Origin of the sequence: Streptomyces sp. NPDC048612 (assembly GCF_043199295.1) — a bacterium.
Classification (GTDB): domain Bacteria; phylum Actinomycetota; class Actinomycetes; order Streptomycetales; family Streptomycetaceae; genus Streptomyces.
On the sequence record NZ_JBICVV010000017.1, the window covers coordinates 1 to 54873 of the forward strand.

Here is a 54873-nt window from a genome sequence, read left to right on the forward strand (position 1 = left end):
GGGTCCGCGGCGCGGGGCGTGGGCGGGGGTGGTGTTTGCGGGTGGCTCCGCCGTTGCGCCTGCGGCGGGCGGGTGGGTGTCGGGTGCGGTGACGGGCCTCCGGGGCAGGGTTTCCGGACTGCTTCGCTTTACGTCCGGAAACCCTGCCCCTCCGGCCCGTCCCCTCCCGTTGGGGGAGTGAGTACAGGTGAGTGGGGGCGGGCGCTGCCCAAGGGCATTTCCACGATCTCGCCGAGCCGCACAGGACCAGCAGCATAAGCCCCCACCCACCGTTTTCCCCATCCCCCCACGGGAGGGGACGGGCCGGAGGGGCCTGGTGTGTGGACGTAAAGCGAAGCAGTCCACACACCAGGCCCCGGAGGCCCGTCACCGCACCCCGACAGCCCCGCGCAGCGGACCGGCCCGCCGCAGGCGCAACGGCGAGGAACGCACAAGCATCACCCGCGCCCAAGCCCCGCGCAGCGGAGCCGTGACGGAGCCCCCCGCGGCGGGAACACGGACTACGTGGGAGGCAGGCCAAGCGCAGCGATAGGGTGGCGCGGTTGCCGATCGCCGAGTTCAGCCGACGGAGACCGTGACTACCACCACCAGCGCCACCAATAACCATCACCTCTCCCCGGCGTTTCCGGGGCGGGCCCCTTGGGGTACCGCGAACAAGCTGCGTGCCTGGCAGCAGGCGGCCATGGACCGCTACATCGAGGCGCAGCCGAGAGACTTCCTCGCCGTGGCGACGCCGGGCGCCGGCAAGACGACCTTCGCGCTCACGCTCGCCTCGTGGCTGCTGCACCACCACGTGGTGCAGCAGGTGACGGTCGTCGCACCGACCGAGCATCTGAAGAAGCAGTGGGCGGAGGCGGCCGCCCGGCTGGGGATCAAGCTGGACCCGGAGTACAGCGCGGGGCCGCTGGGCCGCGAGTACCACGGGGTCGCGGTCACCTACGCCGGTGTGGGCGTCCGGCCGATGCTGCACCGCAACCGGATCGAGCAGCGCAAGACGCTGGTGATCCTCGACGAGATCCATCACGCCGGTGACTCCAAGTCGTGGGGCGAGGCGTGTCTGGAGGCGTTCGAGCCGGCGACCCGGCGGCTGGCGCTGACCGGTACGCCGTTCCGGTCGGACACCAACCCGATCCCGTTCGTGACGTACGAGGAGGGGAACGACGGCATCCGGCGTTCCTCGGCCGACTACACCTACGGCTACGGGAACGCGCTGGGCGACGGCGTGGTCCGGCCGGTCATCTTCCTCTCGTACAGCGGCAACATGCGCTGGCGGACGAAGGCGGGGGACGAGATCGCGGCGCGGCTCGGCGAGCCGATGACCAAGGACGCGGTGTCGCAGGCGTGGCGGACGGCGCTGGACCCGCGCGGCGACTGGATGCCGAACGTGCTGCGCGCCGCCGACCGGCGGCTGAGCGAGGTCCGTAAGGCCATTCCGGACGCGGGGGCGCTGGTGATCGCCTCCGACCAGGAGCAGGCGCGGGCGTACGCCAAGCTGATCCGGGAGATCACGGGGGAGGGCGCCACCCTGGTGCTGTCCGACGACTCCGGGGCCTCGCAGCGCATCGACGACTTCTCGCACTCCCAGGACCGCTGGATGGTCGCGGTCCGGATGGTGTCCGAGGGGGTGGACGTGCCGCGGCTGGCGGTCGGGGTGTACGCGACCACGATCTCGACGCCGCTGTTCTTCGCGCAGGCCGTGGGGCGGTTCGTGCGCTCCCGTAAGCGCGGTGAGACCGCCTCGGTCTTCCTGCCCACCGTCCCGAACCTGCTCGGCTTCGCCAATGAGATGGAGGTCGAGCGCGATCATGTGCTCGACAAGCCGAAGAAGGACGGGGAGGAAGATCCGTACGCCGAGTCCGAGAAGGAGATGGACGAGGCGAACAAGGAGCAGGACGAGGACACCGGCGAGCAGGAGCAGTTCTCGTTCGAGGCGCTGGAGTCGGAGGCGGTCTTCGACCGGGTGCTCTACGACGGCGCCGAGTTCGGTATGCAGGCGCACGCGGGCAGCGAGGAGGAGCAGGACTACCTCGGCATCCCCGGGCTGCTGGAGCCCGATCAGGTGCAGATGCTGTTGCAGAAGCGGCAGGCCCGGCAGATCGCGCACAGCAAGAAGCGGCCGGACGAGGAGGCCGACCTGCTGGAGCTGCCGGCCGAGCGGCGTCCGGTGGTCACGCACAAGGAGCTGCTGGAGCTGCGGAAGCAGCTGAACACGCTGGTCGGCGCGTATGTGCACCAGAGCGGGAAGCCGCACGGGGTGATCCACACCGAGCTGCGGCGGGTGTGCGGCGGACCGCCGAGCGCGGAGGCCACCGCCGGGCAGCTGACCGAGCGGATCAAGAAGGTCCGGGAGTGGGCGACGCGGATGCGGTGAGCCCGCCCGGAGCCCGGTGGGGCGGTGTGCCGTGGGGACGGTGTGCCGCCCTTCGCCGTTTCCGCGGGCGGTGGGGCGGTGGGGCGGTGGGGCGGTGTGCCGGATCTGCCGGTTTCCGTCACCCCCGGATAACGTGCCGGCCCTCCCTGAAACACCACACGGAACATAACGGGGCGTTCTGGGTGGACGTACTGGGATATTGCGGGCGCCGGCGACCGGATTCTGGACGGACTCTTCCGCTCACCGAACCGGCTCGCTACTGTCCCGGTCACGCACACGCCCCGTGGCAGCGCCGCCGCGGAGCGCAGCCGGTGCCATGCGGCCGGCGGCCTCTAGCGCGCGCTGCCTCCGGTACCGCAGCGCGTCGCGCCCGAGGGCCGCCACTCACCCAGGAGGGCGTCGTGACCGCAGAGACCTCCCAGACACTCGACCGGGGACTGCGTGTCCTCAAACTCCTCGCCGACACCGATCACGGGCTGACCGTCACCGAGCTGTCCCACAAGCTCGGCGTCAACCGCACCGTGGTCTACCGCCTCCTGGCCACGCTGGAGCAGCACGCCCTGGTGCGCCGCGACATCGGCGGCCGGGCCCGGGTCGGCCTGGGGGTGCTGCGCCTGGGCCGTCAGGTGCATCCGCTGGTCCGCGAGGCCGCCCTGCCCGCGCTGCGGTCGCTCGCCGAGGACGTCGGGGCCACCGCGCACCTCACCCTCGTCGACGGCACGGAGGCGCTGGCGGTCGCCGTGGTGGAGCCGACCTGGACCGACTACCACGTGGCCTACCGGGCCGGTTTCCGTCATCCGCTGGACCGGGGAGCCGCCGGGCGGGCCATCCTCAAGGCCCGGCAGGGCCGTATCCAGGACGCCGGGCTGGCGCTGACGCACGGGGAGCTGGAGGCCGGTGCGAGCGGTGCGGCGGCCCCGTTGCTCGGGGTGAGCGGTATCGAGGGGAGTGTGGGCGTGGTGATGCTCGCCGACACCGTCTCCGAGCGGATCGGACCGCGGGTGGTCGACGCGGCCCGGGAGGTGTCCGAGGCGCTCCGCTGAGTGCCGGGGTGCGGCCGGGGCCACGGGGTGTGAAGGGGCGGTGGCCGTGTCGTGAGGTGGCAGCGCCGTAAGACCCTGGTGGGGCGGGGGTCAATTAGGGTGGCGGGGTGTCTGCACGCACCCGCGCCCTGGCGGTCTGCACCGCCCTCGTCCTCGGCCTCCTCGTCACCGCGGTCTTCGCCCCGCTGCCGTACTCGCTCGCCTATCCGGGCATGACGGCGAACGTCCTCGGTGCCGACAAGGGCAAGCCGGTGATCACCATCTCCGGCGCCGGGACCCGCAAGACCAGCGGGCAGCTGCGGATGACCTCGATCGTGGCGACCGGCCCGGACGCCGCCGTCCATCTGCCGGACCTGGTCTCGGGCTGGTTCCGTACGGACGAGGCCGTGATGCCGCGGGAGGCGGTCTACCCGGTGGGCGAGAACACCGAGGAGATCGCCGAGCACAACGCGCAGCAGATGCGGGAGTCCCAGGACACGGCCACCAGCGCGGCCCTCGGGCAGGTCGGCAGGTCGGCCAAGGACATCGAGGTCAAGCTGAGCCTCGCGGACGTCGGCGGGCCGAGCGCCGGGCTGATGTTCGCCCTGGGCATCGTCGACAAGCTGGACGGTGACGGCGCGGGCCACGACCTGACCGGCGGGCGCACCATCGCCGGCACCGGCACCATCACGGCCGGCGGCAAGGTCGGCGCGGTGGGCGGCGTCCCGCTGAAGACGCAGGCCGCGAAGCGGGACGGTGCCACCGTCTTCCTGGTGCCGCGCAAGGAGTGCGCCGACGCGCGGGCGGAGCTGCCGAAGGGGCTGCGGCTGATCCCGGTCAGCACCCTCGACGGCGCGGTGGACGCCCTGAAGGCGCTGCGCACCGGGGGTGCGGTCCCCAGCTGCTGAGGCGGCGGGCGGCGGCCCGGCGCGGGCGGCCCCGGAAGCGGGCGCCGCCGTCACGCCTCCTTGATGAAGCCCTCCTGGATCAGCCAGTTCTTGGCGACCTCGTGCGGGTCCTCGCCGTCCACGTCGACCTTGCGGTTCAGTTCCTGGGCGACGGTGTTGTCGAGCGCCTTGGTGACCGGGGCCAGCACCTCGGCGATCGCCGGGTACTTCTTCAGGGCCTTGGCGTTGATCTCGGGCGCGACGTTGTAGTTGGGGAAGAAGTGCTTGTCGTCGGCGAGGACGTGCAGATGCATCGCCTTGATCCGGCCGTCGGTGGTGAAGACCTCACCGAACGCGCAGGTGCCCTTCTCGGTCTCGGTGTAGACGACACCGCCGGTCATCTTGCGGACGTTGGCGGAGGGCACGTTCATGCCGTACGCCCGCGCCATGCCGGGCAGCCCGTCGTTGCGGGTGGCGAACTCGTTCTCCACGCACATCGTCACGGCGCCGGGCTTCCTGCGGGACAGCGCCGCGACGTCCGAGAGGTCGCGCACCGCCAGCTTCTTGTAGTTCGCGGAGTTCAGCGCCAGCGCGTAGGTGTTGTTCAGCCGGGAGGCCGGCAGCCAGACGATGCCGTTCTTCGCGTCCTCGTCGCGGACCGCCTTCCACTGCTCCTGGGGGTCGACGATCGGCTTGGTGTGGCCGAGGTAGGTGATCCAGCCGGTGCCGGTGTACTCGTACGCGGCGTCCGCCGTGCCGGACTTGACGGCCTCCCGGGCGCCGATCGAGCCCTGGATGCTGGTCTTGTCGATGACCTTGGCGCCGGCCGCCTCGAAGACGAGGCCCATCATCTGGCCGAGGATGATCTGCTCGGTGAACTCCTTCGAGGTCACGGTGAGCTGCGCCCCGGTGAGCGGACGGCCCTGGTAGCCCGCCTTCGGGCCCGGCCGTACGTCGTCGGTCATCGCGCTGCCGCTGACCAGGCCGCAGCCGCCGAGGACGGCGGCGGTGAGCAGGGCGACGGCGAGCCGGGCGGTCCGGCGGGGTGCGGGGCGGCGGCCGGTCCGGCGCGGGTGCCCGGTCATGCCGTCACCTCCAGGCCACGGGGGCGGAGCAGCAGTTCGGCCAGCGAGGCCAGCCACTCCACCAGCAGGGCGAGCGCCACGGTCAGCACCGACCCGAGGATGAGGACGGGCATCCGCTGGGTGACGATCCCCGCCGAGATCAGGTCGCCGAGGCCGCCGCCCCCGCCGAAGGTCGCCAGCGTCGCGGTGCCGACGTTCAGCACCAGCGCGGTACGGACCCCGGCCAGGATCAGCGGGACCGCCAGCGGCAGCTCGACCTGGGTCAGCACACCCGTGGGGGACATGCCGATGCCGCGGGCCGCCTCGGTCAGCGTCGGGTCGATGCCGCGCAGTCCGGCGATGGTGTTGGCGAGCACCGGCAGCACGGCGTAGATGACCATGCCGACGATCGCCGACCGGGCGCCGATGCCCAGCCAGATCACCAGCAGGATCAGCAGACCCAGGGCCGGCACCGCCTGCCCGAGGTTGGCGAAGGCCATCGCGAACGGGGTGGCCCGGCGCAGCCTGGACCGGGTCAGCGCGATGCCCAGCGGGATCGCGATGATCAGCACGAAGAAGGTGGAGATCGCGGTGAGCTGGATGTGCTGCCGCAGCGCGATCCACACCTTGCCGTTGTCCACCGCCTGGTGGGCGATGGAGTCCAGCCGGGCGCCGCGGAACCACAGCCAGGTGGCGAGCAGCGCGGCCACCAGGAAGGCCGGCATGAAGGTCCACTTCTGCCAGCTGATCCGGCGCGCGCCGGAGGGCGGGGACACGACCGGAGCCTCGCCGGAGGCCAGCTCCCGCTGCGCCATCTCGACCTCGTCCTTGAAGGCGAGGGCCTCGTGGTCGCTCGGGTGCCGCCCGGCCGGGCGCGGGCTGTCGCCGCCGCTCCCGTCGCGGGGGCTCATGCCTTGCCTCCCGGTCCGGCCCCGTCGCCGCCCGCCCCGGCCAGGCCCTCCTGCTCCAACTGGGTCCGGTGGGCGCGCTGTTCCTGGAGCTGGTGCTGGTGCTCGATCGCTTCGAGGCGGTCGGCCTCCAGCAGCTCGTGGACGTTGTTCATCAGCGTCTCCATGTCGACCACGCCGATGTACTCGCCGCGCCGCCCGGTGACCGCGACCCGGCCCGCGTTGTCGGTGAGCACCGCCTCCAGGGCGTCGCGCAGCGTCGCGTCCCGGGTCACGGTGTCGGCCACCAGGGTGCCGGCCCGGGCCAGCGACTCCCTGGCCCGTGCCAGGTCGCCGCGGCGCAGCCACTTGTACGGGCGGTGGTTGCGGTCCAGCAGCAGCAACTCGTTGTGGGAGCCGGAGCGCAGCCGGTCGAAGATGGCTTCCAGGGGGTCGTCGAGGCCGGCGGTGGGGAAGTCGACGATGGCCACGTCCCGTACGCGGGTGAGGTTGAGCCGCTTGAGGGCCGCCCCGGCGCCCACGAAGCCGGAGACGAAGTCGTCGGACGGGTTGGTGAGGATGGCCTCGGGGGTGTCGAACTGGGCGATGTGCGACTGCTCGCGGAGTACCGCGATGCGGTCGCCGAGCTTGATCGCCTCGTCGAAGTCGTGGGTGACGAAGCAGATGGTCTTGTGCAGCTCGTGCTGGAGCCGGATCAGCTCGTCCTGGAGGTGGTCGCGGGTGATCGGGTCGACGGCGCCGAACGGCTCGTCCATCAGCAGCACCGGCGGGTCGGCGGCGAGCGCGCGGGCCACCCCGACGCGCTGCTGCTGGCCGCCGGAGAGCTGGCGCGGATAGCGGCCGTGGAACTCCCGCGGGTCCAGGCCGACCAGGTCGAGCATCTCCTCGACCCGGCCCGCCACCCGGCTCTTGGACCAGCCGGTCATCTTCGGGACCAGGGCGATGTTCTGGGCGACCGTCATGTGCGGGAAGAGGCCGGAGGCCTGGATGGCGTAGCCCACCTTGCGGCGCAGCCTGACCGGGTCCATGTCGGTGACGTCCTCGTCGCCGATGCGGATGCGTCCGGAGGTCGGCTCGATCAGCCGGTTGATCATCTTCAGACAGGTGGACTTGCCGCAGCCGGAGGGCCCCACGAAGATCACGGTCTCGCCGGCCTTGATCTCCAGGTTGACGTTGTCCACCGCGGGGGCGGCGCTCCCCGGGTAGACCTTCGTCAGGTTCTCCAGATGGATTCTGGCCCCGGAGTCCGGGGCGGTCTCTGTCGTCTCAGGCACGAATCCCCCTGGAGATGGTCAGGCGTCCGATGAGGACGTACGCGGCGTCGAAGAGAAGAGCGAGGATGGCGATCCCGAGGGTGCCGGAGAGCACCTGGTTGAGGGAGTTGGCGCTGCCCAGCGAGGCGATCCCGCGGAAGATCTCGTTGCCCAGGCCGGGGCCGGAGGCGAAGGCGGCGATGGCGGCGATGCCCATCAGCATCTGGGTGGCGACCCGGATGCCGGTGAGGATGGGCGGCCAGGCCAGCGGCAGTTCGACGCGGAAGAGCCGGGCGGTGCGGGACATCCCGATGCCGGTGGCCGCGTCGACCAGGTCCGGGTCCACCCCGCGCAGCCCGACGATGGCGTTCCGGACCACCGGCAGCAGTCCGTACAGCGTCAGGGCGATCACCGTCGGGGGGACGCCCAGGCCGACGATCGGGATCAGCAGACCGATCAGGGCCAGGGACGGGATGGTCAGGATGGTGGCGGTCGAGACGGTGGCGAGATTGCCGGCCCACTCGCTGCGATAGGTCACCACGGCGATGAGGACTCCCAGCAGGGTGGCGAGCACCATGCACTGGAAGACCGCACTGGCGTGCTGATACGTATCCGTCAGCAGCTGGGCGTGCCGGGTCACGACGTATTCCCAGAAGCTCACTCGGTCTCCTCGGTTCAGTCTCCCGATGCCTGTTTCACCAGCGGGATGATCCGCAACGGAACCGGATTTTCCATCACGATTGCCGTCGAGGCCCGCACGATCCCATCAAAGCCCACAACCCGGTCGATCACGCGCTGAAGATCGGCGTTGGACCGGGCGACGAGCCTGCACAGCATGTCCCCGTGTCCCGTCGTTGTATGCAGTTCCAACACCTCGGGAACGGTCGTCAAGTGGGCGCGTACGTCATTCCCTTGACCCTGTTTGATCTCCAGCGTGGCAAAAGCGGTCACGGGATAGCCGAGCGCCGCCGGGTCCACCTCCGGCCCGAAGCCCCGGATCACTCCATTCGACTGAAGCCGGTCGAGCCGGGCCTGCACCGTGCCGCGGGCCACGCCCAGCCGCCGGGACGCCTCCAGGACGCCGATCCGCGGCTCCTCGGCGAGCAGCTCCAGCAGCGCCCCGTCCAAATGATCGATCGCCATGGTCCGTGCCGTCCCTTTCGATGGTCATCATGTACAGATAGCCCGGCGCGGACGCCGTCTCGCTATGCAGAATGCCCAGAGGATTCGCGAACTATTGCGCACCTTGTGGATCGGCGAGACTCTGCGGCCATGGCAGACACCACGATGCACCCTCAGCCCACCACCCCCGGCACGGCCCGGCAGGCGGACCCCTTCCCGGTCAAGGGGATGGACGCGGTCGTCTTCGCCGTCGGGAACGCCAAGCAGGCCGCGCACTACTACTCGACCGCCTTCGGCATGAAGCGCGTCGCCTACTCCGGTCCGGAGAACGGCAGCCGGGAGACCGCGAGTTATGTGCTGGAGTCCGGCGGCGCCCGGTTCGTGTTCACCTCCGTCATCAAGCCCACCACCGAGTGGGGCCGCTTCCTCGCCGACCATGTCGCGGCCCACGGCGACGGCGTCATCGACCTCGCCATCGAGGTCCCGGACGCCCGCGCCGCCTACGAGCACGCCGTCGCCCAGGGCGCCACCGGGCTGGAGAAGCCCTACGAGCTCACGGACGAGCACGGGACCGTCGTCCTGGCGGCCATCGCCACGTACGGCAAGACCCGGCACACCCTCGTCGAGCGCTCCGGCTACGACGGCCCCTACCTGCCGGGCTACGCCGCCGTCGAGCCCCTGGTGGAGACCGGCCCGCGGCGCTTCCAGGCCATCGACCACTGCGTCGGCAACGTCGAACTCGGCAAGATGAACGAGTGGGTGGCCTTCTACAACAAGGTCATGGGCTTCACCAACATGAAGGAGTTCGTGGGCGACGACATCGCCACCGAATACAGCGCGCTGATGTCGAAGGTCGTCGCCGACGGCACGCTCAAGGTCAAGTTCCCGATCAACGAGCCCGCGATCGCGAAGAAGAAGTCGCAGATCGACGAGTACCTGGAGTTCTTCGGCGGCCCCGGCGTCCAGCACATCGCGCTGGCCACCAACGACATCGTCGCCAGCGTCCGGGCGATGCGGGCCTCCGGGGTGGAATTCCTGGACACCCCCGACTCCTACTACGACACCCTCGGCGAGTGGGCCGGCGAGACCCGGGTGCCCGTCGAGACGCTCCGTGAGCTGAAGATCCTCGTCGACCGCGACGAGGACGGCTACCTGCTGCAGATCTTCACCAAGCCGGTCCAGGACCGGCCGACGGTGTTCTTCGAGATGATCGAGCGGCACGGCTCCATGGGCTTCGGCAAGGGCAACTTCAAGGCGCTCTTCGAGGCCATCGAGCGGGAGCAGGAGCGGCGCGGCAACCTCTGAGCCGTCCGGCGGGCCGGGGCGCCCGCGTCCGGTGCGCCCGACGGGCCCGGGGGCCGTACACGATCTTCCGTGGACGGCCCCCGGGTGCGAGGCTGAGGGTATGGACCTCATCGCACGTCTGCGCGCCGGGCTCCCGGAGGAAGCGATCCTCACCGACCCCGACGTCACCGGCTCCTACGCCAACGACATGGCGAGCTTCTGCGAGGCGGGGACGCCCGCCGTGGTCGTGCTGCCGCGGACCGTCGAGCAGGTCCAGCACGTCATGCGGACGGCCACCGAGCTGCGGGTGCCGGTCGTCCCGCAGGGGGCGCGTACGGGGCTGTCAGGCGCCGCCAACGCCTCCGACGGCTGCCTCGTGCTGTCGCTGGTCAAGATGGACCGGATCATCGAGATCAACCCCGTCGACCGGATCGCGGTGGTCGAACCGGGCGTCGTCAACGCCGTGCTGTCCCGCGCGGTGAACGAGCACGGGCTCTACTACCCGCCCGATCCCTCCAGTTGGGAGGAGTGCTCCATCGGCGGGAACATCGGCACCGCCTCCGGCGGCCTGTGCTGCGTCAAGTACGGCGTCACCGCCGAGTACGTGCTCGGCCTGGACGTGGTCCTCGCCGACGGGCGGCTGCTGACGACCGGCCGGCGCACCGCCAAAGGCGTCGCCGGCTACGACCTCACCCGGCTGTTCGTCGGCTCCGAGGGAAGCCTGGGCATCGTCGTCCGCGCCGTCCTCGCGCTCCGGCCGGAGCCGCCGCAGCAGCTCGTGCTGGCCGCCGAGTTCCCGTCCACCGCCGCCGCCTGCGAGGCGGTCTGCGAGATCATGGCCCGCGGCCACGCCCCCTCGCTGCTGGAGCTGATGGACCGTACGAGCATCCGCGCGGTCAACGACATGGCGCAGATGGGCCTCCCCGACAGCACCGAGGCGCTGCTGCTGGCCGCCTTCGACACCCCCGACCCGGCCGCCGACCTCGCCGCCGTCGGCAAGCTGTGCACCGCGGCCGGAGCCACCGAGGTGGTGCCCGCCGAGACCGCCGCCGAGTCCGATCTGCTGCTCCAGGCCCGCCGGCTGACCCTCACCGCGCTGGAGCGGGTCAAGTCCGCCACGATGATCGACGATGTGTGCGTACCGCGCTCCCGGCTCGCCGAGATGCTGGACGGCACCGCCGCCATCGCCGGGAAGTACGGCCTCACCATCGGCGTCTGCGCCCACGCCGGGGACGGCAACACCCACCCCACGGTCTGCTTCGACGCCGCCGACCCGGACGAGTCCCGCCGGGCCCGGGAGTCCTTCGACGACATCATGGCGCTCGGCCTGCGGCTGGGCGGCACCATCACCGGGGAGCACGGGGTCGGCGTCCTCAAGAAGGAGTGGCTGGCCCGCGAACTGGGGCCGGTGGGGCTGGAGTTGCAGCGCGGCATCAAGGACGTCTTCGACCCGCTGGGCATTCTCAACCCCGGAAAGCTCTTCTGACGCACCGGGGACCGGAGTTCCCGCTGCCGGTGCGAGGCCGGATTTTACCCGTCCTGACGCGGGTGCGCAGAAAGGGCGGAGGCGGACCCTTCTGCCTATCCTGAACACGGATATCCGCGCCTTCCGGCTCCTTCCGCGAGAAGTCCGGCCACCAGCGGCCCCCAGGGATTCCGCCGTTCGGGATCACGGCGTTCCCCGCGCGCACGATCGCCGTCGTGAGGGAGATCCGTTCCCATGGACCTCAACACCATCACCGAAGTCGTCCGGCGCCCGCCCGGACGGCCGGGCGCGGACTGGCGCGCGGGCGACGCCTGGCTCGCCGGCGGCACCTGGCTGTACTCCGTACCGCAGCCGGACCTGCGGCGGCTGATCGACCTGACGGCGCTGCGCTGGGACTCCCTCGTCCCGGGGGAGGCGGGGCTCGGCATCGGCGCGACCTGTACCGTCCGCGAGCTGTACGGCTGTACCCCGCCGCAGGAATGGCGCGCGGGCGCTCTGTTCGCGGCGAGCTGCGAGGCGTTCCTGTCCTCGTTCAAGGTCTGGAACGCGGCGACGGTCGGCGGCAACATCTGTATGTCCCTGCCGGCCGGCCCCATGATCACGCTGACGGTCGCCCTGGAGGCCCGGTACGAACTGTGGGGCACCGACGGGACCTCGCGCACCGTCGACGCGCTCGACTTCGTGACCGGCAACCACGAGAACGTGCTCGGCTTCGGGGAAGTCCTGCGGCGCATCGACATCCCGGCACCCGCCCTGCGCAAGCGCACCGCACACCGCCGCTTCTCCCTGACCCGGCTCGGCCGTTCGACGGTCTTCCTCATCGGCACGCAGACGCCGGGCACCCACGACCTGCTGCTCACCGTCACCGCCGGCACCACCCGGCCGGTACGGATGGCCTTCGACGAGGTGCCCGGCGCCCGGACGCTGCGGCAGCGCCTCGACGCCCTGCCCGCCGACATCTGGTTCGACGACCCCAACGGGACCCCGGACCACCGCCGCCATCTGACCCGGCACTTCGCCGAAGAGATCCGTCACGAACTCCTCGTGGGGGGCCCGGCATGACGTATCACGTGAACGGCGAGCGCTTCGCGGAGGAACCGGCCCCCGGGCAGTGTCTGCGCACCTTCCTCCGCACGCTCGGCCACTACGGCGTCAAGAAGGGCTGCGACGCGGGCGACTGCGGCGCCTGCACGGTCTGGCTGGACGGCGATCCGGTGCACAGCTGCATCACCCCCGCCTTCCGGGCGGACGGCCACGAGGTGACGACGGTCGAAGGGCTCGGGGCGCCCGGGAGGCTGCATCCGGTGCAGCGCCGGTTCCGCGACGCCCCCGGCTTCCAGTGCGGGTTCTGCACCGCGGGGATGATCATGACCTCGGCGACCTTCAGCGAGGCCCAGAAGGCGGACCTGCCCCGGGCGCTGAAGGGGAACCTGTGCCGCTGCACCGGCTACCGGGCGATCGAGGACGCCGTGCACGGAGTGGCCGGGGTCGCGGAGGCCGCGCCCGGGAAGGCCGTCGGGACGAGCGTCGGCGCGCCGGCGGCCGACGAGGTGGTCACCGGCCGCGCCGAGTTCACCATGGACACCCACCTCGACGGCATGCTGCACCTCAAGGTGCTGCACTCCCCCCACGCCCACGCCCGGATCGTCTCGGTCGACAAGACCGCCGCCCTCGCCGTGCCCGGGGTGCACCGCGTCTACACCTGGGAGGACGTCCCGCGCCGGCGCTTCACCACGGCGATCCACACCGACCACCTGGTGGACCCGGACGACACCTACGTCCTCGACCGCACCGTCCGCTTCGCCGGCCAGCGCGTCGCCGCGGTCCTCGCCGACTCGGTCGGGGCGGCGGAGGAGGGCTGCCGCCAGGTGGCCGTGGAGTACGAGGTGCTGCCCGCGGTCCTCGACCCCGAGGAGGCGCGGGCCGACGGGGCGCCACAACTGCACGGTGCGCACGACCCGTTCGTCCGCGACCCCATCCGCAACACCCTGGTGGAGATCCACTCGCACCTCGGCGACGTCGACGCGGGATTCGCCGAGGCCGAGGTGATCCACGAGGGCACCTACTTCTCGCCGCGGGTGCAGCACGCGCATCTGGAGACCCACGGCTCGATCGCCTGGATGGACGAGGGCCGCCTCCACGTCCGCACCAGCTCGCAGTCCCCGTCGATCGCCAAGGTCAAGCTGGCCTATCTGTTCGCGCTGCGCCCGGACCAGCTGCGGGTGTTCTGCACCCGCGTGGGCGGCGGCTTCGGCGGCAAGCAGGAAGTGATCTCGGAGGACCTGGCCGCGCTCGCCACCCTGGACACCGGACGGCCGGTCAGCTTCGAGTACACCCGCGAGGAGGAGTTCACCACCGCCTCGCCACGCCACCCCATGACCCTCACCGTGAAGCTCGGCGCCAAGGCGGACGGCACGCTCACCGCGATGCAGATCCGCAATGTGTCGAACACCGGCGCCTACGGCAACCACGCCGGCGAGACGCTCTTCGCGGGCGGCGCCGCCGTGATGATCTACCGCTGCCCCAACAAGAAGTACGACGCGTACTCCGTCTACACCAACACCGTGCCGAGCGGGGCCCTGCGCGGCTACGGCATGACCCAGCCCGCCTACGCCGTCGAGTCGGCCATGGACGAACTGGCCCGCGCCCTGCACCTGGACCCGCTCGCGCTGCGCCGGCGCAACATCGTGCGGCCGGGCGATCCGCTCCGCGCCATGGAAGAGGGCCCCGACGACGTGGTGTTCACCGAGGACGGCCTCGGCGCGTGCCTCGACCTGGTGGACGAGGCCATGGCCCGTACCGCCGACACACCGCCGCCCGGCCCCGGGTGGCTGGTCGGGGCCGGGGTGGCCGCTTCCCTGCACGAGACCGCGCCGCCCACCGAGCACCTCTCCGAGGCCTGGGTCACGCTGGGCGACGACCTGGTCTACGAACTCGCCGTCGGCACCGTCGAGTTCGGCGAGGGCACCTCGACCGCGCACGTCCAGCTCGCGGCCCAGCAGCTGGGCACCACCCCGGCGCGCATCCGCCTGGTGCAGTCCGACACCGACCGCACCGGATTCGACACCGGCGCCTTCGCCAGCGCGGGCCTCTTCGTGGCGGGCAATGCCGTGCTCCGCGCGGCGGGCGCCGTACGCGACCGCATCCTGGAGTTCGCCGCCGCGCACACCGGCGTCCATCTCGTGCTCTGCTCGATGGACGACGAGGGGGTCGTCTGCGGTGACCGGCGGGTGTCGCTGGCGGAACTGGTGGCGGCGGCCCGCGCGCGCGGCATCCGCTTCTCCGCCGCCCGCAAGGCGTACGGCTCGCCCCGCAGCGTCACCTCCAACGCGCAGGGCTTCCGGATCGCCGTCCATCCGGTGACCGGCGAGATCCGCGTCCTCCACAGCGTCCAGGCGACCGACGCCGCGGTGGTCATCAACCCCGCGCAGGTCCGGGGGCAGGTCGAGGGCGGGGTCGCCCAGGGCCTCGGCTTCGTCCTGACCGAGCACCACCACGTCGACGCGGACGGTGTCATGGCCAACCCGGACTTCCGCAACTACCGCCTCCCCACCTACGCCGACATCCCCCGCACGGAGGTGCTCCTGGTGGACTCGGCGGACTCCGTCGGGCCCCTGCGGTCGAAGGGGATCGCGGAGTGCTGCATCAACCCGGTGGCCCCCGCGCTGGCGAACGCGCTCCACGACGCCACCGGCGTCCGCTTCCGTGACCTGCCCCTCACCCCGGAACGCATCTACCGGCAGATCGGCGCGAGCGCCGCGGTGACGACGGGACCGCGCACATGACCACCGCACAGCCGGCGGGCGCCGGGGCCACGGTCATCATCGGGCAGAAGGTCCGGGCCGGCCAGGAGCGGGAGTTCCACTCCTGGCAGGAGGAGGTCAACGCCGCTGCCGCCGCCTACACCGGCTTCCTCGGCGCCGAGATCTCCCCGCCCACGCCCGTGCAGCCCGACTGGGTGGTCGTCTACCGGTTCGACTCGATCGCCCACCTCCAGGCGTGGATCAACAGCGCCACCCGGCAGAGCTTCCTCAACCGCGGCCGCGCCTACCTCGACGGCCCCGCCACCCAGCAGGTGCTCAGCGGCGGCACCCAGCCGCCGGACCCGCTGGTGACCGTGGTGGTCACCCACCGCGTCCACCCGGACCACGTCGACGCCTTCCTCGCCTGGCAGCGCCACATGACCGAGCAGGAGAGCACCTTCGAGGGCTTCCGCGGCACCGAACTGTTCCGCCCCGTCGAGGGGCTCCAGGACGAATGGACCACCCTCTACCGCTTCGACAGCGCCGAGCACCTCGACGCCTGGCTGACCTCGGGCAGACGGCAGGAAGTCCTCAAGGAGGGCGCGAAGTTCCACGACTTCCGCATGCGCACCATCGACAACTCCTTCGGCAGCTGGTTCGCCTTCGAGGAGAACGGCCGGCAGGCGCCGCCGCCGTCGGAGACCAAGACCTCCGTCGCGGTCTGGGTCGGCCTCTACCCGACCGTGGTGCTGCTGACGCTCGCCCTGTCACCGGCGCACCTGCCGCTCTGGCTGAACCTGCTCATCGGCAACCTGCTCTCCAGCTTCATCATGAGCTTCCTGACCATGCCGTTCTATGTGAACCCGCTGCTCAAACGGTGGCTGCGGCCGCCCCCGGACGCACCGCCCGGCCGGACCCGCCTCCTCGGACTCGGCCTCGTCACCGGGGTGATGGTGTTCTGGGCCGCGGTCTTCTTCCTCGTCACCACCCAGATCTGGCACCTGCCCTGACCCCGCGCCCCCGGCCGCCGCCACCCGGATGTACACGGCGGGGGCCGGGAGGGTTGACTGCCCCCATGACGATCAACGATCCGCACCGACCCGGCGAGGGCATGGTGACCTTCCGGGTGACCGGCCGGGGCGTCGACGACATCACCTACGCCGTCCAGGCACCGGGGGACTCCGGCAGCGAAGAGCAGGTCACCCGGCCGGAGTTGCCGTGGTTCGCGGTGACCGACGCGCGCGGGGTGGGGGCCATGCCGATGCTCACCCTGACCCTCGACGGGCCGGACGCCTACGCCGAGTGCGAGATCCTCACGGACGGCGCTCCGGCCGTCCGCGGCACCCTGCACGGCCCGGCCGCGACTGCCGTGTTCATGGCACGCGCCGCCGCCTCGTAGGGTGACCGCCATGGAATCCGTGCTCCCCGTCGTCATCACCGTTCTCGTGCTGGCCGTCATCATGCTGGTCGCCGCCTCCGACCGCCGCGCCAGGACGCTGGAGCGCCGGCTCCGGCAGCTGGACCGCAAGGTGGACCTGCTGCTGGCCCAGGCCGGCGTCGAGCAGCCGGAGGACGCCCGGATGGCCGAGATCGACCAGCTGCTGGCCCAGGGCAGGACGATCCAGGCGATCAAGGTGCACCGCGAGGCGACCGGCTCCGGACTCGCCGAGGCCAAGGAAGCGGTCGAACGCCGGATGCGCTGACGGCCCGTTGGGCTGAGGATGGCCAGAAGGACCCGCCGGGCCCGGAGCCCCCTCATGCCCCGCAGGAAGTGAGAGCCGATGGCAGCCACCGAAGCCGCTGACGAGGCGTACGACGTCATCGTGCTGGGAGCGGGACCGACCGGGGAGAACGTCGCCGACCGGGCGCACGCCGCCGGGCTGAGCGCGGTGCTCGTGGAGAGCGAACTGGTCGGCGGCGAATGCTCCTACTGGGCGTGCATGCCCAGCAAGGCCCTGCTGCGCCCGGTCACCGCCCGCTCCGAGTCCCGCCGGGTGCCCGGCCTCCAGGACGCCGCCGATGTCGCCCTGGACGCGCCGGCCGTACTCGCCCACCGGGACGCCATCACGTCCTACTGGAAGGACGACGGGCAGGTCCGCTGGCTGGACTCGGCCGGCATCGACCTGGTGCGCGGTCAGGGGCGGCTCGCCGGGCCCCGGCGGGTGGTCGTCGACGGCGGCCGGGTGCTCACCGCCCGGCACGCGGTCGCGGTGTGCACCGGCAGCCGCGCGGTGCTGCCCGGTGTCCCCGGGCTCGCCGCCGCCCGGCCCTGGACCAGCCGCGACGCGACCAGCGCCAAGAGCGTGCCGGGCCGTCTCGTGGTGGTCGGCGGCGGTGTGGTCGGCGTCGAGATGGCCACCGCCTGGCGGGCCCTGGGCGCGTCCGTGACGCTGCTGGTCCGCGGCGACGGGCTGCTGCCCCGGATGGAGCCGTTCGCCGGGCACCTGGTCGCGGAGTCGCTCGCCGAGGCGGGCGTCTTCCTGCGGACCGGCGTCGAGGTGCGCGAGGTACGCCGGGAGGCCCCCGGCGGCCCGGCCACCGTCCTGCTGGACTCCGGCGACGAGATCGTCGCCGATGAACTCCTGATCGCCACCGGCCGGGCCCCGCGCACCGAGGACATCGGCCTGGAGACGGTCGGCCTGACGCCCGGCTCCTGGCTGGACGTCGACGACAGCTGCCGGGTGAAGGGGGTGCCCGGCGGCTGGCTCTACGGCGTCGGCGACGTCAACCACCGCGCGCTCCTCACCCACCAGGGCAAGTACCAGGCCAGGATCTCCGGCGCCGCGATCGCCGCGCGCGCCCGCGGCGTCCCGATCCTGGAGTCCGACCCCTGGGGCGCGCACGCCGCCACCGCGGACACCCGCGCCGTCCCGCAGGTCGTCTTCAGCGACCCGGAGGCCGCCTCGGTGGGCCTGACCGCCGCCGCGGCCGAGAAGGCCGGCTACCGCATCCGGGTGGTCGACCAGGACCTGGCGGCGGTGGCCGGGGCGTCGCTGTACGCGGACGGCTACCGCGGCCGGGCCCGGATGGTCGTCGACCTGGACCGTGAGGTGCTGCTCGGCGCCACTTTCGTCGGAGCCGGCGTCGGCGAGCTGCTGCACTCCGCGACGGTCGCGGTGGCCGGCGAGGTCCCCGTCGAGCGCCTGTGGCACGCGGTGCCCTCCTACCCCACGATCAGCGAGGTGTGGCTGCGGCTGCTGGAGGCCTACCGGGGCTGAGGCGGCACCGTGCGGTACGGGCCCGTCCCCCACGGGCCCGGTCCGTCACCCGCTACGCCCCGGCCTCCGGGGACTCGTCCACCGGCCGCGGGACGCCCGGCCGCAGCTCGTCCCCGGACGCCATCGCGAACAGGTCGCTCAGCCCTTTGTCGAGGCCCAGGTGCCCCCGCTCGGACCCCGGCGGCACCACTCTCAGGGTGCGCTCCAGCCAGGCCGAGACCGCCGCGGCCGGCGCCTCCAGCAGGGCCCGCCCGTCCGGCGAGTCCAGCGCTATGCACACCAGGCTGCGGCCGTCCCGCTTCGCCGGCCACGCCCGCACATCACCGTCGCCGCACGGCCGGAACACCCCCTCGACGAGCAGCTCCCTGGCGAACGTCCAGCTGACGGGGGAGTCCGAACCGATGTGAAAGGTGACGTGGACGGCGTACGGGTCGTCCGTCCCGTACCTCAGCCGGGCCGGTACCGGAACGCTGCGCTCCGGCGACAGGACCAGGCCCAGCTCCAGCTCTCGTTCCACCACGGTGTGCATGGGGTCCGCCTCTCCTCGTTCCCTGCGGGCCCCGGTACCGGCCCCGCGCACAGAGAGAGCCGCCGACGGCCGGACTCTTACACGACTTCGTACAACTTTTTTCCCGCGCCTCTTCCAGGTGGTCGTCGGCGGGCACGGGCACCCGGGAACCCGGGGTCTGATAGATGTGGACGCCGCGTTGCGGCAGACTGCACCCCACACCCACCAGGCCGAGTACAGATACGGGACTTCGGATGAGCGCCCCTACCTCAGGAACCGCCGGCGGTAGCCCCACGCCAGGCTTCTACCCGGACCCGTCCATTCCCGGCTACATCCGGTACTGGAACGGCGCCGCGTGGGTGCCGGGCACCAGCCGGCCCGCCCCGGCCGACGGCGAGGCGATGCCCGCCCCGCCGCCCGGTACCGCCCCCGCAGTCGAGGAGACCGGACCGGTGTTCTTCGACGAGGAGGAGGCGGCCGGCGGCTCCGCGGTGCCCGCCGTGCGCCAGGGCGGCGAGGCCGCCGTCCCGCCCGTCGCGAGCTGGGACGACCCGGCCCGGCTGCACGGCACCGGCCCCGAGTCGGCCGCCTCTTGGCAGGCCGATGCCTCCCGGCAGAGCGGGTTCGGCGGGGAGTCCGTCTCCTGGGGTGCGCCGGACCAGGCCCCGGCCGGCACACCGTCGGGGGCCGCGTCCTGGGGCGCGGTCCCGCCGCAGCGCGAGGAGCGGGGCGCGGAGGCCGGAGCCGGTGAGGGCACCGGCGCGGCCCCGTCCACGGGGCGGGCCACCGGCGACGGGACGGTCGCCATCCGCGCGGTGAACCCGGCCGCCCGCCGCGGCTCCGGAGACCAGGGCACCACCGCGATCCGCGCGGTACGGCCCGAGGGCGGCAAGCCCGCCAAGGGCAACGAGACGATGGCGATCCGGGTCGCCGGCGGTGGCCGTACCCCGTCCGCCCCCGCCGAGGAGAGCGCCCCGCAGTCGCTGCCGTCCGGCGGCGACCGGCCGCAGAGCCAGACCCTGCAGAGCCAGACCCCGCAGAACCAGGCGCCGCAGGCTCCGGCCCCGCAGAGCCCCGCCCCGCAGGCGGCGGCCCAGCCGGGCCCGGCGCCCCGGAGCCCGGCACCGCAGCAGCACGCGCCGCAGGCCCCGGTGCCGCCGCAGCCCGCCCCGCAGGCGTCCGCCCCCGCCGCCGGGGTGCCGCCGCAGGGCGGTGCCGCACCGGCCCGGCCCGGCCCGCAGGGCGCCGACGCCGACGGGGTCCTCCCCTGGAAGCCGCCGACCGCCAGTGACCCCTTCGCGGCCATGGCACAGGCCGCACAGGGCCACCCGGCCGGTCTCGGCCGCCGGTTCGCGGCCCGGCTGATCGACACCCTGGTGCTGGGCGCGCTCACCGCCGCGGCCGCCGTCCCCCTGTGGGGCACGGTCACCGACCACCTCGACGCCAAGGTCGAGGCGGCCAAGCAGTCCGGCCGCCAGGTGACGGTCTATCTGCTCGACGGCACCACCACCCCGGTCTTCGCCACGATCCTGGCCGTCCTGCTGCTCGGCGGCGCGCTCTACGAGGCGCTGCCGACCCTCAAGTGGGGCCGCACCCTGGGCAAGAAGCTGTGCGGCGTACGGGTCCTCGACATCGAGAGCCATGACACCCCGACCCTCGGCGCCGCGCTCAAGCGCTGGTTCCTCTACAGCGTCCTCGGCGTCCTCGCCGTCGGGGTGCTGAACGTCGTCTGGTGCCTGTTCGACCGGCCGTGGCGCCAGTGCTGGCACGACAAGCTGGCCCGGACCTTCGTCGCGGCCGGCTGACCGGCGGCGGCACACCGGCGGGCCGTACCGCGGGCCGTACCGCCGTGGCGGTATCCGTTCCCCCGAACGGACCTCGCCGGATGCGGCGGGCCGCGACAAGGGGTCGACTCGGGCCATGAGTACCGACCAGCCCCGGCCCGGCCCCGGTGAGCCGCCGGAGAACGACCCGTTCCAGAAGCCGCAGGAGCCCCCGGCGGGCGACGCCCCCGCGAACGGCGCGCCCCGCGAGAACGGTGCGCCCCGCAACAACGCCCCGCACGGCAGCGGTACCGGGGGCGGCGGCTGGGGCGGTGCCGAGGGCGGGGGACCGCCCCCGGGCGGAACGCCGCCGCCGGGTGGCACCACGCCGCCCGCCGGGGGCCCGTACGGCGCCGGCCCGTATGCCGGTGATCCCTACGGCGGCCAGTACGGGGCGCCCGATCCGCTGGCCGGGATGCCGCCGCTGGCGAACCGCGGCCGCCGGCTGGTGGCGCGCATCATCGACGCGATCATCGTCGGGGTGCCGGTCTGGCTGATCATGACCCTGATCGTCGGCGGGGTGGACTTCTTCAGCACCGACGGCGACATGGCCGGCCGGCAGTCGACGGTCTCGGGCGTGACCCTGCTGGTGTATCTGGTCTACGAGGGGCTGATGCTCAGCAGCCGCGGCCAGACCGTCGGCAAGATGGCGATGAAGATCCGGGTGGCGATGCTCTCGGACGGCTCGATCCCGCACGGCCAGCCGGGCTGGGTCCGCGCCGCGGTCTATTCGCTCCCGGAGATCGTGCCCTGCTGCGGTTTCATCTTCTGGCTGATCAACGTCCTGTGGTGTACCTGGGACAAGCCGTACCAGCAGTGTCTGCACGACAAGGCCGCGAAGACCGTGGTGGTGTCCACGGAGACGGGGCCGCGTACCGGCTCAGTGTGAGTGTTCGCCGAGGCGGGCCTCACCGGCGCCGGCGGTGAGGCCGCTCAGGCGGTGCGGCGCGGCGGCGGCCCGGGGGCGCCCGGCCGGTTCCGGAGCCCGCAACGGGGCGGGCGCGGCGGAGGGTTCGGTCCGTACGACATGCCGGCGGACCACCCGCGACGCCCCGGGCATCGGCACCGTCATGGCGACCAGCAGCCCGAGGCCGAGTCCGGCGAGGGCGATGACCGCGACCCCGATGCCGGTCTCCGTCTGGGAGAGCAGCAGCATCGCGAGGGTGGAGAGAAAGACGGTGGCCGAACCGTAGACGAGCTGTGCGGCGGTCGGACGAGGCATGGCGGAATCCGTCCTCGGGGGTCGGCAGGGGGCTTGGTCAGGGCGTGCCGGGAAAGGAGACTACGGTCCTTTTTGCCCGAGCGGAACGCCAAGTAAGCGTGACCTGACCCACGGTTCGGGGCACGGGGGCGCACGAGGCCGCGGCGGCTGCCCGGAGGGCGGGGCGTCCTGGCTGCTGGGGGCAGGGGCGCATGCCCGGCGGGCATATACACCGGGCCGCTGCCCGTGATCCGGCGCCCGGCACGGCCCTGGACGGCGGCGTCCGATAGCCGCAACTCGCGGACCGAGTAACGTACTTCGCTGACGTGCCCAAGTCAAGATCTGTCTTTTTCATCGTACTTCCGGTCGAATGCCCTCGAACAGTGACCGGTTCGATGGGGAGGACAGCGCCAAGTGAGAGACAGACGACGGGTGTTCAGACCGGCCGCCCTGGCCACGGCAATCGCCGCGATCGGGGCGGCCGCTTTGTCCTCGGGGGTGGCGACGGCCGACGCGCAGGGGCCGTCACCGGTCGGCGGGCAGCACGACCCGGCTCCCGAGCGGGCCGTGGACCACGACCTCAAGGGGCCGTTCAGCGACCGGGAGGCGGCCGAGCGCAAGGAAGCGCTCCAGCAGGTCATCTCGGGTGAGGCCAAGGCGACCGAGCGGAACGGCTCCCGGGTCGTCAAGCTCGCCAAGAGCAAGTACGTCGAGCTGGCCCGGCAGAAGACCGACCGGATCTTCACCGTCCTCGTGGACTTCGGCGACAAGGTCGACGACACCACGATGTACGACCCGGACGGCGACGGCCCCAAGCCCCCGGTGAAGAAGTACGGCGGCGACCCGGGCCCGGCGCACAACCGGATAGCCGAGCCGGACCGTGCCAAGGACAACAGCACGGCCTGGCAGAAGGACTTCAACCGGAAGCACTTCCAGGACCTCTACTTCTCGCACGACAAGAAGAAGCAGTCGCTGGCCAAGTACTACGAGAAGCAGTCCTCGGGCCGTTACTCGGTCGAGGGCGAGGTCTCCGACTGGGTCAAGGTCGACTACAACGAGGCCCGCTACGGCTCCAACTACTGCGGCCAGACCAACTGCGCCAGCGCCTGGGACCTGATCCGCGACGGCGTCAACCAGTGGGCCAAGAACCAGAAGGCCGCCGGCCGCACCGACGCGCAGATCAAGGCGGACCTCGCCAAGTACGACCGGTGGGACCGCTACGACCACGACGGCGACGGCAACTTCAACGAGCCCGACGGCTACATCGACCACTTCCAGATCGTGCACGCCGGCGAGGACGAGTCCGCGGGCGGCGGTGTCCAGAAGACCAACGCCATCTGGGCGCACCGCTGGTACGCCTACGGCACCGACGCCGGCAAGACCGGCCCCGGTGCGAACAAGGCGGGCGGCGCCCAGATCGGCGACACCGGGATCTGGGTCGGCGACTACACCATGCAGCCGGAGAACGGCGGACTCGGCGTCTTCGCCCACGAGTACGGTCACGACCTGGGCCTGCCGGACGAGTACGACACCAGCGGCACCGGCGAGTCCTCGGTGGACTTCTGGTCGCTGATGTCGGGCGGCTCCTGGCTCGGCACCGGCAAGAACAGCATCGGCGACCTGCCCGGCGACATGAGCGCCTGGGACAAGCTCCAGCTGGGCTGGCTCAACTACGGCAAGGCCAAGGCCGCGAAGAAGTCCACCCACAAGCTGGGTGTCGCCGAGTACAACACGAAGAACAAGCAGGCCGTGGTCGTCGAGCTGCCTGCCAAGGCGGTCAAGACCGAGATCGTCCCGCCCGCGGAAGGCTCCAAGCAGTGGTGGAGCGGCATGGGTGACGACCTCAAGAACACCCTGTCCCGGCCGGTGGACCTCACCGGCAAGGCCAAGGCGTCGCTGACGCTCAAGGGCTGGTGGGACATCGAGAAGGACTACGACTACGCCTACGCCGAGGTCTCCACCGACGGCGGCGCCAACTGGACGGCCCTGGACGGCACCGCGGGCGGCAAGGCCATCCCGCGCGACGGCAGCGACAAGCCCGCCCTGACCGGCACCGTGTCCGCCTACCAGGACCTCGTCTACCCGCTGGACGCCTACGCGGGCAAGAAGATCGACCTGCGCTTCCGCTACCAGACGGACGGCGGCGCGGCCCAGAAGGGCTTCGCGGCCGACGCGGTCAGCGTGGTCGCCGACGGCAAGCCGCTGTTCACCGACAACGCCGAGGGCGGCGACAACGGCTGGACCAGCAAGGGCTTCTCGCGCATCGGCGCGTCCTTCACCAAGGACTACCCGCAGTACTACATCGCCGAGAACCGCCAGTACGTGTCGTACGACAAGACCCTCAAGGCCGGCCCGTACAACTTCGGCTGGACCACCGCCAAGCCGGACTGGGTGGAGCACTTCCCGTACCAGAACGGTGTGCTGATCTGGCTGTGGGACACCTCGCAGGCGGACAACAACGTCGGCCTGCACCCGGGCCACGGGCAGATCCTGCCGGTCGACGCGCACCCCAAGGCCGAGCACTGGGCGGACGGCAAGCTGATGCGCAACCGCTTCCAGTCCTACGACTCGACCTTCACCCGCTTCCGGACCGACGCCCTCACGCTGCACCGTGACGGCAAGCAGGTGAAGATCGCCTCGAAGAAGGGCGTGACGCTCTTCGACGACCGGAACGGCGTCTACTACGACAAGACGAACCCGACCGGCGGTGTGATCGTTCCTGACACCAACACCCGGATCAAGATCACCAAGGAGGCCAAGGACGGCTCCACGGTGCTGCTCAAGATCGGCGCTGCGGGTAAGTAAAAGGTAAATCCGCAGGTCAGATGCTGTTCGGCCGTCGCCCCCTAGCGGGCGGCGGCCGATTCGCGTTTAGATGCGTTCTACAGACCTTGTTGACGAGAAGTCTCACGGGGGAGATATGACGATGTCCGGTGGTGGATTCATCAGGCTTCCAGGCGGAAGCGTGGTGGTCGCCCTCTCGCTGCCCAGGCCGCCGCACGGCGCACGGGCCGGCCTGTACGACTGCGGTTGCCGGGTCCGGGTCCTGGTCCATGCCGTGAACCGCCAGCGCGCCCTGACCAGGCTGCGCAACCTCGGTCTGCGGTCCGTCTACCTGCGCGGCAACACCGAGCCGCCCACACCCGACGAGGTCACCGCCGTGCTGCACCACCCCGACGGGCTGGTCTGGCGCGAGGCCCCGGACGACGACACCGAGTCCTGGCACCCGATACGGGCGCTGCTGCGGCCCCAGCCGGCCCGCCGGGCGGCGCAGGCCGGGCCGGACGAGGGGGGCGAGCGCCCGGCCGCCTGAGAGGGCCGTCAGCCGCCGATGAGCACCGGCTTGCCGGTCAGCTCGGCGCCCGCCGCGCGCAGCTCCTCCAGCGCCCGCTCGGTGCTGTGCGCGGCCACCCCGGCGGTCAGGTCCAGCAGGACATGGGTGCGCAGCCCGGCGCCGAGCGCGTCCAGGGCGGTGGCGCGTACGCAGTGGTCGGTGGCGATACCGACCACGTCGACCTCGCTGACGGAGTGCGCGCGCAGCCAGTCCGCCAGCGGGACGCCGTTCTCGTCGGCGCCCTCGAAACCGCTGTACGCGGCGGTGTGGGCGCCCTTGTCGAAGACTGCGTCGATGGCGCCGGAGGCGAGCGCCGGGGCGAAATTGGGGTGGAAGCCGCTGCCCTCCGTGCCGGCCACACAGTGCACCGGCCAGGAGTGCTCGTAGTCCGGGGTGTCGGAGAAGTGGTCGCCGGGGTCGATGTGGTGATCCCGGGTGGCCACGACGTAGCGGTAGCAGCTGCCGGCCGCCTGGCCCACCAGATCGGTGATGGCCGCCGCGACATCCGCACCTCCCGCCACCGCGAGGCTGCCGCCCTCGCAGAAGTCGTTCTGCACGTCAACGACGATCAATGCCCGGTGCATGGTGCGTGCCTTCCGGCTGGGAATCGGTGAGCGGCGCGAGCGGTGGTGTGACCGAGGGTAGCCACTCGACGGGGTTTGCGGGAGTGGGGCGGAGCCCGCCGCGGCGCGCGATTCCGGGCACGGCGTACGGCGGCCGCCGCCCGGCACCCCGCGCCCCGGCCGGCGCCGCCCGGTCAGACGTACTCGGTGGGCAGCACGGCCTCGCCGCGGGAGAGCTGGGTCGCCGACAGCGGCAGCCCGGCGCGGGCGGCGATGTGCCGGTCGCGGGCCGCGTCCAGCGGCTCGCGGGCCACCACCTTCCCGGCGCTCACCAGCGGCACCAGCAGCTGCCGGTCGGCCAGCCCGGCGGGCACCGGCCCGGTGCCGATGACCTCCGCCTCGGCGACGCCGTCCGCGTCCACCCGGCGCGCCGCCCACTTGCGGCCGCCGAGCGAGGTCTTGGCGCCCATCGACTTCTTCGCGACCGGCCGCAGCGGCGCGCCGGGCTCCTCGCTGTCGGCGCGGGCGACCAGCTTGTAGACCATCGAGCAGGTCGGGTGCCCGCTGCCGGTCACCAGCTGGGTGCCGACGCCGTACGCGTCCACCGGGGCGGCGGCCAGCGAGGCGATGGCGTACTCGTCCAGGTCGCTGGTGACCACGATCCTGGTCTGCCGGGCGCCCAGCTCGTCCAGCTGCGCCCGCACCCGGTGGGCGATCAGCAGCAGGTCGCCGGAGTCGATCCGGACGGCGCCGAGCCCCGGGCCGGCCACCTCCACGGCCGCGCGCACCGCCTCGGCGACGTCGAAGGTGTCCACCAGCAGGGTGGTCCCGCTGCCGAGGGTGTCGACCTGCGCGGTGAAGGCGTCCCGCTCGGTGTCGTGGAGCAGGGTGAAGGCGTGGGCGCTGGTGCCGACGGTGGGGATGTTGTAGCGGAAGCCGGCCGCCAGGTCGGAGGTGGTGTGGAAGCCCCCGAGGTAGGCCGCGCGGGACGCGGCGACCGCCGCCAGCTCATGGGTGCGGCGGGCGCCCATCTCCATCAGCGGGCGGTCGCCGGCCGCCACCGACATCCGGGAGGCCGCGGCGGCCACCGCGGAGTCGTGGTTGAGGATCGAGAGGATCACCGTCTCCAGGAGCACCGCCTCGGCGAAGGTGCCCTCGACCCGCATCACCGGGGAGCCGGGGAAGTAGACCTCGCCCTCGGGGTAGCCCCAGATGTCGCCGCGGAAGCGGTAGTCGGCCAGCCACTCCAGGGTCCGCTCGTCGAGGATGCCGCGGTCGCGCAGGAAACCGAGGATGGTCTCGTCGAAGTGGAAGTTCTCCACCGCGTCCAGGACCCGGCCGGTGCCGCCCACCACGCCGTAGCGGCGGCCCTCGGGCAGGCGGCGGGTGAAGACCTCGAAGACCGAGCGCCGGTCCGCGGTGCCGGACCGCAACGCGGCCTGCAGCATGGTGAGTTCGTACTGGTCGGTGAAGAGCGCAGTCGACGGCACGGCCACCGGCAGCCCCAGGTCTGCTGTGTTCATGGGAGAGATGCTACCCCCATTACTCGTCACTCTGACGATAGTGCTCCGGGAGCTACAAAAGCCCTCCCGCGGCCTTGTGCGGCGGCTCGCCGACGCGGCCCGCGCGAGGGGCATTTGTGCGTCGCCCGCCCCCGGGTGGCAGCATGGGGCCTGTGAGCGCCCACCCGTCACCCACGACCACGCTCCGGCCGCATCGCTGCACGCTCAGTGTCCCGGTCGAGATCGAACGTCCCGAGTCGAGCGAGGCTCCCTTCGAGGTCCCCGAGCCCGACGTCCCGTGGGTCACGATCGTCCACAACGACCCGGTCAACCTCATGAGCTATGTCTCCTACGTCTTCCAGTCGTACTTCGGCTACTCCAAGGACAAGGCGCACCAGTTGATGCTCGACGTCCATCACAAGGGCCGCGCCGTGGTCTCCAGCGGCAGCCGCGAGGAAATGGAACGCGACGTGCAGGCGATGCACGGCTACGGCCTGTGGGCGACGCTGCAGCAGGACCGACGATGAGCGGGCACTTCGCGCCGCTGCCCGGCGGCGGTGCCGCCGTCCCGCTCGACGAGGTCGAGATCTCCATCCTGCGCAGCCTCGCGGTCCAGCTGATGGAGCTGATCGGGCCGGGCGAGGAGCCCGGGGAGAGCGAGAGCGACGACCTGCTGGCGTCGGTCTTCAACGACGGCCCCAGCGAGCCGCCCGCCGACCCGGTCCTGGCCCGCCTCTTCCCCGACGCCTACGGCGGGCCCGACCTCGTCCCCGACGACGACGTCCGCGCCGCCTCCGCCGAGTTCCGCCGCTACACCGAGAACGACCTGCGCTCCCGCAAGCGCGAGGACGCCCTGGCACTGATCCGCGCGCTGGACACCCTGGCGCCCGAGGGCGGCAGCGCGGAGCTGCGGCTGAAGCCCGCCGAGTGCCGGCAGTGGCTGGGGGCTCTCAATGACCTCAGGCTGGCCATCGGTACGCGGCTTGAAGTGACCGACGAGGAGGACGGTGGCGCGCTGCTGGGTTTGCCGGACAGCGACCCCCGCAAGCCGATGGTGATGGCGTATCTCTGGCTCGGCGGGCTTCAGGAGACGCTCGTCGAGTCCTTGATGGGCTGAAATACGGGGGCAATACTCCGGAAGTTCGCCGGGTGTTCGCTCAGCGGACGCTCAGATCCGGATAACGATCGCGTCACCGCCGCGCCGCGTTCTGCTGTCTTTCGCGGAACTTGTCCTGTTTTCCTTGTGGTTCGGTTCACGCCATCTCTAGTCGATCTTCAGTGGCGCGTGTTAAATGTTCACGACCTGCCGTGAGCGACGCCACCCCTGTCGCTGCGGGAGCGCTAGCCGACCGACCGTCGGCGTGCAGGACTCCATCCGGGGGATCGGGACCCGATCCGGACAGACCGGGTCGGAATGGAGAAAGGCGCACCACACATGACCTCTGTGCAGGTCGACAAGCAGCACGACGGCAACGGGGCCGGGACGGACCCCGAAGAGGGTTACCAGCGGGGCCTGGGGAACCGTCAGATCCAGATGATCGCCATCGGCGGCGCCATCGGTACCGGCCTGTTCCTCGGGGCGGGCAAGGCGATCTCGATGGCCGGGCCGAGCATCGTCCTCGCCTACGCCATCGTCGGTCTCGTCATCTTCTTCATCATGCGGGCCCTGGGCGAACTGCTCATGTACCGGCCCGTTTCCGGCTCCTTCTCGGAGTACGGACGCGAATTCCTCGGCCCGTTCATCGGCTTCGTGACCGGCTGGACGTACTGGCTGTTCTGGGTCGTCACCGGCATCACGGAAGTGACCGCCGCCGCCACCTATGTGCAGTACTGGAACAAGGGCATACCGCAATGGGCCTCGGCGCTCGTCTTCACGTGCGCGCTCTTCGGTATCAACCTGATCTCCGTGAAGATCTTCGGTGAGCTGGAATTCTGGTTCTCGATGGTCAAGGTCACCGCGATCATCGGCATGATCCTGATCGGCCTCGGCGTGATCACCCTCGGCTTCTCCGACGCCGGTGACACCGCCTCCTTCACCCTCCTGTGGTCCGACGGCGGCTTCTTCCCCAAGGGCATCGGCGGCACGCTGATGACGCTGCAGATCGTGATGTTCGCCTTCCTCGCCGTCGAGCTCGTCGGCGTCACCGCGGGCGAGGCGACCGACCCCAAGAAGGTCCTGCCCAAGGCGATCAACACCGTGCCGTGGCGGATCGGCCTCTTCTACATCGGTGCGCTGATCATCATCCTGTCCGTGGTCAGCTGGACCGCGTTCAAGCCGGGCGTCAGCCCGTTCGTCGCCGCCTTCCAGCAGATCGGCCTGCCGGCCGGTGCGGGCATCGTCAACTTCGTCGTGCTGACCGCCGCGCTCTCCTCGGCGAACTCCGGCATGTACTCCACCGGCCGGATGCTGCGCGACCTCGCGCTCAACGGCCAGGGGCCGAAGTTCTTCACCAAGCTCAGCAAGAACGGCCTGCCCACCTGGGGCACCGGCGTCTCGGTCGGCATGATGCTGTTCGGCGTCTACATCAACTACCAGTGGCCCGGCGAGGCGTTCAACTACGTCGTCTCCTTCGCGACCATCTCCGGTATGTGGGCGTGGATCGTCATCCTGGCCTCGCAGCTGCGCTACCGCGCCAAGGCGAACCGCGGCGAGCTGCCGCAGTCCGAGTTCAAGGCCCCCGGCAGCCCCTACACCTCGGTCTTCGCGCTGGCCTTCATCGGCATGGTGATCGTGATGATGGGCGTCGACAAGGACGCCCGGATCTCGCTCTACGCGGCCCCCGTGTGGGCGCTCATCCTGGGCGTCGGCTACCTCTGCATCAAGCGGCGGGACGCGGCACTCCTGGCGGCCGGCACGGCCCCGCGGGAGGCCGCCGGCAAGGACGCCCAGGGCTGAGGCAGCCCCGTACGGTCGGCGGAAGCGCCCGACTGTCCAGCATGCGGGCCGGTACGTACCACTCTTCGGTACGTGCCGGCCTGCTGGCTATTCTTGGCGCCATGCTGACCCTCACCAAGGCCCTCTTCGACCAGATCGTCGAGCACGCCCGCCAGGACCACCCCGACGAGGCCTGCGGCGTGGTCGCGGGCCCGGCCGGCAGCGGACGCCCCGAGCGGTTCATCCCGATGCTGAACGCCGCCCGCTCGCCCACCTTCTACGAGTTCGACTCCTCCGACCTGCTCAAGCTCTACCGCGAAATGGACGACCGGGACGAGGAGCCGGTGATCATCTACCACTCGCACACCGCCACCGAGGCCTACCCCTCGCGCACCGACCTCTCCTACGCGAACGAGCCGGACGCCCACTATGTCCTGGTATCCACCGCCGACACGGACGACGCCGGGCCCTTCCAGTTCCGCTCGTTCCGGATCGTGAACGGCGAGGTCACGGAGGAAGAGGTCGAGGTCGTGGCGGCGTACTCCTGAGCGCGTCCCACCTGTCGTACACGGATCGTCCGCATCATGGGACAAGGTTCCAATACCCGGACCGGGAATCGCTACGATGACCGCATGGTTGACCACGACGTGAGCGAGAAGAAGAGGCCGGGCATGCTGCTGCTCGCTCCGCTCGCCACGCGTCGCTCCGCCTCCGCGCTGCTCGGCGCGTTCGGCTGCGGAGCCGCACGGCTGCACGTGGACCTGTGCCGCCTTTCCAGCGCCATCTGTCCGCGCTGCGCCGGCGCCTGACCCGGCCCGTACGGGCGCACGTCCCGCGCCACCCGCACCTCCCGCGTCACCCGACGCCCTCCCGGCCTGCCGACCCGTGCACCCGGGACGCACCGCATCCGCCACCGCACTCCCACAGGAGCACCCCCATGGCCATCGAGGTCCGAATCCCGACCATCCTGCGCACCTACACCGACGGCCAGAAGGCCGTCGAGGGCAGCGGAGACACCCTCGCCGACCTCTTCACCGACCTGGAGAGCCGGCACACCGGAATCCGCGAGCGCCTGGTCGACGGCGAGCAGCTGCGCCGCTTCGTGAACGTCTACCTCAACGACGAGGACGTCCGCTTCCTGGAGGGCATCTCCACCAAGCTCGCCGACGGCGACAACGTCACGATCCTCCCGGCCGTGGCCGGCGGCATGGTCTGAGATGCGTTACGACTCCCCGCTGGCGGCGGTCGGGAACACCCCTCTCGTCCGCCTGCCGCGCCTCTCGCCCTCCGAGGACGTCCGCATCTGGGCGAAGCTGGAGGACCGCAACCCCACGGGCTCGGTCAAGGACCGGCCGGCGCTGCACATGATCGAACAGGCCGAGAAGGACGGCCGGCTCACCCCCGGCTGCACCATCCTCGAACCGACCAGCGGCAACACCGGCATCTCGCTCGCCATGGCGGCCAAGCTCAAGGGCTACCGCATCGTGTGCGTCATGCCGGAGAACACCTCCTCCGAGCGGCGCGAGCTGCTCGCCATGTGGGGCGCCGAGATCATCTCCTCGCCCGCGGCCGGCGGCTCCAACACCGCCGTCAGGGTCGCCAAGGAGCTGTCCGCCGAGCACCCCGACTGGGTGATGCTCTACCAGTACGGCAACCCCGACAACGCCGGTGCGCACTACGCCACCACCGGCCCCGAGATCCTCGCCGACCTGCCCTCGGTCACCCACTTCGTGGCCGGCCTGGGCACCACCGGCACCCTGATGGGCGTCGGCCGCTATCTGCGCGAGCAAGTCCCCGGCGTCCGCATCGTCGCCGCCGAACCGCGCTACGACGACGTCGTCTACGGTCTGCGCAACCTCGACGAGGGCTTCATCCCCGAGCTCTACGACGAGTCCGTGCTCACCACCCGCTTCTCGGTCGGCTCCGAGGACGCGGTCCGCCGCACCCGTGAACTCCTCGCGGAGGAAGGCATCTTCGCGGGCATCTCCACCGGCGCGGCGCTGCACGCCGCGCTCGGCGTCGGCCGGAAGGCGGTCAAGGCGGGCGAGAGCGCCGACATCGTCTTCGTCGTCGCCGACGGCGGCTGGAAGTACCTCTCCACCGGCGTCTACACCGCCGAGTCGACCGAGGCCGCCATCGCCACGCTGCAGGGCCAGCTCTGGGCATAGCGGCGGACACCCCCTAGGGGCCGATATCCCCTAGGGGTTCGGAGGCCCCCGGCACGGGCGCCGGGGGTGCTCCGCGGGCGGCGGGACCCGGGTGGTCCTCACGGCGGAGGCGGCGGCTGCGTACGGGCGTACGGGGCGACAGCCCAGACTGGTGATTCCGCCCACAGCTCGGCCCGCTGGAGGAGTCACCGGACCTTTTGCGGCTTACGCTCGTGGGCACCGCACAGACCGTCAAGGACCCGGCACCACCCCGGCAGCGACCGCCGGGCACCCCGCACGGACCCTTCCCCGAGCTTCCGCAGCGTTCGAGCGGGGGAGGCCCCAGACCGCCGCCCACGCCCACGGAGGTTCACGCCCGTATGAAGCTCACTGTCGTCGGATGCTCCGGGTCGTTCCCTTCCATGGAATCGGCCTGCTCGAGCTACCTCCTGGAGGCCGACGGCTTCAGGCTGCTCCTCGACATGGGCAACGGCGCCCTGGGCGAGCTGCAGCGCCACGCCGGACTCTATGACCTGGATGCCGTGCTGCTGTCGCATCTTCATGCAGACCACTGCATCGATTTGTGCGGCTATTTCGTCGTCCGCTACTACCGCCCGGACGGCGGGCGTTGTGCGCCGATGCCGGTCTACGGACCGGAGGGCACCGAGCGGCGGCTGACCGTCGCCCACGCCGATGTGCCGCACGACGGCGCGATGAGCGAGGTCTTCGACTTCCGCACCCTGACGCCCGGCACCTTCACCATCGGGCCGTTCACGATCCGTACGGAACACGTCAGCCACCCGGTGGAGGCCTTCGGCTTCCGCATCGAGCACGGCGGCCGGAGCCTGACGTACTCCGGGGACACCGGCCCCTGCGAGGCGCTGGAGTCGCTCGCCGAGGGCGCCGACCTCTTCCTGTGCGAGGCGTCCTTCACGTACGGCAAGGAAGACATCCCGGACCTGCACCTCAACGGCCGGGAGGCCGGCGAGACCGCCCGGCGGGCCGGCGTGGGCCGGCTGGTGCTGACCCACATCCCGCCGTGGACCGACCCGGACATCAGCATCCGCGACGCCCAGAAGGCCTACGACGGCCCGGTCGAGGCGGCCAAGGCGGGGGCCGTCTACGAGGTGTGAGGCCGGGCGGCGTGCCCGGCGCGACGACGGCACAGGGCCCCGGAACCGTGGTGCGGTTCCGGGGCCCGGTGCGTGCGGTGCCCGCGCGGGCTACGCCTTCGTCAGGTCCTCGACCTCTTCCTCGGGCTCCCGGCCCGGGGTGGTGAGGTTGAACTTGCTGATCGCGAAGCGGAACAGCGTGTAGTAGACGGCCGCGAAGACCAGGCCGATCGGGATGATCATCCAGGGCTTGGTGGCCAGGTTCCAGTTCAGCGCGTAGTCGATGAAGCCGGCGGAGAAGGTGAAGCCGTCGTGCACCCCCAGCGCCCAGGTGAGCGCCATGGACAGGGCGGTCAGCACCGCGTGGATCGCGTAGAGCACCGGCGCGATGAACATGAACGAGAACTCGATCGGCTCGGTGATACCGCAGACGAAGGAGGTCAGCGCGAGCGAGATCATCATGCCCAGGACGGCCTTGCGGCGCTCGGGGCGGGCGGCGTGCGCGATGGCGAGAGCGGCGGCCGGCAGGCCGAACATCATGATCGGGAAGAAGCCCGACATGAACTGCCCGGCGGTCGGGTCACCGGCGAAGAAGCGGCCGATGTCGCCGTGCGCGACCTTGCCCGCGGCGTCGGTGAAGTCGCCGAGCTGGAACCACGAGACGGTGTTGACGAACTGGTGCATGCCGATCGGCAGCAGTGCGCGGTTGATCAGACCGAAGAGTCCGGCGCCGGCCGCGCCCAGGCCGGTCATCCACTCGCCGAAGGCGGAGATCGCGTCGCCGATGGGCTCCCAGACCAGCAGGAAGAGCACGCCGACGGCGGTGCCCACGAAGGCCATGATGATCGGGACCAGCCGGCGGCCGTTGAAGAAGCCCAGCCAGTCCACCAGCTTCTTGCGGTGGTAGCGCTGCCACAGGACCGCGGCGAGCAGGCCCATGACGATGCCGCCGAGGACGCCGGGGTTGTTGAGGACCGGCTCGACCCACTCGCCCTTCTCGATGTGGCCTTCCTCGACCGGGAACGCCTTGAGGACATTGCTGTAGACCAGGAAGCCGACCAGGGCGGCGAGCGCCGTGGAGCCATCGGACTTCTTCGCGAAGCCGATGGCGACGCCTATGCAGAACAGCATCGGCAGGTTGTCGAAGACCGCGCCGCCGGCCGCCGCGAAGACCTTGCTGACGGCGATCCAGCCCAGGCCCTTCTCGCCGAACACGTCGTCCTGGCCGAGGCGGTTCAGGATGCCCGCGGCGGGCAGGACGGCGATCGGCAGCTGGAGACTGCGGCCGATCTTCTGCAGGCCCTGGAACAGGCCGGAGCCCCGCTTCTTCGCGGGAGCCGCCTTCGTGGCGGTGGCCGAACTCATCGGATTCCTCCTGGTGAGGCGGGCGCTCGAAGGGGGACTGCCCGCGCTTGGACTGCACCTTGGTCTACACCACTAGTGGTTTAGACCATTCTTAGCACGTAGTCCTGACATAAAGGAATCCATTCTTCCAAGTGGTGTGGACCACACGACGACCGGCCCCCGGATCACAGGACCCAGGGGCCGGCGGGCCCTGTCGCACCGGGCCGGACGGTGGCCGGCTCGGCCCCTCCCGCGCCTGCCCGGCGCCGCTCCTACTTCACGTTCTCCTGCTCCATCGCGTCCCCCACCTCATCCGGCTCACGGCCCGGCGTCGCCAGGTTGAACGCCGTGATGAGGAAGCGGAAGAGGACGTAGTAGACCACCCCGAAACACAGGCCGATCGGAATGATCAGCCAGGGTTTGGTGGCCAGCCCCCAGTTGATGACGTAGTCGATCAGACCCGCCGAGAAGCTGAAGCTGTCGTGCACGCCCAGCGCCCAGCTCACCGCCATCGAGACGCCCGTCAGCACCGCGTGCAGCACGTACAGCACCGGCGCGACGAACAGGAACGAGTACTCGATCGGCTCGGTCACCCCCGTCACGAACGAGGTCAGGCCGACCGACAGCATCATGCCCGCGATCTCCTTGCGGCGGTGCGGCTTGGCGCAGTGCGCGATCGCCAGTGCCGCCGCGGGCAGCGCGAACATCATGATCGGGAAGAAGCCGGTGGTGAACTGCCCGGCGTCCGGATCGCCCGCCAGGAACCGGTTGATGTCGCCGTGCACGACCGTGCCGTCCGGCTTGGTGAAGCTGCCGAACTGGAACCAGACGAAGGTGTTCAGGAACTGGTGCAGGCCGATCACCAGCAGCGCGCGGTTCGCGACGCCGAAGACCCCGGAGCCCCACGCCCCCAGTCCTGACAGCCACTCACTGAAGCTCGTCAGTGCGTCACCGACCGGCTGCCAGACGAACAGGCACAGCACCGCGAAGACCAGGCCGACGAAGGCCATGATGATCGGGACCAGCCGCCGCCCGTTGAAGAACCCCAGCCAGTCCACCAGCCGCACCCGGTGGAAGCGCTGCCAGAGCCACGCGGTCAGAAACCCCATGACGATGCCGCCGAACACCCCCGGATTCTGGAACTCCGCCTGGGTGACCGTCTCGGTCTTGTCCAGGCACACGCCGCTCCACAGGCCCGCCTGGGTGTACGCCTGGCCCGGACCGCAGCCCGACGGGAACGCGTGCAGCACCGAGAAGTAGACGAGGAAGCCGGTCACCGCCGCCAGCGCCGTCGACCCGTCCGACTTCTTGGCCATCCCGATCGCCACGCCGATGCAGAACAGCAGCGGCAGACCGAGCCCCGAGTCCAGCAGCGCACCGCCCGCGGCGGCGAAGACCTTGCCGACGGCGTCCCAGCCCAGCCCGTCGGCGCCGAACACATCCGGCTGGCCAAGACGGTTGAGAATGCCCGCCGCGGGCAGGACGGCGATCGGCAGCTGCAGACTGCGCCCCATCTTCTGCAAGCCCTGGAAGAGGTTCGACGCCCATCGGTTCCCCGGTGCCGCCGCTGCGTCCGAACTCATCGCTGTCCTCCCGGCGGTCGGCCCGTCGACAACCGACCTGGTGCTTGCCGCATACTGGTGGTGTAGACCACTTAGGGGTGCGTGCCGCGGCCGTTCCTCCGGCCGTCCGCGCGCACTCCGGTGATCGCCATCCTTCGTCAGACAGCGGACAAACGCCCACATAGTTGGGCTGAACGTGCGTTACGGTGTGAAAACCGCGCGGCGGAACCGCCGGCGGCCGAGACAAGCAGGAGTGGACATGGCCACCAAGGCTGAGAAGATCGTCGCCGGGCTCGGCGGACTCGACAACATCGAGGAGGTCGAGGGCTGCATCACCCGCCTCCGCACCGAGGTCGTCGACTCCTCCCTCGTCGACGAGGCCGCCCTCAAGGCCGCCGGCGCCCACGGCGTCGTCAAGATGGGCACCGCGATCCAGGTCGTCATCGGCACCGACGCCGACCCCATCGCCGCCGAGATCGAAGACATGATGTGAGCTGACCCCCGCTCACCCCGAAGGCCCCGCACCGGACGCCCACCGCCCCGGAGTGGGGCCCTCGCCGTTCCCGATAGGGTCTGTGCCATGTCTCGCATCGACGGCCGCACCCCCGAACAACTCCGCCCGGTCACCATCGAACGCGGCTGGAGCAAGCACGCCGAAGGCTCCGTCCTCGTCTCCTTCGGCGACACCAAGGTCTTCTGCACCGCATCCGTCACCGAAGGCGTCCCGCGCTGGCGCAAGGGCACCGGCGAGGGCTGGGTCACCGCCGAGTACTCGATGCTGCCCCGCTCCACCAACACCCGCGGCGACCGCGAATCCGTACGCGGCAAGATCGGCGGCCGCACCCACGAGATCAGCCGCCTCATCGGCCGCTCCCTGCGCGCCGTCATCGACTACAAGGCCCTCGGCGAGAACACCATCGTCCTGGACTGCGATGTCCTCCAGGCCGACGGCGGCACCCGCACCGCCGCCATCACCGGCGCCTACGTCGCCCTCGCCGACGCCATCACCTGGGCCCAGGGCAAGAAGCTCATCAAGCACGGCCGCAAGCCGCTGACCGGCACCGTCTCCGCCGTCAGCGTCGGCATCGTCGACGGCACCCCCCTCCTCGACCTCTGCTACGAGGAAGACGTCCGCGCCGAGACCGACATGAACGTCGTCTGCACCGGCGACGGCCGCTTCGTCGAGGTCCAGGGCACCGCCGAGGCCGAGCCCTTCGCCCGCGAGGAACTCAACGCCCTCCTCGACCTCGCCGTCGCCGGCTGCGCCGAACTCGACGGCGCCCAGCGGGCGGCACTGGCCGGGACGCTCTGAGAGACGGGGCGTCGGTGGCCGGGCGGGCGCCGCGTGGGCGGGGCCGCTGAGTCCCCGGGCGCGGGGCCGCCGGGCACCCGGCGGGTGGCGCTGCCGAGCGCCCGGAGTGCGCGGCCGCTGAGGGCTGGGAGCCCGCCGCCCACCGCATGACATCACCACCCACAGGGGGAGGCCCCGGAACCCCCCTGTGACCCTCTTCTCACCAGGCCCGCCCCCTCTGGAAAAGCCACCGCGGCACCCGCACTGTGGACCCCATGTCCACCACCGCTGCCACCGCGCCCCGCACCCGCGCCCGCACCGGCGGGCCCAAGGACGACTCCCGGCTCCTGGAGCACCTCCTCGGCTGGACCCTGGTCCTCGTCCTCGCCATGCTCCTCACCCGCACCGGCCTGCTCTGACGGAGGGTGCCGGGAGAGGGCCGCGCCCATCCGCCGCCGACGGAAATCGCGGCTGCGCGCAACCAAAACAACCCCGCCCCGCGTTTCTTCCTTTGCCCGCACATTGCCAAAGGAAGGAACCCGCCCCATGGCCCGCCGTTCGCTCCCGCAGCGCCGCCCCGCCGCCACCGCACTCGTCGCGCTGGCCGCCGCCACCCTCGCGATACCGCTGCTCTCCGGCTGCGGAGCGGTCGAGAAGGCCATGGACTGCGCCAACACCGCCTCCTCCGTCGTCGACGCCGTCGACAAGCTCCAGAAGGCCGCCGACAACGCCGTCAACGACCCCCAGAAGACCCAGCAGGCGCTCGACGACATCGACACCAACCTGCGCAAGCTCAGCAAGGACGCCAGCGACCCGGAGCTGTCCAAGGCCATCGACAAGGCGAACGACGGCATCAAGGCCGCCCGCAAGGACCTCGACGACAACAAGGCCCCCGACATCCAGCCGATCGTCGACGGCACCGGCGAGATGACCAAGATCTGCACCCCGGGATAGCCGGGATAATCGGGGCCATGCAGACTCACACCGGCGGCCCCTCCGCACACCCCCGCCGCCTCATCCTCGCCACCCGCAACGCCGGCAAGGTCAGCGAACTCCGCGCCATCCTCGACGCGGCCGACCTCGACATCGAACTCGTCGGCGCCGACGCCTACCCCGACGTCCCCGACGTCAGGGAAACGGGCGTCACCTTCGCCGAGAACGCCCTCCTCAAGGCCCACGCCCTCGCCCGGGCCACCGGCTACCCCGCCGTCGCCGACGACTCCGGCCTCTGTGTCGACGTCCTCGGCGGCGCGCCCGGCATCTTCTCCGCCCGCTGGGCCGGCACCCACGGCGACGACCAGGCCAACCTCACCCTGCTCCTGGCCCAGCTCGGCGACATCGCCGACGAACACCGCGCCGCCCACTTCGCCTGCGCCGCCGCCCTCGCCCTCCCCGACGGCACCGAACGCGTCGTCGAGGGCACCCTCGAAGGCACCCTCCGCCACACCCCCACCGGCACCGGCGGCTTCGGCTACGACCCCATCCTCCAGCCCCACGGCGACACCCGCACCTGCGCCGAACTGACCCCCGCCGAAAAGAACGCCATCAGCCACCGCGGCCAGGCCTTCCGGGCGCTGGCGCCGGTGGTGCGGGAGTTGTTGGGTTGAGGCGGGCCGTATGCACGAAAACGGCCTCCCCTGTCCGATGGCGGGGAGGCCGTCTGCATTGGTGGGCCCGGTGGGACTCGAACCCACGACACACCGGACCTAAACCGGCGCCCTCTTGGCCAGCTGGGGTACGGGCCCGCGCGCCTACCTTACTGTGTCCGGCCACGCGGCTGTGCGGGGATGGCCGGGTGCGCCGACCCGCGAGAGAAACCCGTCGTCTGGCTGTGGCACGAGGGACACAGGTAGCGCAGGTTCTTCAGCCGGTTGTCCAGCCGGTCACCGCTGACATGGTCGATCTCCAGGACGAGCCGCTTGCCCTGCCAGGTGTCCCCGAGGCCGCACTCGGTGCACCGCCGGGGCACGTTCTTCTCATCGAGGGCGCGGCGTAAGAATGTCGTTCTCTCGCGTCGGGAACCCGGTGCGCGCTGCCGCAGGATGTGGTCGGCCGACCTGCGGTTCGGGGAGGGAAGCCCTCGCCGGTGGCCCTGCCCTGTGAAGTGCTCGGTCGACAGACCGTATGCCTCGATACCGCGCTTCACGGCTCTTCGTGAGGTGCCGTTGTCGGTGAGGGCGAGGCGCGCGAGGACTCCGGCGAGGCTCTGTGATGAGGCCACGGCCCGCTTCAGTTCGCCGCGTGAGGGCAGGGAAGAGGCATACCGGGGACGGGTGAAGTGGGAGGTGTCGATGCCGAATTGGTCCAGCTTCCTGCGGAGGTGCGTGTACGCGCTGTCGTAGGGCGGAACCTCCATGTACTCCAGCATTTCCCGGATGCTGTGGGACTGTGAGGCGGCCTCGGTGAGCAGCGCCGCGGTGTACGAACGATGCCGGCGGCGTGGCAGCGGCTCGTCGACGAAGTGCCCGGTGTCGATGCCGTAGTGCTCCAACCGCCCGCGCAGGTATCTGCGCGGGCCGCTGCCCAACGGCGCGTCGAGGCGGCGCATCATATCGACCAGACTGGTGGAGGCCGCGGCCGTACGGGTCAGCAGGTCGCGGGTGTAGGCGGTGCGCCGGGCCATGGCCGGAACGTCACTTCCGCCGAAGCTTGCGACCGCGGTACGTGTCGGTCACCGCATGGCAGTTGGGGCACAGCAAGCGCAGGTTGGCCGGGCGGTTGTCCCACCAGTCACCGTTGCAATGGTCGACTTCCAGGCGCAGCGGCTTGCCGTTCCATTCCGTACCCGTGCCGCACATTGCACACCGCTCCGGAACTCCCCGGCGCAGCAGGTTCTTGCGCAGGCGCTCGCCTCCAGTGCGGCCGTCGGCCGGCGAGCCGAGAACCAGAGGGTCGCGCCTGGCGCTCTTGGCGCGTAGGCGGGGCGTTGCGGTGAAGTGCGAGGTGTCGATGCCCAGTTCGGCGATGCGCCTGCCGATATGTGCGTGGTTTCCACCGACCGGGCTGATGCCGAGGCGGCGTACGACTTCGGCGATGCTGTGCGAGCAGGCCACCAGCTCACGGAGCCGGGCTTCGGTGTGCCGTACGCCAGGGGGAGCGAAGTGCGCGGTGTCGACGCCTGCTTCCCGCATTTTTGCGCGCAGATGGCGTCTGCTGCCGGGCGTCGGTGTCCCGCCGAACCATCGCACCGCGTCGTCGAACGACGTGCAGGCGGCTGCGGCCTCGGCAAGCCGCTCGGGTGCGTACTTGACCGGCATGATTCCCCCCGTCCCGCGCACCAGGTCCCCCCCATGCGCCTCTCGAACAGAACAACGATCGAATGCAGGGCCGGTTACGGTCGTGGCGGCAAGCGGGCCGGGAAAAGGCTGCAGGCCCCGGGGAGGGGGTTCCCGGGGCCTGCAGAGGGGGGTGGGTGGTGGTCAGAAGCGGGGTTCCGCGGTCTGGGCCTCGATGAGTTCGACGGCTTCTTCCTTGGTGGCCACGGAGGGCGGGGAGCCTTCGAGGGGCTGCTGGGCGGTTTCCTTCATGCAGGCGACGGCGATGACGCCGACGAGGGCGGCGCCCATCGTGTAGTAGGCGGGGACCATCACGTTCTTGTCGAAGACGTCCATCAGGGCGGTGATCACCAGGGGGGTGGTGCCGCCGAAGAGGGAGACGGCCAGGTTGTAGCCGATGGAGAGGGAGCCGTAGCGGACGTTGGTGGGGAAGAGGGCGGGCAGCGCCGCGGACATGGTGCCCAGGAGGCAGACCAGGGAGAGGCCGAGGAGGGCCATTCCGGCGCAGACCGCGGGGACGCTGCCCTGCTTGACGAGGAGGAAGGCCGGGATCGCGAGGACGAAGAAGCCGAGCATCCCGGTCATCAGCAGGGGCTTGCGGCCGTAGTGGTCGCTGAGTTTGCCGACGGTGCTGAGGATGCACATCAGGACGGCCATGGTGCCCAGGAGGATCAGCAGGCCGTGGGACTCCTCGTAGTGGAGGGTGTCCGTCAGGTAGGTCGGCATGTACGACAGCAGCATGTAGTCGGTGATGTTGTACGCGCCGACCAGGGCGATGCAGAGGATGAGGGTGGGCCACTGCTGGGTGAAGATCTCGCCGATCTTCTTCTTGGGGGCGTTCTCGGAGAGGTGGGAGAACTCGGCCTCGGTCTCGACGGCGGAGTTGCCACTGCCGTGGGTCTGCGCGGCCTCGAACTTCTGGAAGGCGGGGGTCTCGTCGAGCTTGACCCGCAGGTAGAGACCGACCAGGCCGAGCGGGCCGGCGATCAGGAACGGCAGGCGCCAGCCCCAGTTGAGCATCGCCTCGTCGCCGAGGGTGGTGTTGAGCAGCAGCACGATGCCGGCGGCGCCGGTGTAGCCGATGAGGGTGCCCATCTCCAGGAAGCTGCCGTAGAAACCGCGCTTCTTGTCGGGGGCGTACTCGGCGATGAAGGTGGAGGCGCCGCCGTACTCGCCGCCGGTGGAGAAGCCCTGGACGAGGCGGAAGAGGATGAGGAGGACCGGCGACCAGAAGCCGATGGTGGCGTAGGACGGGATCAGCCCGATGCAGAGGGTGCCCAGCGCCATCATGATCATGGTGAGGGCGAGTACCTTCTTGCGGCCGATCCGGTCGCCGAGAGGACCGAAGTAGGCGCCGCCGAGGGGGCGTACGAGGAAGGCCACGGCGAAGGTCGCGAAGGACGACAGCAGGCTGGTGGTGTCGCTGCCGCCGGGGAAGAAGACCTTGCCGATGGTGACCGCGAGATAGCTGTAGATCCCGAAGTCGAACCACTCCATGGCGTTGCCGAGTGCGGCGGCCTTCACGGCGCGTTTGACGACCCGCTCGTCGGTGACGGTGATGTCGGTGCGCCGCAGTCTGGGGTTCCGGCGCCTGGCGACGGCACGGAAGAGCACCCGGTGGCGCTTGAGCGCTTCCCGGTCTTGTTCGGGAGCGGCGTCGGCTTCGGTGCTGCCGGTCGGCACGAGGCGGTCCTCTCGGTCGGTCAGCGCGCGGTGCGCGGTGGGAGTACGACAGGTGCGCCTGCGCAGTGGAGCGCGGATCAAACCACTCTGGCCGGATGAATTGAGGTACGTCACCCGAGGCTGGGCCGTCCGGGGCAGCAGGGCGGGGTGGTGGCAGGGGGCATGGCGGGGGAGCGCCAGGGGTGCGGCAGTCCTTGTTACAGGACTGGTACACAGCCGAGCGGTCATTGCAGCGTTCAAGCAATCAGCCTGTGTCGCGGGGGCGGGAGAGTGGCAGCGCTGGACGCGGCATTCGTGTTTGCTGTGGGGGTACGGGGCGTCGTCCCCGGGAGGAGAGCGTGATGACGGACCGCGAAGGGGCCCGTTGGGTTCGGGGGCGTACCGCGTTGGCGGCCTTTGTCGTGGTGACGGCGCTGGCGGCCGGCGGGGTGTGGTTCGTGCAGTCGCCGGACCGGGCGTCGGCGGTGGACGCCGCGCCGAAGACGTCGGCGGTGCAGGAGGTCAAGGACGACGGCAGGCAGTCCGGGGGGCTGCCGGGGGTCCGGGAGTGCGGGCGCGGCAAGCCCGGGATCAAGCCGCATGTCATCACGTTGACCTGCGATGACGCGGAGATGGTGGCGACCGCGATCACGTGGAAGGTCTACGGTTCGCGGGAGGCGTTGGGGAGCGGCGTGGTGCAGGTGGAGAAGTCCGATGCCGGGGTGGGGGCGGATGCCGGTTTCCCGGCCACGTTCCGTCTGCTCGATCCGCGGCGGGTCGGTGGGGAGCTGGCCTTCACCGGCCTGGAGGTGACGTACGAGGGGTCGACGCCGCTCGGGGACACGACGGAGATGTACAACCTCGCGTGATGGGCATTCGAGGCCGGATCGCCCTGGCCATTTCGTGTATGACGGCGCTGGCCGTGGTGGTGCTCGGGTTCGCCGTGCACCACATAGCGGATGCGGAGCGCGAACGGTCGGCTCGGGCGTATCAGGACGACCGGTTGAGTTCGGCGCTGCAGATCTACGAGCGGGACCGCACGCTGGCGCTGGGTGCGCAGCTGGACGACGCGACCTTGCCGGCGCCGTTGCGGAAGGCGGTGTTCCGGAACCAGTCGGGGACGTATGTCAGCGGCGGGGAGGACCCGCGGGTGTGGGCGGCGACCGGTGTGGGCGGCGGTGACGGGAGCGGGCCGTCGCAGTCGCTGTCGGTGTCGGCGGCGTATCCGGACGACGATCCGGCGCAGGTGGCGCTGGACCGGGCGCTGCTGATCGCGGGGTGCGGCACGGTCACGCTGATGGCGGGGGTGTCGTGGTTCGTGGCGCAGCGGCTGTCGCGGCGGCTGCGGATGAGTGCGGCGGCGGCGCGGCGGATCGCGGCGGGGGCGGCGCCGGACGCGGACGCGCTGGCGAGTCATGGCCGGGACGAGGTGGCCGAGTTGGGCCGCAGTGTGCACCACATGGCGACGTCGCTGGCGGCCCGGGTGGAGGCGGAGCGGGAGTTCACCGCGGATGTGGCGCATGAGCTGCGGACGCCGGTGGCCGGGCTGGTGGCGGCGGCTGAGCTGTTGCCGCAGCCGCGGGCGGTGGAGCTGGTGCGGGACCGGGCGCAGGCGATGCGGCGGCTGGTGGAGGACCTGCTGGAGGTCTCGCGGCTGGACGCGGGCGTGGAGCGGGCGGATCTGGACGCCTGTGAGCTGCCGTCGCTGGTGCGCGGGATCGTGCAGCGGGCGGCGCGGCAGCGAGGGGTCGACGAGGCCGACGAGGTGTCGGTGTCCGTGGAGGGGGAGCCGCGGATCGTGGAGACGGACCGCCGGCGGGTGGAGCGGGTGCTGGTGAATCTGCTGGCGAACGCGGCCAAGCACGGCAAGCCGCCGATCGAGGTGGTGGTGGCCGGGTCGCGGATCGTGGTGCGTGATCACGGTCCGGGCTATCCGGCGGATCTGTGTGCCGAGGGGCCGCGGCGGTTCCGTACGGCGGCGCCGGAGCGGGGGACCGGGCACGGGCTGGGGCTGACGATCGCGGCGGGCCAGGCGGAGGTGCTGGGGGCGCGGCTGGACTTCGGCGCCGCCGCCGGGGGCGGCGCCGAAGCGGTGCTGGAACTGCCGGACGCGGCGCTGCCGGAGCCGGCGGCCGGGGAGGGTCCGGCGGATCAGGGCCGGTGAGGTCCTACAGCCCCAGGTCCTTGATGATCTTGGCGACGTGGCCGGTGGCCTTGACGTTGTAGAGGGCGCGCTCGACCTTGCCGTCCTCGTCGAGGATGACGGTGGAGCGGATGACGCCGGTGACGGTCTTGCCGTAGAGCTTCTTCTCGCCGAAGGCGCCGTACGCCTCCAGGACCGCCTTGTCCGGGTCGCCGAGCAGGGTGACCTTGAGCTCCTCCTTCTCGCGGAACTTCGCGAGCTTCTCCGGCTTGTCCGGGGAGATGCCGATGACGTCGTAGCCGTGGCCGGCGAGGAAGTCGAGGTTGTCGGTGAAGTCGCAGGCCTGCTTGGTGCAGCCGGGGGTCAGGGCGGCCGGGTAGAAGTAGACGATGACCTTGCGGCCCTTGTGGTCGGCGAGCGAGACCTGCTTGCCGTCCGCGTCGGGCAGGGTGAAGGCCGGGGCGGTGTCGCCGGGCTGCAGTCGCTCGCTCATGACTCTCCTTGGGCTGGGTCTGTACGCCCCGACACTAACCAGCCGGGGCGGCGGGCGGGGCCGGGGGCGTCCCGGCGGCGCGAAACGGGGGTGCTGTGGGGCGCGTGGGGGTGTGAGCTGACAGACTGTCCCTTACGAATCGGCGGTCGTCAGGTGGCCGGTTCCGTACGGGGCCGAGTGCCCGGTCCCCGTACGCATCGGTGCGAGACGACGGAGGCAGCGCGGTGGCGGAGGCCAGGACCCCGGCGCAGATCGAGGCGGACATCGTCCGCAGGCGGCAGGAGCTCGCCGTCACGCTCGACGAGATCGGTGTGCGGCTGCACCCGAAGACGATCATGGATGACGCGAAGGCGAAGGCGGCGGCCGCCGTGGACCGTACGGCGGGGCGGGCCTATGTGGCCGCCAACCGCGCGGTGACGGACGTACGGGCGCAGCTGGTGTCGGAGGACGGGGCGCCGCGGCTGGAGCGGATCGTTCCGGTGGCGATGATCGGCGTGGCCCTGGTGGGCCTGCTGACGCTGCGGGCCAGGCGGCGCAGCTAGCTTCCCTCCGACGGGCCGGTCCGGCGGATCACGCCCGGAGGGCCCGGGGCCGCCGCGGCCCGGTGCGCGGGGCGGCCTTGGTGCGTGCCGGGCGTCGCCGGGCAGGTACGGTCATGCCGTGAGCCCGAATAACACCAAGGACACCCACGACAAGCTGCCGATCCGGATGCTGCACGACCGTGTGCTGGTCCGGACGGACATCCCCGAGGGCGAGCGCCGCTCGACGGGGGGCATCGTCATTCCCGCGACCGCGGCGGTCGGCCGCCGCCTGGCCTGGGCCGAGGTGGTCGCGGTCGGGCAGAACGTGCGGACCGTGGAGGTCGGGGACCGGGTGCTGTACGACCCGGAGGACCGGGCCGAGGTCGAGGTGCGCGGGGTGGCCTACGTGCTGATGCGGGAGCGCGATCTGCACGCGGTGGCCGCCGAGCGCCTGGAGGGCGCGGAGGACTCGACCGGGCTGTACCTGTAGCCCACTGGGCGTCTCGCCCCCGGCCGGGGTTTCTCGCGGGCGGTGACCGGGGTCACCGCCCGTTCCGCTGCCCTTTGCTAGCCTCGGGACACACCCGACGAGACGCGCCGTACCGGGTCAGGACAAGACGACGCACCCCTGTTGAAGCTCTTTCGCGGAGGTGCCGTCATGGCCTGGATGCTGCTCATGGTCGCCGGTCTGCTGGAGGTCGGCTGGTCGGTCGGGATGAAGTTCACCGACGGCTTCACCCGGCTGTGGCCCAGTGTGTTCACCGGCGCGGGCATCGTCGCCAGCATGCTGCTGCTCTCGTACGCCGCCCGGACCCTGCCGATCGGCACCGCCTACGGCGTGTGGGTCGGCATCGGGGCGGCCGGGGCGGCGGTGGTGGGCATGGCGGTGCTCGGTGAACCGGCCACCGCGGCCCGGATCTTCTTCATCTGTCTGCTGCTCGTGGCGGTGGTCGGCCTCAAGGCGACGTCGGGGCACTGACGGCCGGACGGCGGCGCGCCGTCACTCGTCCCAGCGCCACATCTGCCGTTCCAGGTCCTCGCTCTGCGGCTGCACCGTGGGGAAGCCCTCGGTGGCCGGGGCGCTCGGCTCGGGCGCCGACGGGAGGGTGGAGGTGGGCGGTTGGGCGGTCGGCCGGGTGGGGGCGGAGGTGGGCGGTACGGGCCCGGTGGGGGTGTCGCTCGGGCCGGTGGACGGGGAGCCCGAGGCGCTGGGCGACATCGAGTCGCTGCCGGACGGCGCGGGCGAGGACGGCTCCGCCCCGGCCTCCAGCCGCAGGTCGAAGCCGCGGACCGGGCGTCCGTTCAGCGCGGCCGCGGTGTAGTCGGCCCAGATCTGGGCGGGGTAGTCGCCGCCGTTGACCCGGGACAGGCCGCCCGCGCCGTACAGCGGCACCTGTGCGGCGGTCTCCGGGTCCTGGCCCAGCACGGCGACGACGGTGGCGAGTTCGGGGGTGTAGCCCGCGAACCAGGCGGCCTTGTCGTTCTCGGCGGTGCCGGTCTTGCCGGCCGCGGGCCGTCCGGCGCCCTGGGCGGCGGTGCCGGTGCCGCCGTCGACGACGCTCTCCAGGATCGAGGTGGTGGTGTCGGCCGCGGTCCGGGGGACGGCGGTGGTCTCCTCGCGTTCGGGCAGCTCGATCTCCTCGTCGTCCTTGGTGACCTTGTCGACGAGGGTGTACGGGCGGTGCGTGCCGTGGTGGGCGAGGGTGGCGTAGGCCTGGGTCATGCTCAGCACGCTGGGGGTGGCGGTGCCCAGGGAGACGGCGCCCTGCGAGGAGGCGAGGCTGGGGGTGTCGGCGGGGATGCCCAGGGCGACGGCGGTGGCTTTGACCTTGGACGGGCCGACGTCGATGCCCATCTGGGCGTAGACGGCGTTGACGGACTTGTCGGTGGCCTCGGTGACGGTGATCGGGCCGTAGGAGCGGTCGTCCTCGTTGGCGGGCGCGAAACCGGTGGGGCGGCCGTGACGGACCGTCATCCGCTTGTTGGTGCCGTCGTAGACGGTGTTCGGGGTGATCCGGGTGCCCTCCTGGGTGGTGGAGCGGTTCTGCACGGCGGAGGCGAAGACGAGCGGCTTGAAAGTGGAGCCGACCTGGTAGTCGCTGCGGGTGGCGCCGTTGACGTACTGCTTGGCGTAGTCGACACCGCCGTAGAGCGCGACGACCCGGCCGCTCGCGGGGTCGATGGAGGCGCCGCCGGCCCGGACGGAGCCGTCGACGTCCCGGGAGTCGTCGAGCCGGTCCATCAGCCGGGTGTCGACCGCCTTGACGAAGGCGTTCTGGCGCTTCCTGCTGATGCTGGTGGTGATGCGGTAGCCGCCGCCGCGCAGGGTGTCCTCGTCGAGGACGTGGTGGTCGGTGAGGTAGTTCTTGACCGCCTCGACGAGGTAGCCGCGCTGGCCGGACAGGCCGGGGGACGGTTTGGCGGGCTTCGTCTCGGGGAACTCCATCGCGTCCCGCTCGGCGGGCCCGAGCCACTTCTTCGTGACCATGCCGTCCAGGACGTAGTTCCAGCGCGCCAGCACCCGCGTCCGGTTCTCGGGGTGGGCGGTGAGGTCGTAGGCGCTGGGGGCGTTGAGGAGGGACGCGAGATAGGCGCCCTGGGCGGTGGTCAGCTGCGCCGCGTCGCGGCCGTAGTAGGAGCGGGCGGCGGCCTGGATGCCGTAGGCGTTGCGGCCGTAGTAGCTGGAGTTGAGGTAGCCCTCCAGGATGTTGTCCTTGCTCACCTCGCGGTCCAGCTTGATGGCGATGAAGAACTCCTTGGCCTTGCGGGTGAGGGTCTGTTCCTGGCCGAGGTAGTAGTTCTTCACGTACTGCTGGGTGATGGTGGAGCCGGACTGCTTGCCCTTGCCGGTCAGGGTGTTCCAGGCGGCCCGGACCATCGCGGCGGGGTCGACTGCGGACTCGGAGTAGAAGTCCCGGTCCTCGGCGGCGAGTACGGCCTGCTGGACGGACCGGGGGATCTGGCTGAGGGTGACGTTCTGCCGGTTGACCTCGCCGTCGTGGGCCAGCTCGGAGCCGTCCGAGTAGAGGTAGACGTTGCTCTGGGCCTTGGCGGCGCTGTTGGCCGGCGGGATGCCGACGAGCAGGTAGCCGGCGAGCATCCCGCCGACGACGAGCAGCAGGAACAGCAGCACGGTGCCCAGCACCGCGCGCCAGGTGGGGAGGACACGGCGCCAGCCCGTGCGTTGTCCGCTCATGTCGGTAGGACTCCTCGGCCGCCGCCGGAGGTTGTACCGCGGCGGGCGGATTCGTGTCGGGGGGTGCACGCGGTGTGCCGCAACAGCACCGGCCGCCCGCGGGGAAACTCTCGCATCCTGCGTCCCGGTCAGCGGGGGTGGCGCGCACCGTAGTCCGCCACCTGACCGGCTGAATGGCGCCCACGGCTCACCCGAAGCGGTGATAATTCGATGGTGCCCGCCGCGTCCGGGACTTAGGCTCCGGTGCTTTGCGCGTCCGACGGGAACGGTGGCTGGGGGGAGCGGCGTGGTGTACGCGGCGGTGGCGGCCGGCAGTTTCCGGCGGTACGCCACCTATCGGACCGCCACCGCGGCGGGGGTGTTCACCAACACCGTCTTCGGCTTCATCGTCGCCTACACCTACCTGGCGCTGTGGGACGAGCGGCCGCATCTGGGCGGCTACGACCAGGCGCAGGCGCTGACCTTCGTCTGGACCGCGCAGGCGCTGCTGGCCACCGCGGCGCTGATGGGCGGCGGGCTGGACGAACTCCAGGAGCGCATCCGCAGCGGCGACATCGCGGTGGACCTCTGCCGGCCCGCCGACCTCCAACTGTGGTGGCTGGCCACGGACCTGGGGCGGGCCGGGCTCCAGCTGGTCGGCCGCGGGGCCGTGCCGATGGCGGTCGGCGCCCTGGTCTTTCCGCTGGTGCTGCCCGGCGACGCGGTGACCTGGGGCTGCTTCCTGCTGTCGGTGCTGCTCGGGGTCCTGGTGAGCTTCGCGCTGCGCTATCTCGTCGCGCTGGCGTCCTGCTGGCTCCTGGACGGCTCGGGGCTGGCCCTGATCAGCGGGCTGGCCTGCACGTTCTTCACGGGGATGCTGCTGCCGCTGCGGGTCTTCCCGGGCGGCTTCGGGGAGGCCGTCCAGCTGCTGCCGTGGGCGGCGGTCCTCCAGGTGCCGGCCGATGTGCTGATGGGGGTCCGGAGCGGTGGCGCGCTGATGCGGGGGCTGGCGTTCCAGGCGGGGTGGGCGGCGGCGCTGCTGGCGCTGGGCCGGCTGGTGCAGTCGGCGGCGACCCGCAAGGTGGTGGTGCACGGTGGGTAGCGCGCGGGCGGCGGTGCGGGCCGGGCGCGGCCGGGGGGCGGTGGCGCGGGGGCTTGCCGCCTACGGGCTGATCGTGCGGATGTGGGTGCGCTCCACCCTCGCCTACCGGGCCTCGTTCGTGCTGATGGCGGCCGGCAGCTTCGCGGCCAACGGCCTGGACTTCGTCGCGATCCTGCTGATGTTCTCGCAGATCGAGGCCCTCGGCGGCTTCACGCTGCCCGAAGTGGCCTTCCTGTACGGGACGTCCGGGGTGGCGCTGGGCCTGGCGGACCTGATGCTGGGCAGCATCGAGGGGCTGGGCCTGCGGATCAGGGACGGCACCCTCGACACGCTGCTGCTGCGCCCCGTACCGGTCTTCGCGCAGATCGCGGCGGACCGCTTCGCGCTGCGCCGGGTGGGCCGGATCACCCAGGCGCTGCTGGTGCTCGGCTGGGCGCTGCCGCGTATCGAGGTGGACTGGACGGTGGGCCGGGTGCTGATGGTGCCGCTGATGGCGGTGTGCGGCACGGCCATCTTCGCGGCGGTGTTCACCGCCGGGGCCGCCTTCCAGTTCTGGGCGCAGGACGCGGCCCAGGTGCAGAACTCCTTCACCTACGGCGGCAACGCGATGCTGCAGTACCCGCCGACGGTGTTCGCCAAGGAGCTGGTGCGCGGGGTCACCTACCTCGTCCCGCTGGCCTTCGTGAACTGGCTGCCCGCGCTGCGGCTGCTGGGCCGCCCCGACCCGCTGGGGCTGCCGGGCTGGGTGGACTTCCTGGGGCCGGTGGTGGCGGCGCTGATGTGTACGGGGGCCGGGCTGGCGTGGCGGCTGGGGCTGCGGTCCTACCGCAGCACCGGCAGCTGAGGGGGCCTCATGGGGCGGGCCCCGGACGGGACGACGAGGGAGGGCGCGGGATGAGCGGTGCGGCCGCTGCGGGGCAGCTGATCGAGGTCGACGGTGTCGAGAAGGTGTTCTCGGTACGGCGCAGGGCGGGCCGGCTGCGGCGGGTGCGGCAGGAGGTCCGGGCCGTCGACGGGCTCTCCTTCCGGGTGCCGCGCGGCGAGATGGTCGGCTGCATCGGGCCGAACGGCGCCGGGAAGTCCACCACCGTCAAGATGCTGACGGGCATCCTCGTCCCCAGCGGCGGCCGGCTCCGGATCGCCGGTATCGACCCGGCGCGGGAGCGGACCCGGCTCGCCCGCCGGATCGGGGTGGTCTTCGGGCAGCGCACCACGCTGTGGTGGGACCTGCCGCTGCGGGACTCCTACGAGCTGGTGCGGCGGATGTACCGGGTCCCGGACGCCCGGTATCGCGCCAATCTGGAGCGCTGTGTCGAACTGCTGGACCTGGGCCCGCTGCTGGCCGTGCCGGTGCGGCAGCTGTCGCTGGGGCAGCGGATGCGCGGCGACATCGCGGCGGCGCTGCTGCACGACCCCGAGGTGCTGTACCTGGACGAGCCGACCATCGGCCTCGACGTGGTCAGCAAGGCCAGGGTCCGGGAGTTCCTGCGCGAGGTGAACGCCGAGAAGGGCACCACGGTCCTGCTGACCACCCATGACCTGACCGACATCGAGCAGCTGTGCCGCCGGGTGATGGTCATCGACCACGGCCGTCTGGTCTACGACGGCGGTCTCGACGGGCTGCGGGCCGCCGGTGACGGCGAACGGACGCTGGTGGTGGACCTGGCGCGGGAACTGCCGCCGATCGACGGCGTCCCGGGTGCCCGTACGGTCCGGGTGGACGGGCCCCGGCAGTGGCTGGCGTTCCCGGCGTCGCAGAGCGCGGCGCCGCTGGTCGCCGCGGTCGCCGCGCGCTATCCGCTGGTGGACCTGTCGGTGCGGGAGCCGGACATCGAGACCCTGATCGCCGAGCTGTACGCGGGCGGCGGGCAGCGGTGGGATGTCGCCGGAAACAGCGGCAATACGGGCGACGCGCTCTAATCTGTCCGTATGACTGAAGACCTCCCGGAGTTGCGCGCTTCCGACACCGACCGTGAGCGGGTCGCCGAGATCCTGCGGGACGCCCTCACCGAGGGACGGCTGGCGATGGAGGAGTTCGACGAGCGGCTCGAGGCGGCCTACAAGGCCCGCACCTACGGGGAGTTGGAGCCGCTCACCGCCGATCTGCCGGCCGCCGCGCAGGCGCCTGCGCCGCTGTCGCTGCGCAAGGAGAGCGGTGCGCCGGCGCGCTGGGCGGAGCGGATCGTCAGCGGTGGCCAGGGGTCCTCGGTCGGCTTCTCCCTCATGAGCGGCTTCCAGCGTAAGGGCCGGTGGACGATCGGGCGGCGCTTCACGGCCGCCTGCGTCATGGGCGGCGGCGAGATCGATCTGCGCGAGGCGAACTTCGCCGGGCCGGAGGTCGTCATCAGCTGCTGGGTGCTCATGGGCGGGGTGAACATCGTGGTGCCGCCGGGCGTCGAGGTCGATGTGCGCGGACTCGGCATCATGGGCGGCTTCGACGCGCGCGAGGACGGGACCCCGGGCGAGCCCGGCGCGCCCCGCGTCGTCGTCACCGGCCTGGCGCTGATGGGCGGCGTCGGCGTCGAGCGCAAGCTGCCCAGGGCCGAGCGGCGCCGCCTCAAGGAGGAACGGCGCCGCCTCAAGGAGGACGGGCGCAAGGAGCTGGACTAGGGCCGGTCCGCCGGTCCGCCGGTCCGCCCGCCGGTCCGGCGCGGGCTCGTGTGGCGGGCTCAGCTTCCGGCCGTGGCGGCGGTGACGACGGCGATCGTGGTGAGGGCCGCCTGCATGTCACGTATCGCGGTCCGCACGCTGTCGGCCGCCCACTGGCCTTCCGCGACCTCGGCCATCCGGCCGGTCACCTGCTTGCGCGGGGCGTCGGGGAACGCCAGGGCATACAGCTTGGTGGCGTGGATCAGGGCGACGAGGCCCGCCGTGCGCTCGTCCGGGACGGCGCCCTCCAGGACGACGGCCCCGAGCCGCTGCCGCAGCTCCGCCTCGGGCGCGCTGTCGGCCTCCGGATAGCGGCGGATCGGGAACAGGCCGAGGGCCTTGTGCTGCTCCTCGACGACCACGCCGCGCGCGCACAGGCTCTGCACCGCCGCCTTGCCGGCCTTGGCGCGGTCCTTGGCCAGCCACTCCGTCACCCGCCGCTTGTCGCGGCCGCCCAGCCAGGCGCCGAGCAGCTCCAGCCGGTCGTCGAGCAGTCGCTCACCGGTCGGTGTCGGGTCCGTCAGGCTGAGGTACTTGCCGTCGACGGCCACTCTCCCGGCGAGCACCAGTTCCAGCAGGATGCCGCCCGCGACGGCCCAGCCCGCCGTCTGCTGCCGCTCCGCCGTCCCGGACTCCTCGTCCAGCGACAGCAGCATGATTTCCTCGGCCAGTGTGACGGCCATGTCAGCCCCCGGTACGTCTGGTGATGCCTCCGTCAGCCGGTCGAACGCCCGGAGCGGCGGGGAAGTTCCATGACGCCCAGGGACCGGCCGGGACCGGCCGCCGCGCGGCGGCCGGACACGCGGCGGCGGGCCTGCGCCGTTGGTGTGACGGCGCGGACCGGTGTCACAGTGCGGCGGGTGCCCCGCGCTTGAGGTGGGCGAGGTTCACGGCGTCGGCCATCGCCCGGAAGCCCTCGTCGCTCGGGTGGAGGTGGTCGCCGGAGTCGTAGACGGGGCGCAGCCGCACCGGCGCCGCCGGGTCCCGCAGCGCCTTGTCGAAGTCCACGACCTCGTCGTAGACGGTGCCGGAGCGGATGATCCGGTTGACCTGCAGCCGTACCGAATTCAGCTGGTCGGAGTAGCCGCGGTGTCCGCCGAACGGCGTCAGGGTGCTGCCGGTGACGCGCAGACCGCGGGCGTGCGCCTCCCGGACGAGCTGCCGCATACCGGCGACGATCTTCTGCGGGTCGAGCTGGCGCGGGGTCTTGAACAGGTCGTTCAGCCCGATCTCGACGATCACCGCCTTCACCCCGGTGCGGGACAGTGCGTCGCGCTCCAGCCGGGACAGCACGCTGGGCCCGTTGTTCGGGGAGAACTTGCTGCCGTTCACCAGCAGACGGTTGCCGCTGATGCCCTGGTTGAGGACGCCGTAGCGGGGCGCGCCGGGCTCGTTGCGCAGCCGCGCCGCGAGGAAGTCGGTCCAGCGGTGGTTGGCGCCGGCGGTGGAGGTGATGCCGTCGGTGATCGAGTCGCCGATCGCGACGACCGAGCCGCGGGCCTGGGTGCTCCACACGTCCACGCCGGTCAGATACCGCCAGTAGGGGCTCTGCTCGGTGTAGGCGGCGCCGGTGGCGTCCTCGGCGCGGTCGCCGTGCGCCAGGTAGGACGTCTGCCGGGCGTACGGGTGGTAGGTGGCGGGGCCCGAGGGGGACGGCGAGTACGTGGTGACCAGCAGGTCCGCGTCGCCGGGCACCTTCAGCCGGGTCGGGTCGCTGGTGACCGCGCCGCCCGCCGGGATGGTCACCGCGGGCTTGCCGCCGAACGCCAGCCGCCGCATGGTGCCGCTCGCGGCGGTGGGGTTGCTGGGGGCCGCGGCCAGCGCCAGCGAGGCGTGGCTGACCACCAGCGGCCGGGTGCCGTAGAGGTTGGACAGCTGGATGCGGACGCCGGAGCCGCCGACGCTGGTGTGCACGACGTTGCGTATGGACATCCCCGCATAGCCGTTCAGGGTGCCGGGCTCGGCCGCGGCCGCGGCCGCCGACCAGGTGCCGACCCACTGGCCGGACACCGCGGGGTCCGCGGGGTCGCGCGGCTTGTGCGGGGAGCTGCCAGGACCGCCGCTCTCGCCGCCGAAGCCGACGAATATCGCGGTCGAGATCAGTACCACCACTGCCGCCAGACCGGCGAGCAGGGAGTAACCCACACTTTTCTTCATGCGGGAGGGGTCTCCTGGGTCGAGCGGAGCAGCACGCTCCGGGCGGGCAAGGGCAGCGGATGATCAGCGGCACCGT

At 71.5% G+C, this 54873-nt stretch carries 55 protein-coding genes, 1 tRNA gene and 1 riboswitch; of the genes, 37 read left to right on the forward strand and 19 right to left on the reverse strand.

The window, feature by feature from the left end; all coding sequences use genetic code 11:
- Positions 1-574: 574 nt before the first annotated feature.
- From ACGFN2_RS23835 to ACGFN2_RS23845, 3 genes are all read left to right on the forward strand, one after another.
- Complete coding sequence (locus tag ACGFN2_RS23835; RefSeq protein WP_362605011.1) at positions 575-2371, forward strand: DEAD/DEAH box helicase; 1797 nt, start codon at positions 575-577, stop codon at positions 2369-2371.
- A 401-nt stretch (positions 2372-2772) separates the two neighbouring features.
- A complete protein-coding gene (locus tag ACGFN2_RS23840; protein ID WP_362605013.1) occupies positions 2773-3414 on the forward strand; it encodes a helix-turn-helix domain-containing protein in 642 nt (213 codons plus the stop codon).
- A 107-nt stretch (positions 3415-3521) separates the two neighbouring features.
- Complete coding sequence (locus ACGFN2_RS23845; protein ID WP_362605015.1) at positions 3522-4301, forward strand: S16 family serine protease; 780 nt, start codon at positions 3522-3524, stop codon at positions 4299-4301.
- A 50-nt stretch (positions 4302-4351) separates the two neighbouring features.
- On the opposite strand, the gene ACGFN2_RS23850 is transcribed toward ACGFN2_RS23845, so the two are convergent.
- The 5 genes from ACGFN2_RS23850 to ACGFN2_RS23870 are packed head-to-tail and all read right to left on the reverse strand — an operon-like array spanning position 4352 to position 8648.
- A complete protein-coding gene (locus tag ACGFN2_RS23850; RefSeq protein ID WP_393363606.1) occupies positions 4352-5365 on the reverse strand; it encodes a glycine betaine ABC transporter substrate-binding protein in 1014 nt (337 codons plus the stop codon).
- A complete protein-coding gene (locus tag ACGFN2_RS23855; protein ID WP_393363609.1) occupies positions 5362-6255 on the reverse strand; it encodes an ABC transporter permease in 894 nt (297 codons plus the stop codon). The genes ACGFN2_RS23850 and ACGFN2_RS23855 overlap by 4 nt, the downstream gene beginning before the upstream one ends.
- Positions 6252-7526 carry a betaine/proline/choline family ABC transporter ATP-binding protein gene (locus tag ACGFN2_RS23860; RefSeq protein ID WP_362605021.1) on the reverse strand — a complete coding sequence of 425 codons (1275 nt, stop codon included), beginning with the start codon at positions 7524-7526 and terminating at the stop codon, positions 6252-6254. The genes ACGFN2_RS23855 and ACGFN2_RS23860 overlap by 4 nt, the downstream gene beginning before the upstream one ends.
- Positions 7519-8166 (reverse strand): ABC transporter permease, encoded by a 648-nt coding sequence (locus tag ACGFN2_RS23865; RefSeq protein WP_362605023.1) that lies wholly within the window; start codon positions 8164-8166, stop codon positions 7519-7521. Before ACGFN2_RS23865 ends, ACGFN2_RS23860 begins: the two co-directional genes overlap by 8 nt.
- A gap of 14 nt (positions 8167-8180) precedes the next feature.
- Positions 8181-8648 carry an Lrp/AsnC family transcriptional regulator gene (locus ACGFN2_RS23870; protein WP_018091280.1) on the reverse strand — a complete coding sequence of 156 codons (468 nt, stop codon included), beginning with the start codon at positions 8646-8648 and terminating at the stop codon, positions 8181-8183.
- Between the two features lie 129 nt (positions 8649-8777).
- Between ACGFN2_RS23870 and hppD the strand changes: the two genes are divergently transcribed.
- From hppD to ACGFN2_RS23910, 8 genes are all read left to right on the forward strand, one after another.
- The gene (gene hppD, locus ACGFN2_RS23875; RefSeq protein ID WP_393363614.1) at positions 8778-9932 is read left to right on the forward strand and encodes a 4-hydroxyphenylpyruvate dioxygenase; all 1155 of its coding nucleotides are present in this window, start codon (positions 8778-8780) and stop codon (positions 9930-9932) included.
- Between the two features lie 100 nt (positions 9933-10032).
- Complete coding sequence (locus ACGFN2_RS23880; RefSeq protein WP_393363617.1) at positions 10033-11397, forward strand: FAD-binding oxidoreductase; 1365 nt, start codon at positions 10033-10035, stop codon at positions 11395-11397.
- Between the two features lie 234 nt (positions 11398-11631).
- Positions 11632-12459, forward strand: coding sequence for an FAD binding domain-containing protein (locus tag ACGFN2_RS23885; protein ID WP_393363620.1), 828 nt, complete (start codon positions 11632-11634; stop codon positions 12457-12459).
- Complete coding sequence (locus tag ACGFN2_RS23890; protein ID WP_393363623.1) at positions 12456-15182, forward strand: molybdopterin-dependent oxidoreductase; 2727 nt, start codon at positions 12456-12458, stop codon at positions 15180-15182. Before ACGFN2_RS23885 ends, ACGFN2_RS23890 begins: the two co-directional genes overlap by 4 nt.
- The gene (locus ACGFN2_RS23895; RefSeq protein WP_393363626.1) at positions 15179-16150 is read left to right on the forward strand and encodes an antibiotic biosynthesis monooxygenase; all 972 of its coding nucleotides are present in this window, start codon (positions 15179-15181) and stop codon (positions 16148-16150) included. Before ACGFN2_RS23890 ends, ACGFN2_RS23895 begins: the two co-directional genes overlap by 4 nt.
- Positions 16151-16215: 65 nt before the next feature.
- Entirely contained in the window at positions 16216-16539 is a 324-nt protein-coding gene (locus tag ACGFN2_RS23900; protein ID WP_362605037.1) for a hypothetical protein, read from the forward strand.
- Positions 16540-16549: 10 nt separating this feature from the next.
- Positions 16550-16843: a hypothetical protein gene (locus tag ACGFN2_RS23905; protein WP_393363629.1), complete on the forward strand. Its 294-nt coding sequence runs from the start codon at positions 16550-16552 to the stop codon at positions 16841-16843.
- 78 nt (positions 16844-16921) lie between these two features.
- Positions 16922-18358 carry an NAD(P)/FAD-dependent oxidoreductase gene (locus ACGFN2_RS23910; RefSeq protein ID WP_362605041.1) on the forward strand — a complete coding sequence of 479 codons (1437 nt, stop codon included), beginning with the start codon at positions 16922-16924 and terminating at the stop codon, positions 18356-18358.
- A 52-nt stretch (positions 18359-18410) separates the two neighbouring features.
- On the opposite strand, the gene ACGFN2_RS23915 is transcribed toward ACGFN2_RS23910, so the two are convergent.
- Positions 18411-18887, reverse strand: coding sequence for an SsgA family sporulation/cell division regulator (locus tag ACGFN2_RS23915; protein WP_362605043.1), 477 nt, complete (start codon positions 18885-18887; stop codon positions 18411-18413).
- A gap of 233 nt (positions 18888-19120) precedes the next feature.
- Between ACGFN2_RS23915 and ACGFN2_RS23920 the strand changes: the two genes are divergently transcribed.
- Complete coding sequence (locus tag ACGFN2_RS23920) at positions 19121-20671, forward strand: RDD family protein (RefSeq protein WP_393363634.1); 1551 nt, start codon at positions 19121-19123, stop codon at positions 20669-20671.
- A 115-nt stretch (positions 20672-20786) separates the two neighbouring features.
- Entirely contained in the window at positions 20787-21578 is a 792-nt protein-coding gene (locus ACGFN2_RS23925) for an RDD family protein (protein ID WP_362605047.1), read from the forward strand.
- On the opposite strand, the gene ACGFN2_RS23930 is transcribed toward ACGFN2_RS23925, so the two are convergent.
- Complete coding sequence (locus ACGFN2_RS23930; protein WP_393363637.1) at positions 21570-21911, reverse strand: hypothetical protein; 342 nt, start codon at positions 21909-21911, stop codon at positions 21570-21572. The genes ACGFN2_RS23925 and ACGFN2_RS23930 overlap by 9 nt on opposite strands.
- A gap of 393 nt (positions 21912-22304) precedes the next feature.
- Here ACGFN2_RS23930 and ACGFN2_RS23935 point away from each other — a divergent pair, with 393 nt between their 5' ends.
- Both ACGFN2_RS23935 and ACGFN2_RS23940 read left to right on the forward strand, forming a co-directional pair.
- Complete coding sequence (locus ACGFN2_RS23935) at positions 22305-24695, forward strand: immune inhibitor A domain-containing protein (protein WP_393363640.1); 2391 nt, start codon at positions 22305-22307, stop codon at positions 24693-24695.
- A gap of 121 nt (positions 24696-24816) precedes the next feature.
- Positions 24817-25203: a hypothetical protein gene (locus tag ACGFN2_RS23940; protein WP_362605053.1), complete on the forward strand. Its 387-nt coding sequence runs from the start codon at positions 24817-24819 to the stop codon at positions 25201-25203.
- 8 nt (positions 25204-25211) lie between these two features.
- On the opposite strand, the gene ACGFN2_RS23945 is transcribed toward ACGFN2_RS23940, so the two are convergent.
- Both ACGFN2_RS23945 and ACGFN2_RS23950 read right to left on the reverse strand, forming a co-directional pair.
- Complete coding sequence (locus ACGFN2_RS23945) at positions 25212-25808, reverse strand: isochorismatase family protein (protein ID WP_362605055.1); 597 nt, start codon at positions 25806-25808, stop codon at positions 25212-25214.
- Positions 25809-25981: 173 nt separating this feature from the next.
- The gene (locus tag ACGFN2_RS23950; RefSeq protein WP_362605057.1) at positions 25982-27310 is read right to left on the reverse strand and encodes a nicotinate phosphoribosyltransferase; all 1329 of its coding nucleotides are present in this window, start codon (positions 27308-27310) and stop codon (positions 25982-25984) included.
- A 152-nt stretch (positions 27311-27462) separates the two neighbouring features.
- Between ACGFN2_RS23950 and clpS the strand changes: the two genes are divergently transcribed.
- The 8 genes from clpS to ACGFN2_RS23990 all read left to right on the forward strand — a co-directional run bounded on the left by clpS (position 27463) and on the right by ACGFN2_RS23990 (position 33444).
- A complete protein-coding gene (clpS, locus tag ACGFN2_RS23955) occupies positions 27463-27816 on the forward strand; it encodes an ATP-dependent Clp protease adapter ClpS (RefSeq protein WP_018091297.1) in 354 nt (117 codons plus the stop codon).
- Positions 27813-28406, forward strand: a complete 594-nt coding sequence (locus tag ACGFN2_RS23960; protein ID WP_362605059.1) for a DUF2017 domain-containing protein — start codon at positions 27813-27815, stop codon at positions 28404-28406. The genes clpS and ACGFN2_RS23960 overlap by 4 nt, the downstream gene beginning before the upstream one ends.
- Before the next feature lie 318 nt (positions 28407-28724).
- Positions 28725-30185, forward strand: a complete 1461-nt coding sequence (locus tag ACGFN2_RS23965; RefSeq protein WP_362605061.1) for an amino acid permease — start codon at positions 28725-28727, stop codon at positions 30183-30185.
- A gap of 101 nt (positions 30186-30286) precedes the next feature.
- The gene (locus ACGFN2_RS23970; protein ID WP_393363646.1) at positions 30287-30712 is read left to right on the forward strand and encodes a Mov34/MPN/PAD-1 family protein; all 426 of its coding nucleotides are present in this window, start codon (positions 30287-30289) and stop codon (positions 30710-30712) included.
- A gap of 84 nt (positions 30713-30796) precedes the next feature.
- Positions 30797-30973: a putative leader peptide gene (locus ACGFN2_RS23975; protein WP_318297597.1), complete on the forward strand. Its 177-nt coding sequence runs from the start codon at positions 30797-30799 to the stop codon at positions 30971-30973.
- Between the two features lie 128 nt (positions 30974-31101).
- Positions 31102-31380: a MoaD/ThiS family protein gene (locus ACGFN2_RS23980; protein WP_147246793.1), complete on the forward strand. Its 279-nt coding sequence runs from the start codon at positions 31102-31104 to the stop codon at positions 31378-31380.
- A 1-nt stretch (position 31381) separates the two neighbouring features.
- Positions 31382-32332 carry a PLP-dependent cysteine synthase family protein gene (locus ACGFN2_RS23985; protein ID WP_393363651.1) on the forward strand — a complete coding sequence of 317 codons (951 nt, stop codon included), beginning with the start codon at positions 31382-31384 and terminating at the stop codon, positions 32330-32332.
- 359 nt (positions 32333-32691) lie between these two features.
- Entirely contained in the window at positions 32692-33444 is a 753-nt protein-coding gene (locus tag ACGFN2_RS23990) for an MBL fold metallo-hydrolase (RefSeq protein WP_362605068.1), read from the forward strand.
- Between the two features lie 90 nt (positions 33445-33534).
- Here ACGFN2_RS23990 and ACGFN2_RS23995 read toward each other — a convergent pair whose 3' ends face one another.
- Positions 33535-34788, reverse strand: coding sequence for a PTS transporter subunit EIIC (locus tag ACGFN2_RS23995; protein ID WP_362605069.1), 1254 nt, complete (start codon positions 34786-34788; stop codon positions 33535-33537).
- 251 nt (positions 34789-35039) lie between these two features.
- Positions 35040-36350, reverse strand: coding sequence for a PTS transporter subunit EIIC (locus ACGFN2_RS24000; RefSeq protein ID WP_393363655.1), 1311 nt, complete (start codon positions 36348-36350; stop codon positions 35040-35042).
- Between the two features lie 232 nt (positions 36351-36582).
- On the opposite strand from ACGFN2_RS24000, the gene ACGFN2_RS24005 reads away from it, so the two are divergent.
- From ACGFN2_RS24005 to rdgB, 5 genes are all read left to right on the forward strand, one after another.
- Positions 36583-36822 (forward strand): PTS glucose/sucrose transporter subunit IIB, encoded by a 240-nt coding sequence (locus tag ACGFN2_RS24005; protein WP_362605073.1) that lies wholly within the window; start codon positions 36583-36585, stop codon positions 36820-36822.
- A gap of 87 nt (positions 36823-36909) precedes the next feature.
- Positions 36910-37641 (forward strand): ribonuclease PH, encoded by a 732-nt coding sequence (gene rph, locus ACGFN2_RS24010; protein WP_362605074.1) that lies wholly within the window; start codon positions 36910-36912, stop codon positions 37639-37641.
- A gap of 254 nt (positions 37642-37895) precedes the next feature.
- Positions 37896-38039, forward strand: a complete 144-nt coding sequence (locus ACGFN2_RS24015) for an SCO1431 family membrane protein (protein ID WP_362605076.1) — start codon at positions 37896-37898, stop codon at positions 38037-38039.
- 127 nt (positions 38040-38166) lie between these two features.
- Positions 38167-38574, forward strand: a complete 408-nt coding sequence (locus ACGFN2_RS24020; protein WP_393363660.1) for a hypothetical protein — start codon at positions 38167-38169, stop codon at positions 38572-38574.
- Between the two features lie 17 nt (positions 38575-38591).
- Entirely contained in the window at positions 38592-39227 is a 636-nt protein-coding gene (gene rdgB, locus ACGFN2_RS24025) for an RdgB/HAM1 family non-canonical purine NTP pyrophosphatase (RefSeq protein ID WP_362605080.1), read from the forward strand.
- Positions 39228-39286: 59 nt separating this feature from the next.
- On the opposite strand, the gene ACGFN2_RS24030 is transcribed toward rdgB, so the two are convergent.
- From ACGFN2_RS24030 to ACGFN2_RS24045, 4 genes are all read right to left on the reverse strand, one after another.
- Positions 39287-39365: transfer RNA gene (locus tag ACGFN2_RS24030), tRNA-Leu, on the reverse strand.
- An 11-nt stretch (positions 39366-39376) separates the two neighbouring features.
- On the reverse strand, positions 39377-40243 hold the full coding sequence (locus ACGFN2_RS24035) for an HNH endonuclease signature motif containing protein (protein WP_393363663.1): 867 nt from the start codon (positions 40241-40243) through the stop codon (positions 39377-39379).
- Between the two features lie 10 nt (positions 40244-40253).
- Positions 40254-40877 (reverse strand): HNH endonuclease signature motif containing protein, encoded by a 624-nt coding sequence (locus tag ACGFN2_RS24040; protein WP_393363666.1) that lies wholly within the window; start codon positions 40875-40877, stop codon positions 40254-40256.
- A 162-nt stretch (positions 40878-41039) separates the two neighbouring features.
- The gene (locus ACGFN2_RS24045) at positions 41040-42578 is read right to left on the reverse strand and encodes an MFS transporter (RefSeq protein ID WP_362605083.1); all 1539 of its coding nucleotides are present in this window, start codon (positions 42576-42578) and stop codon (positions 41040-41042) included.
- Positions 42579-42919: 341 nt separating this feature from the next.
- On the opposite strand from ACGFN2_RS24045, the gene ACGFN2_RS24050 reads away from it, so the two are divergent.
- On the forward strand, positions 42920-43426 hold the full coding sequence (locus ACGFN2_RS24050) for a hypothetical protein (protein ID WP_362605084.1): 507 nt from the start codon (positions 42920-42922) through the stop codon (positions 43424-43426).
- Positions 43426-44721: a sensor histidine kinase gene (locus ACGFN2_RS24055; protein WP_393363669.1), complete on the forward strand. Its 1296-nt coding sequence runs from the start codon at positions 43426-43428 to the stop codon at positions 44719-44721. The genes ACGFN2_RS24050 and ACGFN2_RS24055 overlap by 1 nt, the downstream gene beginning before the upstream one ends.
- Before the next feature lie 4 nt (positions 44722-44725).
- Here the strand turns inward: ACGFN2_RS24055 and bcp are convergent, their stop codons facing one another.
- Entirely contained in the window at positions 44726-45193 is a 468-nt protein-coding gene (gene bcp / locus ACGFN2_RS24060) for a thioredoxin-dependent thiol peroxidase (RefSeq protein ID WP_362605088.1), read from the reverse strand.
- 224 nt (positions 45194-45417) lie between these two features.
- On the opposite strand from bcp, the gene ACGFN2_RS24065 reads away from it, so the two are divergent.
- The 3 genes from ACGFN2_RS24065 to ACGFN2_RS24075 all read left to right on the forward strand — a co-directional run bounded on the left by ACGFN2_RS24065 (position 45418) and on the right by ACGFN2_RS24075 (position 46693).
- On the forward strand, positions 45418-45735 hold the full coding sequence (locus ACGFN2_RS24065) for a DUF3618 domain-containing protein (RefSeq protein ID WP_362605204.1): 318 nt from the start codon (positions 45418-45420) through the stop codon (positions 45733-45735).
- Positions 45736-45901: 166 nt separating this feature from the next.
- Positions 45902-46204 carry a co-chaperone GroES gene (locus ACGFN2_RS24070; RefSeq protein ID WP_042155576.1) on the forward strand — a complete coding sequence of 101 codons (303 nt, stop codon included), beginning with the start codon at positions 45902-45904 and terminating at the stop codon, positions 46202-46204.
- Between the two features lie 64 nt (positions 46205-46268).
- A riboswitch (guanidine-III (ykkC-III) riboswitch) is annotated at positions 46269-46341 on the forward strand.
- 31 nt (positions 46342-46372) lie between these two features.
- Positions 46373-46693 carry a multidrug efflux SMR transporter gene (locus ACGFN2_RS24075; protein ID WP_362605090.1) on the forward strand — a complete coding sequence of 107 codons (321 nt, stop codon included), beginning with the start codon at positions 46373-46375 and terminating at the stop codon, positions 46691-46693.
- Between the two features lie 21 nt (positions 46694-46714).
- Here the strand turns inward: ACGFN2_RS24075 and ACGFN2_RS24080 are convergent, their stop codons facing one another.
- Complete coding sequence (locus ACGFN2_RS24080; RefSeq protein WP_393363673.1) at positions 46715-48910, reverse strand: transglycosylase domain-containing protein; 2196 nt, start codon at positions 48908-48910, stop codon at positions 46715-46717.
- Positions 48911-49196: 286 nt separating this feature from the next.
- Between ACGFN2_RS24080 and ACGFN2_RS24085 the strand changes: the two genes are divergently transcribed.
- The 4 genes from ACGFN2_RS24085 to ACGFN2_RS24100 all read left to right on the forward strand — a co-directional run bounded on the left by ACGFN2_RS24085 (position 49197) and on the right by ACGFN2_RS24100 (position 52601).
- Positions 49197-49991, forward strand: a complete 795-nt coding sequence (locus ACGFN2_RS24085; protein WP_393363676.1) for an ABC transporter permease — start codon at positions 49197-49199, stop codon at positions 49989-49991.
- A 79-nt stretch (positions 49992-50070) separates the two neighbouring features.
- On the forward strand, positions 50071-50835 hold the full coding sequence (locus ACGFN2_RS24090) for an ABC transporter permease (protein WP_393363853.1): 765 nt from the start codon (positions 50071-50073) through the stop codon (positions 50833-50835).
- Positions 50836-50885: 50 nt separating this feature from the next.
- Complete coding sequence (locus tag ACGFN2_RS24095; protein WP_393363679.1) at positions 50886-51911, forward strand: ATP-binding cassette domain-containing protein; 1026 nt, start codon at positions 50886-50888, stop codon at positions 51909-51911.
- A 9-nt stretch (positions 51912-51920) separates the two neighbouring features.
- Positions 51921-52601, forward strand: coding sequence for a DUF1707 domain-containing protein (locus ACGFN2_RS24100; protein WP_393363682.1), 681 nt, complete (start codon positions 51921-51923; stop codon positions 52599-52601).
- A gap of 59 nt (positions 52602-52660) precedes the next feature.
- Here the strand turns inward: ACGFN2_RS24100 and ACGFN2_RS24105 are convergent, their stop codons facing one another.
- Both ACGFN2_RS24105 and ACGFN2_RS24110 read right to left on the reverse strand, forming a co-directional pair.
- Entirely contained in the window at positions 52661-53323 is a 663-nt protein-coding gene (locus ACGFN2_RS24105; protein WP_393363685.1) for a GPP34 family phosphoprotein, read from the reverse strand.
- 163 nt (positions 53324-53486) lie between these two features.
- Entirely contained in the window at positions 53487-54797 is a 1311-nt protein-coding gene (locus tag ACGFN2_RS24110) for an SGNH/GDSL hydrolase family protein (protein WP_362605102.1), read from the reverse strand.
- Between the last annotated feature and the right edge of the window lie 76 nt (positions 54798-54873).

Coding starts and splice junctions, on each gene's coding strand:
- ACGFN2_RS23850 (WP_393363606.1), bottom strand. CDS start 5,365: ATGACCGGGCACCCGCGCCGGACCGGCCGCCGCCCCGCACCCCGCCGG.
- ACGFN2_RS23855 (WP_393363609.1), bottom strand. CDS start 6,255: ATGAGCCCCCGCGACGGGAGCGGCGGCGACAGCCCGCGCCCGGCCGGG.
- ACGFN2_RS23870 (WP_018091280.1), bottom strand. CDS start 8,648: ATGGCGATCGATCATTTGGACGGGGCGCTGCTGGAGCTGCTCGCCGAG.
- hppD (WP_393363614.1), top strand. CDS start 8,778: ATGGCAGACACCACGATGCACCCTCAGCCCACCACCCCCGGCACGGCC.
- ACGFN2_RS23880 (WP_393363617.1), top strand. CDS start 10,033: ATGGACCTCATCGCACGTCTGCGCGCCGGGCTCCCGGAGGAAGCGATC.
- ACGFN2_RS23885 (WP_393363620.1), top strand. CDS start 11,632: ATGGACCTCAACACCATCACCGAAGTCGTCCGGCGCCCGCCCGGACGG.
- ACGFN2_RS23890 (WP_393363623.1), top strand. CDS start 12,456: ATGACGTATCACGTGAACGGCGAGCGCTTCGCGGAGGAACCGGCCCCC.
- ACGFN2_RS23895 (WP_393363626.1), top strand. CDS start 15,179: ATGACCACCGCACAGCCGGCGGGCGCCGGGGCCACGGTCATCATCGGG.
- ACGFN2_RS23900 (WP_362605037.1), top strand. CDS start 16,216: ATGACGATCAACGATCCGCACCGACCCGGCGAGGGCATGGTGACCTTC.
- ACGFN2_RS23905 (WP_393363629.1), top strand. CDS start 16,550: ATGGAATCCGTGCTCCCCGTCGTCATCACCGTTCTCGTGCTGGCCGTC.
- ACGFN2_RS23910 (WP_362605041.1), top strand. CDS start 16,922: ATGGCAGCCACCGAAGCCGCTGACGAGGCGTACGACGTCATCGTGCTG.
- ACGFN2_RS23915 (WP_362605043.1), bottom strand. CDS start 18,887: ATGCACACCGTGGTGGAACGAGAGCTGGAGCTGGGCCTGGTCCTGTCG.
- ACGFN2_RS23920 (WP_393363634.1), top strand. CDS start 19,121: ATGAGCGCCCCTACCTCAGGAACCGCCGGCGGTAGCCCCACGCCAGGC.
- ACGFN2_RS23925 (WP_362605047.1), top strand. CDS start 20,787: ATGAGTACCGACCAGCCCCGGCCCGGCCCCGGTGAGCCGCCGGAGAAC.
- ACGFN2_RS23930 (WP_393363637.1), bottom strand. CDS start 21,911: ATGCCTCGTCCGACCGCCGCACAGCTCGTCTACGGTTCGGCCACCGTC.
- ACGFN2_RS23940 (WP_362605053.1), top strand. CDS start 24,817: ATGTCCGGTGGTGGATTCATCAGGCTTCCAGGCGGAAGCGTGGTGGTC.
- ACGFN2_RS23945 (WP_362605055.1), bottom strand. CDS start 25,808: ATGCACCGGGCATTGATCGTCGTTGACGTGCAGAACGACTTCTGCGAG.
- ACGFN2_RS23950 (WP_362605057.1), bottom strand. CDS start 27,310: ATGAACACAGCAGACCTGGGGCTGCCGGTGGCCGTGCCGTCGACTGCG.
- ACGFN2_RS23960 (WP_362605059.1), top strand. CDS start 27,813: ATGAGCGGGCACTTCGCGCCGCTGCCCGGCGGCGGTGCCGCCGTCCCG.
- ACGFN2_RS23965 (WP_362605061.1), top strand. CDS start 28,725: ATGACCTCTGTGCAGGTCGACAAGCAGCACGACGGCAACGGGGCCGGG.
- ACGFN2_RS23970 (WP_393363646.1), top strand. CDS start 30,287: ATGCTGACCCTCACCAAGGCCCTCTTCGACCAGATCGTCGAGCACGCC.
- ACGFN2_RS23975 (WP_318297597.1), top strand. CDS start 30,797: ATGGTTGACCACGACGTGAGCGAGAAGAAGAGGCCGGGCATGCTGCTG.
- ACGFN2_RS23980 (WP_147246793.1), top strand. CDS start 31,102: ATGGCCATCGAGGTCCGAATCCCGACCATCCTGCGCACCTACACCGAC.
- ACGFN2_RS23985 (WP_393363651.1), top strand. CDS start 31,382: ATGCGTTACGACTCCCCGCTGGCGGCGGTCGGGAACACCCCTCTCGTC.
- ACGFN2_RS23990 (WP_362605068.1), top strand. CDS start 32,692: ATGAAGCTCACTGTCGTCGGATGCTCCGGGTCGTTCCCTTCCATGGAA.
- ACGFN2_RS23995 (WP_362605069.1), bottom strand. CDS start 34,788: ATGAGTTCGGCCACCGCCACGAAGGCGGCTCCCGCGAAGAAGCGGGGC.
- ACGFN2_RS24000 (WP_393363655.1), bottom strand. CDS start 36,350: ATGAGTTCGGACGCAGCGGCGGCACCGGGGAACCGATGGGCGTCGAAC.
- rph (WP_362605074.1), top strand. CDS start 36,910: ATGTCTCGCATCGACGGCCGCACCCCCGAACAACTCCGCCCGGTCACC.
- ACGFN2_RS24015 (WP_362605076.1), top strand. CDS start 37,896: ATGTCCACCACCGCTGCCACCGCGCCCCGCACCCGCGCCCGCACCGGC.
- ACGFN2_RS24020 (WP_393363660.1), top strand. CDS start 38,167: ATGGCCCGCCGTTCGCTCCCGCAGCGCCGCCCCGCCGCCACCGCACTC.
- rdgB (WP_362605080.1), top strand. CDS start 38,592: ATGCAGACTCACACCGGCGGCCCCTCCGCACACCCCCGCCGCCTCATC.
- ACGFN2_RS24035 (WP_393363663.1), bottom strand. CDS start 40,243: ATGGCCCGGCGCACCGCCTACACCCGCGACCTGCTGACCCGTACGGCC.
- ACGFN2_RS24040 (WP_393363666.1), bottom strand. CDS start 40,877: ATGCCGGTCAAGTACGCACCCGAGCGGCTTGCCGAGGCCGCAGCCGCC.
- ACGFN2_RS24050 (WP_362605084.1), top strand. CDS start 42,920: ATGACGGACCGCGAAGGGGCCCGTTGGGTTCGGGGGCGTACCGCGTTG.
- ACGFN2_RS24055 (WP_393363669.1), top strand. CDS start 43,426: ATGGGCATTCGAGGCCGGATCGCCCTGGCCATTTCGTGTATGACGGCG.
- bcp (WP_362605088.1), bottom strand. CDS start 45,193: ATGAGCGAGCGACTGCAGCCCGGCGACACCGCCCCGGCCTTCACCCTG.
- ACGFN2_RS24070 (WP_042155576.1), top strand. CDS start 45,902: ATGCTGCACGACCGTGTGCTGGTCCGGACGGACATCCCCGAGGGCGAG.
- ACGFN2_RS24075 (WP_362605090.1), top strand. CDS start 46,373: ATGGCCTGGATGCTGCTCATGGTCGCCGGTCTGCTGGAGGTCGGCTGG.
- ACGFN2_RS24080 (WP_393363673.1), bottom strand. CDS start 48,910: ATGAGCGGACAACGCACGGGCTGGCGCCGTGTCCTCCCCACCTGGCGC.
- ACGFN2_RS24090 (WP_393363853.1), top strand. CDS start 50,071: ATGTGGGTGCGCTCCACCCTCGCCTACCGGGCCTCGTTCGTGCTGATG.
- ACGFN2_RS24095 (WP_393363679.1), top strand. CDS start 50,886: ATGAGCGGTGCGGCCGCTGCGGGGCAGCTGATCGAGGTCGACGGTGTC.
- ACGFN2_RS24100 (WP_393363682.1), top strand. CDS start 51,921: ATGACTGAAGACCTCCCGGAGTTGCGCGCTTCCGACACCGACCGTGAG.
- ACGFN2_RS24105 (WP_393363685.1), bottom strand. CDS start 53,323: ATGGCCGTCACACTGGCCGAGGAAATCATGCTGCTGTCGCTGGACGAG.
- ACGFN2_RS24110 (WP_362605102.1), bottom strand. CDS start 54,797: ATGAAGAAAAGTGTGGGTTACTCCCTGCTCGCCGGTCTGGCGGCAGTG.